This window comes from Enterobacter sp. 198 (assembly GCF_009025585.1).
GTDB classification, from domain to species: domain Bacteria; phylum Pseudomonadota; class Gammaproteobacteria; order Enterobacterales; family Enterobacteriaceae; genus Enterobacter; species Enterobacter ludwigii.
Genome location: NZ_WCIM01000004.1, coordinates 1 through 56812 on the forward strand (window position 1 = coordinate 1; position 56812 = coordinate 56812).

Annotated in this window: 59 protein-coding genes, 1 rRNA gene, 1 other RNA gene, 2 pseudogenes and 1 other annotated feature (1 of these 64 cut by a window edge); of the genes and pseudogenes, 38 read left to right on the forward strand and 25 right to left on the reverse strand. The window is 50.7% G+C overall.

From position 1 onward, the window contains the following. Positions 1 to 25: 25 nt before the first annotated feature. The 4 genes from F8561_RS00045 to rluD all read right to left on the reverse strand — a co-directional run bounded on the left by F8561_RS00045 (position 26) and on the right by rluD (position 6405). Positions 26 to 1565: ribosomal RNA gene (locus F8561_RS00045) — 16S ribosomal RNA — on the reverse strand. Between the two features lie 428 nt (positions 1566 to 1993). Next, entirely contained in the window at positions 1994 to 4567 is a 2574-nt protein-coding gene (gene clpB, locus F8561_RS00050) for an ATP-dependent chaperone ClpB (RefSeq protein ID WP_032680474.1), read from the reverse strand. 129 nt (positions 4568 to 4696) lie between these two features. Continuing rightward, positions 4697 to 5428, reverse strand: coding sequence for a purine nucleoside phosphorylase YfiH (gene yfiH / locus F8561_RS00055; protein ID WP_032678710.1), 732 nt, complete (start codon positions 5426 to 5428; stop codon positions 4697 to 4699). Continuing rightward, positions 5425 to 6405, reverse strand: coding sequence for a 23S rRNA pseudouridine(1911/1915/1917) synthase RluD (gene rluD / locus F8561_RS00060; RefSeq protein WP_014171235.1), 981 nt, complete (start codon positions 6403 to 6405; stop codon positions 5425 to 5427). The genes yfiH and rluD overlap by 4 nt, the downstream gene beginning before the upstream one ends. 131 nt (positions 6406 to 6536) lie before the next feature. Here rluD and bamD point away from each other — a divergent pair, with 131 nt between their 5' ends. The 4 genes from bamD to pheA all read left to right on the forward strand — a co-directional run bounded on the left by bamD (position 6537) and on the right by pheA (position 9302). Further along, the gene (gene bamD, locus F8561_RS00065; RefSeq protein WP_013098339.1) at positions 6537 to 7274 is read left to right on the forward strand and encodes an outer membrane protein assembly factor BamD; all 738 of its coding nucleotides are present in this window, start codon (positions 6537 to 6539) and stop codon (positions 7272 to 7274) included. Between the two features lie 267 nt (positions 7275 to 7541). Then, positions 7542 to 7883 carry a ribosome-associated translation inhibitor RaiA gene (raiA, locus tag F8561_RS00070; protein ID WP_003863162.1) on the forward strand — a complete coding sequence of 114 codons (342 nt, stop codon included), beginning with the start codon at positions 7542 to 7544 and terminating at the stop codon, positions 7881 to 7883. A gap of 103 nt (positions 7884 to 7986) precedes the next feature. Next, positions 7987 to 8112 (forward strand) — a sequence feature (Phe leader region). Further along, positions 7988 to 8035 (forward strand): pheA operon leader peptide PheL, encoded by a 48-nt coding sequence (gene pheL / locus F8561_RS00075; protein WP_001386991.1) that lies wholly within the window; start codon positions 7988 to 7990, stop codon positions 8033 to 8035. Its footprint overlaps the feature before it by 48 nt. A 29-nt stretch (positions 8113 to 8141) precedes the next feature. Then, complete coding sequence (gene pheA, locus F8561_RS00080) at positions 8142 to 9302, forward strand: bifunctional chorismate mutase/prephenate dehydratase (RefSeq protein ID WP_151887017.1); 1161 nt, start codon at positions 8142 to 8144, stop codon at positions 9300 to 9302. Here the strand turns inward: pheA and F8561_RS00085 are convergent. The 3 genes from F8561_RS00085 to aroF are packed head-to-tail and all read right to left on the reverse strand — an operon-like array spanning position 9299 to position 12434. Next, complete coding sequence (locus tag F8561_RS00085) at positions 9299 to 10171, reverse strand: SMP-30/gluconolactonase/LRE family protein (protein ID WP_151887018.1); 873 nt, start codon at positions 10169 to 10171, stop codon at positions 9299 to 9301. The two genes, pheA and F8561_RS00085, sit on opposite strands and share 4 nt — an antisense overlap. Positions 10172 to 10231: 60 nt before the next feature. Then, positions 10232 to 11353 (reverse strand): bifunctional chorismate mutase/prephenate dehydrogenase, encoded by a 1122-nt coding sequence (tyrA, locus tag F8561_RS00090; RefSeq protein WP_014171239.1) that lies wholly within the window; start codon positions 11351 to 11353, stop codon positions 10232 to 10234. A 10-nt stretch (positions 11354 to 11363) separates the two neighbouring features. Then, positions 11364 to 12434 carry a 3-deoxy-7-phosphoheptulonate synthase AroF gene (gene aroF, locus F8561_RS00095; protein WP_032680469.1) on the reverse strand — a complete coding sequence of 357 codons (1071 nt, stop codon included), beginning with the start codon at positions 12432 to 12434 and terminating at the stop codon, positions 11364 to 11366. 215 nt (positions 12435 to 12649) lie between these two features. Between aroF and F8561_RS00100 the strand changes: the two genes are divergently transcribed. The 4 genes from F8561_RS00100 (at position 12650) to F8561_RS00115 (ending at position 15425) form a co-directional block, all read left to right on the forward strand. After that, positions 12650 to 13024, forward strand: a complete 375-nt coding sequence (locus tag F8561_RS00100; RefSeq protein ID WP_032680468.1) for a DUF2799 domain-containing protein — start codon at positions 12650 to 12652, stop codon at positions 13022 to 13024. Between the two features lie 201 nt (positions 13025 to 13225). Continuing rightward, on the forward strand, positions 13226 to 13714 hold the full coding sequence (locus F8561_RS00105) for a YfiR family protein (protein WP_226777962.1): 489 nt from the start codon (positions 13226 to 13228) through the stop codon (positions 13712 to 13714). After that, positions 13707 to 14927 (forward strand): diguanylate cyclase DgcN, encoded by a 1221-nt coding sequence (gene dgcN, locus F8561_RS00110; RefSeq protein WP_047366092.1) that lies wholly within the window; start codon positions 13707 to 13709, stop codon positions 14925 to 14927. Before F8561_RS00105 ends, dgcN begins: the two co-directional genes overlap by 8 nt. 12 nt (positions 14928 to 14939) lie before the next feature. After that, positions 14940 to 15425 (forward strand): OmpA family protein, encoded by a 486-nt coding sequence (locus F8561_RS00115; RefSeq protein ID WP_014171244.1) that lies wholly within the window; start codon positions 14940 to 14942, stop codon positions 15423 to 15425. A 2-nt stretch (positions 15426 to 15427) separates the two neighbouring features. Here the strand turns inward: F8561_RS00115 and F8561_RS00120 are convergent, their stop codons facing one another. From F8561_RS00120 to ffh, 7 genes are all read right to left on the reverse strand, one after another. Continuing rightward, a complete protein-coding gene (locus F8561_RS00120; RefSeq protein ID WP_151887019.1) occupies positions 15428 to 16798 on the reverse strand; it encodes a PepSY-associated TM helix domain-containing protein in 1371 nt (456 codons plus the stop codon). Positions 16799 to 16835: 37 nt separating this feature from the next. Next, on the reverse strand, positions 16836 to 17240 hold the full coding sequence (locus F8561_RS00125; RefSeq protein ID WP_025203431.1) for a DUF2946 domain-containing protein: 405 nt from the start codon (positions 17238 to 17240) through the stop codon (positions 16836 to 16838). Between the two features lie 131 nt (positions 17241 to 17371). Next, a complete protein-coding gene (rplS, locus tag F8561_RS00130; protein WP_002914145.1) occupies positions 17372 to 17719 on the reverse strand; it encodes a 50S ribosomal protein L19 in 348 nt (115 codons plus the stop codon). A 43-nt stretch (positions 17720 to 17762) separates the two neighbouring features. Further along, the gene (gene trmD / locus F8561_RS00135; protein WP_014171247.1) at positions 17763 to 18530 is read right to left on the reverse strand and encodes a tRNA (guanosine(37)-N1)-methyltransferase TrmD; all 768 of its coding nucleotides are present in this window, start codon (positions 18528 to 18530) and stop codon (positions 17763 to 17765) included. A gap of 31 nt (positions 18531 to 18561) precedes the next feature. Beyond that, complete coding sequence (rimM, locus tag F8561_RS00140; protein ID WP_032670210.1) at positions 18562 to 19101, reverse strand: ribosome maturation factor RimM; 540 nt, start codon at positions 19099 to 19101, stop codon at positions 18562 to 18564. Positions 19102 to 19116: 15 nt separating this feature from the next. Beyond that, complete coding sequence (gene rpsP / locus F8561_RS00145) at positions 19117 to 19365, reverse strand: 30S ribosomal protein S16 (protein ID WP_014171249.1); 249 nt, start codon at positions 19363 to 19365, stop codon at positions 19117 to 19119. Between the two features lie 190 nt (positions 19366 to 19555). Beyond that, positions 19556 to 20917, reverse strand: coding sequence for a signal recognition particle protein (ffh, locus tag F8561_RS00150; protein ID WP_014171250.1), 1362 nt, complete (start codon positions 20915 to 20917; stop codon positions 19556 to 19558). A gap of 166 nt (positions 20918 to 21083) precedes the next feature. On the opposite strand from ffh, the gene F8561_RS00155 reads away from it, so the two are divergent. Both F8561_RS00155 and F8561_RS00160 read left to right on the forward strand, forming a co-directional pair. After that, positions 21084 to 21875 (forward strand): inner membrane protein YpjD, encoded by a 792-nt coding sequence (locus F8561_RS00155; RefSeq protein ID WP_003863130.1) that lies wholly within the window; start codon positions 21084 to 21086, stop codon positions 21873 to 21875. Positions 21876 to 21893: 18 nt separating this feature from the next. Further along, positions 21894 to 23180, forward strand: coding sequence for an HlyC/CorC family transporter (locus F8561_RS00160; RefSeq protein WP_032670206.1), 1287 nt, complete (start codon positions 21894 to 21896; stop codon positions 23178 to 23180). A 51-nt stretch (positions 23181 to 23231) separates the two neighbouring features. Here the strand turns inward: F8561_RS00160 and grpE are convergent, their stop codons facing one another. After that, a complete protein-coding gene (gene grpE / locus F8561_RS00165; RefSeq protein WP_020883911.1) occupies positions 23232 to 23825 on the reverse strand; it encodes a nucleotide exchange factor GrpE in 594 nt (197 codons plus the stop codon). A 122-nt stretch (positions 23826 to 23947) separates the two neighbouring features. Here grpE and nadK point away from each other — a divergent pair, with 122 nt between their 5' ends. From nadK to bamE, 3 genes are all read left to right on the forward strand, one after another. Continuing rightward, positions 23948 to 24826 (forward strand): NAD(+) kinase, encoded by an 879-nt coding sequence (gene nadK, locus F8561_RS00170; protein WP_020883909.1) that lies wholly within the window; start codon positions 23948 to 23950, stop codon positions 24824 to 24826. A gap of 85 nt (positions 24827 to 24911) precedes the next feature. Further along, positions 24912 to 26573, forward strand: coding sequence for a DNA repair protein RecN (recN, locus tag F8561_RS00175; protein WP_113657062.1), 1662 nt, complete (start codon positions 24912 to 24914; stop codon positions 26571 to 26573). Positions 26574 to 26711: 138 nt separating this feature from the next. Further along, positions 26712 to 27050, forward strand: a complete 339-nt coding sequence (bamE, locus tag F8561_RS00185) for an outer membrane protein assembly factor BamE (RefSeq protein ID WP_014171256.1) — start codon at positions 26712 to 26714, stop codon at positions 27048 to 27050. 99 nt (positions 27051 to 27149) lie between these two features. Here bamE and F8561_RS00190 read toward each other — a convergent pair whose 3' ends face one another. Together F8561_RS00190 and F8561_RS00195 are read right to left on the reverse strand one after the other, a co-directional pair. Next, complete coding sequence (locus tag F8561_RS00190; protein WP_032680464.1) at positions 27150 to 27437, reverse strand: RnfH family protein; 288 nt, start codon at positions 27435 to 27437, stop codon at positions 27150 to 27152. Further along, positions 27427 to 27864 carry a type II toxin-antitoxin system RatA family toxin gene (locus F8561_RS00195; protein WP_024908332.1) on the reverse strand — a complete coding sequence of 146 codons (438 nt, stop codon included), beginning with the start codon at positions 27862 to 27864 and terminating at the stop codon, positions 27427 to 27429. Before F8561_RS00195 ends, F8561_RS00190 begins: the two co-directional genes overlap by 11 nt. A 156-nt stretch (positions 27865 to 28020) precedes the next feature. On the opposite strand from F8561_RS00195, the gene smpB reads away from it, so the two are divergent. From smpB to F8561_RS00210, 3 genes are all read left to right on the forward strand, one after another. After that, entirely contained in the window at positions 28021 to 28503 is a 483-nt protein-coding gene (smpB, locus tag F8561_RS00200; RefSeq protein WP_008502505.1) for an SsrA-binding protein SmpB, read from the forward strand. 89 nt (positions 28504 to 28592) lie between these two features. Next, positions 28593 to 28956: a transfer-messenger RNA gene (gene ssrA, locus F8561_RS00205) on the forward strand. A 204-nt stretch (positions 28957 to 29160) separates the two neighbouring features. Further along, on the forward strand, positions 29161 to 30402 hold the full coding sequence (locus F8561_RS00210; RefSeq protein WP_151887020.1) for an integrase: 1242 nt from the start codon (positions 29161 to 29163) through the stop codon (positions 30400 to 30402). Positions 30403 to 30671: 269 nt separating this feature from the next. Here F8561_RS00210 and F8561_RS00215 read toward each other — a convergent pair whose 3' ends face one another. Beyond that, positions 30672 to 33011 (reverse strand): P-loop NTPase fold protein, encoded by a 2340-nt coding sequence (locus F8561_RS00215; RefSeq protein ID WP_151887021.1) that lies wholly within the window; start codon positions 33009 to 33011, stop codon positions 30672 to 30674. A 618-nt stretch (positions 33012 to 33629) separates the two neighbouring features. Here F8561_RS00215 and F8561_RS00220 point away from each other — a divergent pair. The 7 genes from F8561_RS00220 to F8561_RS24260 all read left to right on the forward strand — a co-directional run bounded on the left by F8561_RS00220 (position 33630) and on the right by F8561_RS24260 (position 40016). Next, positions 33630 to 33869 (forward strand): hypothetical protein, encoded by a 240-nt coding sequence (locus F8561_RS00220; protein WP_151887022.1) that lies wholly within the window; start codon positions 33630 to 33632, stop codon positions 33867 to 33869. Between the two features lie 51 nt (positions 33870 to 33920). Next, positions 33921 to 34211 (forward strand): helix-turn-helix domain-containing protein, encoded by a 291-nt coding sequence (locus F8561_RS00225; protein ID WP_151887023.1) that lies wholly within the window; start codon positions 33921 to 33923, stop codon positions 34209 to 34211. Continuing rightward, positions 34192 to 35163: a reverse transcriptase family protein gene (locus F8561_RS00230; RefSeq protein ID WP_151887024.1), complete on the forward strand. Its 972-nt coding sequence runs from the start codon at positions 34192 to 34194 to the stop codon at positions 35161 to 35163. Before F8561_RS00225 ends, F8561_RS00230 begins: the two co-directional genes overlap by 20 nt. A gap of 40 nt (positions 35164 to 35203) precedes the next feature. Continuing rightward, positions 35204 to 38275 (forward strand): hypothetical protein, encoded by a 3072-nt coding sequence (locus tag F8561_RS00235; RefSeq protein ID WP_319016544.1) that lies wholly within the window; start codon positions 35204 to 35206, stop codon positions 38273 to 38275. Between the two features lie 132 nt (positions 38276 to 38407). Beyond that, positions 38408 to 39055: a hypothetical protein gene (locus tag F8561_RS24530; RefSeq protein WP_319016545.1), complete on the forward strand. Its 648-nt coding sequence runs from the start codon at positions 38408 to 38410 to the stop codon at positions 39053 to 39055. A 49-nt stretch (positions 39056 to 39104) separates the two neighbouring features. Continuing rightward, positions 39105 to 39239 (forward strand): hypothetical protein, encoded by a 135-nt coding sequence (locus F8561_RS24510; RefSeq protein WP_264291725.1) that lies wholly within the window; start codon positions 39105 to 39107, stop codon positions 39237 to 39239. Positions 39240 to 39269: 30 nt separating this feature from the next. Next, positions 39270 to 40016, forward strand: a complete 747-nt coding sequence (locus F8561_RS24260) for a hypothetical protein (protein ID WP_226777964.1) — start codon at positions 39270 to 39272, stop codon at positions 40014 to 40016. Between the two features lie 85 nt (positions 40017 to 40101). Here the strand turns inward: F8561_RS24260 and F8561_RS00250 are convergent, their stop codons facing one another. Continuing rightward, the gene (locus tag F8561_RS00250; protein ID WP_226777965.1) at positions 40102 to 41388 is read right to left on the reverse strand and encodes a hypothetical protein; all 1287 of its coding nucleotides are present in this window, start codon (positions 41386 to 41388) and stop codon (positions 40102 to 40104) included. Positions 41389 to 41485: 97 nt separating this feature from the next. Between F8561_RS00250 and F8561_RS00255 the strand changes: the two genes are divergently transcribed. From F8561_RS00255 to F8561_RS00285, 7 genes are all read left to right on the forward strand, one after another. After that, positions 41486 to 41701, forward strand: a complete 216-nt coding sequence (locus F8561_RS00255) for an AlpA family phage regulatory protein (protein WP_151887025.1) — start codon at positions 41486 to 41488, stop codon at positions 41699 to 41701. Positions 41702 to 41797: 96 nt separating this feature from the next. After that, positions 41798 to 43246, forward strand: coding sequence for a YfjI family protein (locus F8561_RS00260; protein ID WP_151887057.1), 1449 nt, complete (start codon positions 41798 to 41800; stop codon positions 43244 to 43246). Between the two features lie 227 nt (positions 43247 to 43473). Next, positions 43474 to 44052, forward strand: coding sequence for a hypothetical protein (locus F8561_RS00265; RefSeq protein ID WP_151887026.1), 579 nt, complete (start codon positions 43474 to 43476; stop codon positions 44050 to 44052). A gap of 141 nt (positions 44053 to 44193) precedes the next feature. After that, positions 44194 to 44931 carry a DUF3944 domain-containing protein gene (locus F8561_RS00270; RefSeq protein WP_110820463.1) on the forward strand — a complete coding sequence of 246 codons (738 nt, stop codon included), beginning with the start codon at positions 44194 to 44196 and terminating at the stop codon, positions 44929 to 44931. A gap of 20 nt (positions 44932 to 44951) precedes the next feature. Next, on the forward strand, positions 44952 to 45650 hold the full coding sequence (locus F8561_RS00275; RefSeq protein WP_151887027.1) for a WYL domain-containing protein: 699 nt from the start codon (positions 44952 to 44954) through the stop codon (positions 45648 to 45650). Then, on the forward strand, positions 45647 to 46084 hold the full coding sequence (locus tag F8561_RS00280) for a hypothetical protein (protein ID WP_151887028.1): 438 nt from the start codon (positions 45647 to 45649) through the stop codon (positions 46082 to 46084). The genes F8561_RS00275 and F8561_RS00280 overlap by 4 nt, the downstream gene beginning before the upstream one ends. A gap of 35 nt (positions 46085 to 46119) precedes the next feature. Then, positions 46120 to 46482: a hypothetical protein gene (locus F8561_RS00285; RefSeq protein WP_151887029.1), complete on the forward strand. Its 363-nt coding sequence runs from the start codon at positions 46120 to 46122 to the stop codon at positions 46480 to 46482. Between the two features lie 387 nt (positions 46483 to 46869). Here the strand turns inward: F8561_RS00285 and F8561_RS24265 are convergent, their stop codons facing one another. Further along, positions 46870 to 47538 (reverse strand): hypothetical protein, encoded by a 669-nt coding sequence (locus F8561_RS24265; RefSeq protein ID WP_226777967.1) that lies wholly within the window; start codon positions 47536 to 47538, stop codon positions 46870 to 46872. A gap of 419 nt (positions 47539 to 47957) precedes the next feature. Here F8561_RS24265 and F8561_RS00295 point away from each other — a divergent pair, with 419 nt between their 5' ends. The 6 genes from F8561_RS00295 (at position 47958) to F8561_RS00320 (ending at position 51018) form a co-directional block, all read left to right on the forward strand. Next, entirely contained in the window at positions 47958 to 48776 is an 819-nt protein-coding gene (locus F8561_RS00295) for a DUF932 domain-containing protein (RefSeq protein ID WP_192938245.1), read from the forward strand. Between the two features lie 32 nt (positions 48777 to 48808). Beyond that, positions 48809 to 49279: a RadC family protein gene (gene radC / locus F8561_RS00300; protein ID WP_151887031.1), complete on the forward strand. Its 471-nt coding sequence runs from the start codon at positions 48809 to 48811 to the stop codon at positions 49277 to 49279. An 8-nt stretch (positions 49280 to 49287) separates the two neighbouring features. Continuing rightward, on the forward strand, positions 49288 to 49509 hold the full coding sequence (locus F8561_RS00305; protein WP_032642916.1) for a DUF987 domain-containing protein: 222 nt from the start codon (positions 49288 to 49290) through the stop codon (positions 49507 to 49509). 21 nt (positions 49510 to 49530) lie between these two features. Next, entirely contained in the window at positions 49531 to 49854 is a 324-nt protein-coding gene (locus tag F8561_RS00310) for a type IV toxin-antitoxin system YeeU family antitoxin (RefSeq protein WP_151887032.1), read from the forward strand. A gap of 31 nt (positions 49855 to 49885) precedes the next feature. After that, positions 49886 to 50209, forward strand: a complete 324-nt coding sequence (locus F8561_RS00315; RefSeq protein WP_151887033.1) for a TA system toxin CbtA family protein — start codon at positions 49886 to 49888, stop codon at positions 50207 to 50209. A 569-nt stretch (positions 50210 to 50778) separates the two neighbouring features. After that, entirely contained in the window at positions 50779 to 51018 is a 240-nt protein-coding gene (locus tag F8561_RS00320; RefSeq protein WP_013096351.1) for a DinI family protein, read from the forward strand. A gap of 86 nt (positions 51019 to 51104) precedes the next feature. On the opposite strand, the gene F8561_RS00325 is transcribed toward F8561_RS00320, so the two are convergent. Continuing rightward, positions 51105 to 51530 (reverse strand): hypothetical protein, encoded by a 426-nt coding sequence (locus F8561_RS00325; RefSeq protein WP_123906383.1) that lies wholly within the window; start codon positions 51528 to 51530, stop codon positions 51105 to 51107. A 226-nt stretch (positions 51531 to 51756) separates the two neighbouring features. On the opposite strand from F8561_RS00325, the gene F8561_RS24585 reads away from it, so the two are divergent. Next, the gene (locus F8561_RS24585; protein ID WP_350223618.1) at positions 51757 to 51864 is read left to right on the forward strand and encodes a YnaM/YnfT family protein; all 108 of its coding nucleotides are present in this window, start codon (positions 51757 to 51759) and stop codon (positions 51862 to 51864) included. On the opposite strand, the pseudogene F8561_RS00330 reads toward F8561_RS24585, so the two are convergent. Further along, positions 51861 to 52265, reverse strand: a pseudogene (locus F8561_RS00330) (recombinase family protein); the annotation flags it as partial. The gene F8561_RS24585 and the pseudogene F8561_RS00330 overlap by 4 nt on opposite strands. Here F8561_RS00330 and F8561_RS00335 point away from each other — a divergent pair. Further along, a pseudogene (locus F8561_RS00335) lies at positions 52252 to 52641 on the forward strand (hypothetical protein); the annotation flags it as partial. The pseudogenes F8561_RS00330 and F8561_RS00335 sit on opposite strands and share 14 nt — an antisense overlap. Here F8561_RS00335 and F8561_RS00340 read toward each other — a convergent pair. From F8561_RS00340 to F8561_RS00350, 3 genes are all read right to left on the reverse strand, one after another. Next, positions 52607 to 53893 carry a phage tail protein gene (locus tag F8561_RS00340; RefSeq protein WP_151887034.1) on the reverse strand — a complete coding sequence of 429 codons (1287 nt, stop codon included), beginning with the start codon at positions 53891 to 53893 and terminating at the stop codon, positions 52607 to 52609. The pseudogene F8561_RS00335 and the gene F8561_RS00340 overlap by 35 nt on opposite strands. Positions 53894 to 53957: 64 nt before the next feature. Next, the gene (locus F8561_RS00345; protein ID WP_151887035.1) at positions 53958 to 54926 is read right to left on the reverse strand and encodes a DUF6453 family protein; all 969 of its coding nucleotides are present in this window, start codon (positions 54924 to 54926) and stop codon (positions 53958 to 53960) included. Between the two features lie 3 nt (positions 54927 to 54929). Next, positions 54930 to 56812, reverse strand: partial view of a DUF1983 domain-containing protein gene (locus F8561_RS00350; protein WP_151887036.1) — the 3' portion only. The gene runs 916 nt beyond the window's last position; the window shows 1883 of its 2799 coding nt (coding positions 917-2799); its start codon lies off the right edge, out of view; its stop codon occupies positions 54930 to 54932.

The following is a 56812-nucleotide window of genomic DNA, read 5'->3' on the forward strand; positions in this document are numbered from 1 at the left end:
CACTACAAAGGCAGGTTCTTTAAGGTAAGGAGGTGATCCAACCGCAGGTTCCCCTACGGTTACCTTGTTACGACTTCACCCCAGTCATGAATCACAAAGTGGTAAGCGCCCTCCCGAAGGTTAAGCTACCTACTTCTTTTGCAACCCACTCCCATGGTGTGACGGGCGGTGTGTACAAGGCCCGGGAACGTATTCACCGTAGCATTCTGATCTACGATTACTAGCGATTCCGACTTCATGGAGTCGAGTTGCAGACTCCAATCCGGACTACGACGCACTTTATGAGGTCCGCTTGCTCTCGCGAGTTCGCTTCTCTTTGTATGCGCCATTGTAGCACGTGTGTAGCCCTACTCGTAAGGGCCATGATGACTTGACGTCATCCCCACCTTCCTCCAGTTTATCACTGGCAGTCTCCTTTGAGTTCCCGGCCGGACCGCTGGCAACAAAGGATAAGGGTTGCGCTCGTTGCGGGACTTAACCCAACATTTCACAACACGAGCTGACGACAGCCATGCAGCACCTGTCTCAGAGTTCCCGAAGGCACCAAAGCATCTCTGCTAAGTTCTCTGGATGTCAAGAGTAGGTAAGGTTCTTCGCGTTGCATCGAATTAAACCACATGCTCCACCGCTTGTGCGGGCCCCCGTCAATTCATTTGAGTTTTAACCTTGCGGCCGTACTCCCCAGGCGGTCGACTTAACGCGTTAGCTCCGGAAGCCACGCCTCAAGGGCACAACCTCCAAGTCGACATCGTTTACGGCGTGGACTACCAGGGTATCTAATCCTGTTTGCTCCCCACGCTTTCGCACCTGAGCGTCAGTCTTTGTCCAGGGGGCCGCCTTCGCCACCGGTATTCCTCCAGATCTCTACGCATTTCACCGCTACACCTGGAATTCTACCCCCCTCTACAAGACTCTAGCCTGCCAGTTTCGAATGCAGTTCCCAGGTTGAGCCCGGGGATTTCACATCCGACTTGACAGACCGCCTGCGTGCGCTTTACGCCCAGTAATTCCGATTAACGCTTGCACCCTCCGTATTACCGCGGCTGCTGGCACGGAGTTAGCCGGTGCTTCTTCTGCGGGTAACGTCAATTGCTGTGGTTATTAACCACAACACCTTCCTCCCCGCTGAAAGTACTTTACAACCCGAAGGCCTTCTTCATACACGCGGCATGGCTGCATCAGGCTTGCGCCCATTGTGCAATATTCCCCACTGCTGCCTCCCGTAGGAGTCTGGACCGTGTCTCAGTTCCAGTGTGGCTGGTCATCCTCTCAGACCAGCTAGGGATCGTCGCCTAGGTGAGCCGTTACCCCACCTACTAGCTAATCCCATCTGGGCACATCTGATGGCAAGAGGCCCGAAGGTCCCCCTCTTTGGTCTTGCGACGTTATGCGGTATTAGCTACCGTTTCCAGTAGTTATCCCCCTCCATCAGGCAGTTTCCCAGACATTACTCACCCGTCCGCCACTCGTCACCCGAGAGCAAGCTCTCTGTGCTACCGTTCGACTTGCATGTGTTAGGCCTGCCGCCAGCGTTCAATCTGAGCCATGATCAAACTCTTCAATTTAAGTTTGATGCTCGTGAATTAAACTTCGTAATGAATTACGTATGTTCACTCAGAGACTTTGGTATTCATTTTTTGTCCGAAGACATTAAGAATCCATGTCACTTTGAGTGCCCACACAGATTGTCTGATAAATTGTTAAAGAGCAGTGCCGCTTCGTTTTCGCTACGGCGCGGGGTGTGCATATTACGCTTTCCCGCTTCAGAGTCAAGCATTTATTTTCGCTTATCTCTGCTGACCCGGCGGCGTGTGTGCCGTTGTTCCGTGTCAGTGGAGGCGCATTATAGGGGGTAATTCTGAAGCTGCAAGGATAAAGTGAAAATCATTTACTGACTGCTCACTTTCCAGGCAATTTGCATCCCAGACCTCAATTCTGGCCTGGTTTTTAAACAAAAACGAGCCGCAAGCGGCCCGTTTTTGCGTTTTGTGACTTACTGCACTGCCACAATTTTGTCGTCGTTGGCTTCCAGACGGATAACTTTGCCCGGAATCAGCTCCCCGGAGAGTATCTGCTGCGCCAGTGGGTTTTCGATCTGTTGCTGGATTGCGCGTTTCAGCGGACGCGCCCCATAAACCGGATCGTACCCATTTGCGCTCAAGAGCTTCAGCGCATCATCGGAGATGTGAATTTCATATCCACGCTCTTCCAGACGTTTATACAGACGCTGCAGCTGAATCTGCGCAATCGACGCAATATGTTTCTCACCCAAAGGATGGAACACTACCACTTCATCAATACGGTTAATGAACTCTGGACGGAAGCTATGGCTTACCACGCCCATCACCAGATCCTTCATATGGCCGTAGTCCAGTTCACCGAAACGTTCCTGAATCAAATCGGAACCCAGGTTCGAGGTCATGATCACTACCGTGTTACGGAAGTCGACCGTTCTCCCCTGTCCGTCGGTCAGCCGTCCATCGTCAAGAACCTGCAGCAGAATGTTGAACACATCCGGATGCGCTTTTTCCACTTCATCCAGCAGGATGACGGAATAAGGACGACGGCGCACCGCTTCTGTCAGGTAGCCACCTTCTTCATAACCCACATATCCTGGAGGCGCACCGACCAGTCGCGAAACGGAGTGTTTCTCCATAAACTCGGACATATCGATACGGACCATCGCGTCATCGCTGTCAAACATGAAGTTAGCCAGTGCCTTACACAGTTCGGTTTTACCGACACCCGTAGGCCCCAGGAACAGGAACGAACCGATCGGACGATTAGGGTCAGACAACCCTGCACGGCTACGGCGAATGGCATTAGAGACCGCTTCAACCGCCTCGTTCTGACCAATCACGCGCTGATGCAGATCCTGCTCCATGCGCAGCAGTTTGTCGCGTTCGCTTTCCATCATGCGCGCAACCGGAATACCGGTCCAGCGAGCCAGCACTTCAGCGATCTCCTCATCCGTTACTTTGTTTCGTAACAGACGCATCGTTTTGCCTTCCGACTGCGTGGCGATCTCAAGCTGTTTTTCAAGCTCAGGAATTTTGCCGTACTGCAGTTCAGACATTCGCGCCAGGTCACCCACACGACGCGCTTGCTCAATGGCAATTTTCGCCTGTTCCAGTTCAGCTTTAATTGTCTGAGTACCCGAGAGTGATGCTTTTTCCGCTTTCCACTCTTCTTCCAGCTCAGAGTACTGACGTTCTTTATCGTCCAGTTCTTCGTTGAGCATATCCAGCCGTTTCTTACTGGCTTCATCAGACTCTTTCTTCAGTGCCTGCTGTTCCAGTTTAAGCTGGATGATGCGACGGTCGAGCCTGTCCAGCTCTTCCGGTTTCGAGTCAATCTGCATACGAATGCTCGAGGCCGCTTCATCAATAAGGTCGATTGCTTTATCGGGCAACTGACGGTCAGCGATATAACGATGCGAAAGCGTGGCCGCTGCAACAATCGCCGGGTCAGTAATCTGCACATGGTGGTGCAGTTCATAACGTTCTTTCAGCCCACGCAAAATCGCGATGGTATCTTCAACGCTAGGCTCAGCAACAAACACTTTCTGGAAACGACGCTCCAGCGCAGCATCTTTTTCGATGTACTGACGGTACTCATCCAGCGTGGTAGCCCCTACACAGTGAAGTTCCCCACGTGCCAGGGCTGGTTTCAGCATATTACCGGCATCCATCGCGCCGTCCGCTTTACCTGCGCCGACCATGGTGTGCAGTTCGTCAATAAACAGAATGACGTTGCCTTCCTGTTTCGCCAGGTCGTTAAGCACGCCTTTCAGACGCTCTTCGAACTCACCGCGGTATTTCGCCCCGGCCACCAGCGCACCCATGTCGAGCGCCAGTACACGACGACCTTTCAGCCCTTCCGGCACTTCACCGTTCACAATGCGCTGCGCCAGACCTTCGACGATGGCGGTTTTACCGACCCCCGGCTCACCAATCAGCACCGGGTTGTTTTTGGTACGACGCTGCAGTACCTGGATAGTACGGCGAATCTCTTCATCACGGCCGATCACCGGGTCAAGCTTGCCCTGCTCGGCACGCTCGGTCAGGTCGACCGTAAATTTTTTCAAAGCCTGACGTTGGTCTTCGGCTCCCTGATCGTTCACGCTTTCACCTCCGCGCATTTTCTCAATCGCCTGAGTCACATTGGCGGTGGTTGCGCCGGCAGATTTCAGCAGGTCGGTCAAGGTACCGCGTGATTCAAGCGCCGCCAGAACGAAAAGTTCTGACGAAATAAAGTTGTCCCCACGTTTTTGCGCCAGCTTGTCGCAAAGATTCAGCACACGCACCAGATCCTGAGACGGCTGAACGTCGCCACCGGTACCTTCTACCTGGGGTAAACGGCTCAGAGCCTGATCGATGGCGGTGCGTAACTGGCCAGCATTAATGCCGGCAGACGTTAATAACGGACGTACCGATCCCCCTTCCTGATTCAGCAAGGCGCTCATTAAATGAAGAGGTTCGATGAATTGGTTGTCGTGCCCCAGTGCAAGGGACTGGGCATCGGCGAGAGCAAGCTGGAATTTATTAGTAAGACGATCCAGACGCATAACTCCTCCCATAACAGGTCAAATTTGCTACTGGAGATTAAATGAGGTCATCCCTCAATTATTCAAGGTTAATGACCTGAATTATGTGAAAAGAAAACGGCACGTTCCGGATCGTCTTGATTCTTTAGGTTATATCAGCCAAATAAAACTTGCCATACGACCTGTCGTCTTGTCGCGGCGATAAGAGAAAAAATCACCCTTTTCGGTGAAGGTACAGCGATCGCCGCCGAAGATCTGCGTCACGCCGACATTATTCAGGCGCTGGCGGGCCAACAGGTAAATATCGGCCAGATATTTTTCACCGGCAGGAAGGAAAGCATCCGCGGCTTGCAGATCTTTCTCCATAAAGGCTTCGCGGACCTCGGGTCCCACTTCAAACGCACGAGGACCAATGGCCGGGCCGAGCCAGGCCATGATATTCGCAGGGTCATCTTTAAAGCAGGCGACGGTCTCTTCGAGCACACCTTCACACAGACCACGCCAGCCCGCATGCGCTGCTGCCACCTCGGTACCGGCACGGTTACAGAACAGAACCGGCAGGCAATCGGCAGTCATTACCGCACATACCGTTCCCGGGGTATCACTGTAAGACGCATCGGCCCGTTTAGACGCATAGGGTTCGCCCGTTAACGTCAGTACCGTTTTACCGTGAACCTGTTCCAGCCAGACCGGTTTCGACGGTAAATTCCCGGCAGCAAACAGGCGTTTGCGGTTTTCTTCAACGTGCTCCAGGTTGTCACCACAGTGTGCGCCGAGATTCAAAGATTCCCACGCGCCCTGGCTCACACCGCCGATACGGGTTGAACTGCAGGCAGCCACGCCCTCAGGCAGTGGCCACTCCGGGACAATCAGTTTGGTCATAACCAGTCCACTTGATCTTTATGTTCTTCAAAATCAACACGCATGGCGTCAATAAGGTCGACCATATCCTGTGGGATCGGCGCGTGCCATTCCATCTGAATACCGGTGATAGGATGGTAAAGACGCAGCATCGTTGCGTGCAGCGCCTGGCGATCAAACTTACGCAGTACGCTAATGAACTCATCCGATGCACCTTTTGGCGGACGCGGACGACCACCGTAGACCTGATCGCCCACCAGCGGATGGGTAATGTGCGCCATATGAACACGGATCTGGTGAGTACGACCGGTTTCCAGACGCAGACGCAGACGCGTATGAATGCGGAAGTGTTCCATAATGCGGTAGTGCGTCACCGCTGGCTTACCCATCGGGTGCACCGACATATGGGTACGTTTGGTTGGGTGACGGCTGATAGGCTCTTCCACCGTGCCGCCAGCGGTCATATGACCAATGGCCACCGCTTCATATTCGCGGGTGATTTCACGCAGCTGCAGAGATTCCACCAGACGTGTCTGAGCTGGAACGGTCTTTGCCACCACCATCAGACCCGTGGTGTCTTTATCCAGACGGTGAACGATGCCGGCGCGTGGAACATCCACGATAGGCGGGTAATAATGGAGAAGTGCGTTAAGGACCGTGCCATCAGGATTCCCCGCGCCCGGATGAACAACCAGGTCACGTGGCTTGTTGATCACCAGGATGTCATCATCTTCATAGACGATGTTCAGCGGGATATCCTGCGGCTCGAAGCGGATATCCTCTTCGATTTCAGCATTGATGGCGACGGCTTCCCCACCTAACACTTTCTCTTTTGGTTTGTCCCAGATCTTGCCGTTTACCAGCACGCGCTGGTCAAGGATCCATTCTTTTATGCGTGAACGCGAATAATCAGGGAACAATTCGGCCAAAGCCTGATCTAAGCGTTGACCGAGCTGATTTTCGGAGACTGTTGCGGTGAGTTCTACTCGTTGTGCCATAAACTGCTTCTTCGTTTAACGTTGGGTTTTACGGCTTTGCCGTTTAATATAGTGTGCTATTGTAGCTGGTCTTAATCGGGAGCAGGAACAGAGTTTCTCCCGGACAAACATTTGAGGAAAGTCAAAACGTCATGACGCGCATGAAATATCTGGTGGCAGCGGCCACGTTGAGCCTGGCTTTGGTGGGCTGCTCCGGTTCAAATGAACAGGTCCCTGACAATCCGCCGAATGAAATCTATGCGACTGCACAACAAAAGTTGCAGGACGGTAACTGGAAACAGGCGATAACGCAACTGGAAGCGTTGGATAATCGCTATCCATTTGGTCCGTATTCGCAGCAGGTACAGTTAGATCTCATCTATGCCTACTATAAAAATGCCGATCTGCCGCTGGCTCAGGCAACCATCGATCGTTTCATGCGTCTGAACCCGACTCATCCTAACATCGATTACGTCATGTACATGCGCGGTCTTACCAACATGGCGCTGGACGACAGTGCCCTGCAAGGTTTCTTCGGTGTGGATCGTTCTGACCGTGACCCGCAGCATGCGCGTGATGCTTTCAACGACTTCTCTAAACTGGTGCGCGGCTACCCGAACAGCCAGTACGTCACTGACGCGACCAAACGTCTGGTGTTCCTGAAAGATCGTCTGGCGAAATACGAATACTCCGTTGCGGAATACTATACCCGCCGTGGCGCATGGGTTGCCGTGGTTAATCGTGTAGAAGGTATGTTGCGTGATTACCCGGATACACAGGCAACGCGTGATGGCCTGAAGCTGATGGAAAATGCTTACCGTCAGATGCAGATGACCGCACAGGCTGACAAAGTGGCGAAAATCATCGCCGCGAACAGCAGCAACACCTGATATTGCCTCAAAGCAAAACGGCAGCCTTCGGGCTGCCGTTTTTTTATGCGTTCAGAGATCAGCTGAAGCGGTTTAGCCTCAACACATCCTATCAACTATGACCGCAAATCGGGCCTTCCACAAGGTAAATATCACCTCTTCCTGCCCTGCCTCACAAAAAACATTCCCTGACAAAAACCGACAAAATAACGTGATCTAAATCACACATTTTGACATTAGGACAGGTATGCTGGAATCACCAAGACGGAAAGACAAGAGGTAAAATTTATGACAATGAACATTACCAGTAAACAAATGGAAATTACTCCGGCAATCCGCCAACACGTCGCAGACCGTCTCGCCAAACTGGATAAATGGCAAACACATTTGATTAACCCACATATCATCCTGTCCAAGGAGCCGCAAGGTTTCATCGCTGACGCAACTATCAATACTCCAAACGGCCATCTGGTCGCCAGCGCAAAACATGAGGATATGTACACCGCTATTAACGATTTGATCAACAAGCTGGAACGGCAGCTCAATAAAGTGCAACACAAAGGTGAAGCCCGTCGCGCCGCAACGTCGGTGAAAGACGCCAGCTTCGCGGAAGAAGTTGAAGAAGAGTAATCCTTTAAATTGAGTTTACCGCCAACGCGCCTTCGGGCGCGTTTTTTATTGACAGCGTGAAAACAGTACGGGTACTTTAACGGTATCAACGACAGGATGATTTCATGAAACACACACCGTTTTTCTTCGCATTCTTTTTTACCTTCCCCTGATTGGGAGGCGTTTCGTCGTGTGATAAAGAATGCGAAGACGAACAACAAGGCCTCCCACACCGGGAGGCCTTTTTTATTAATAACGATAAACGAGACAGGCAACACTATGACACCGGAAAACCCGTTACTGGACCTGCGAGTGAAAATCAGCGCACTGGACGAAAAATTACTGGCCCTGCTGGCAGAACGTCGCACACTCGCCATCGAAGTGGGAAAAGCCAAGCTGGACTCCCATCGGCCGGTGCGTGATATTGATCGTGAACGCGACCTGCTGGAACGCCTGATTCAGCTTGGCAAAGCGCACCACCTCGACGCCCATTACATCACCCGTTTGTTCCAGCTCATCATCGAAGACTCCGTTCTGACCCAGCAAGCGCTACTCCAGCAGCATCTGAATAAAACGAACCCGCACTCTGCACGTGTCGCCTTCCTCGGCCCTAAAGGCTCTTACTCTCACCTTGCCGCGCGCCAGTACGCAGCACGTCATTTCGAAGAGTTTATTGAAAGCGGCTGCGCAAAATTTGCTGATATTTTCAATCAGGTCGAAACCGGACAGGCGGATTACGCCGTCGTACCGATTGAAAACACCAGCTCTGGTGCCATTAACGACGTGTACGATCTTCTGCAGCACACTACGCTGTCGCTGGTTGGCGAGATGACAATTCCTATCGATCACTGCGTACTGATCTCTGGCTCAACCGACCTGAGCCAAATCGAGACGGTGTACAGTCACCCACAACCGTTCCAGCAGTGCAGTCAGTTCCTCAACCGTTATCCGAACTGGAAAATTGAGTACACCGAAAGCACTTCTGCGGCGATGGAAAAAGTGATGCAGGCAAATTCCCCGACGGTGGCCGCGCTTGGCAGCGAGGCGGGCGGAGCGCTGTATGGGCTGCAGGTACTGGAACGCAACCTGGCGAACCAGACGCAAAATATCACCCGCTTCGTGGTACTGGCCCGTAAAGCCATCAATGTCTCTGAGCAGGTTCCGGCTAAAACGACGCTGCTGATGGCGACCGGGCAGCAGGCGGGTGCGCTGGTTGAGGCCCTGCTGGTACTGCGTAACCACAACCTGATCATGACGAAGCTGGAATCTCGCCCGATTCATGGTAATCCGTGGGAAGAGATGTTTTATCTGGATATCCAGGCCAACCTGGAATCTGCATCCATGCAGAAAGCCCTGCGTGAACTGGGTGAAATCACCCGCTCAATGAAAGTGCTGGGCTGCTATCCGAGCGAAAACGTCGTGCCGGTTGACCCCGCTTAACGTTCGATAAAGCGGCTCTTCTTCATCCCTGCCACGCTAACGGGCAGGGTGAAGATGGCGCCGGAGAGCGGATACTGCGCCACTTCATCCGCATCCATATTTTCCCGCGTGGTCGTGATAAACAGGGTCTTCATATCCTCGCCGCCAAAGCAGACCATCGTCGGACAACGAACCGGCAAGCGATGCTCTTCCAGTTGCTCCCCCTGCGGTGAAAAGCGCGCAATACGCCAGCCATCAAACATTGCGCTCCAGTAGCAGCCTTCTTCATCTATCGCAGCACCGTCGGGTATGCCCTCCCCCTCTTTAAAGCGGCGGAATATCTCGCGTTTCCCCGGCTCACCTTGCTCATCAAGCGGCGTGCGGTAGATAACGCCATTTGGCGTGTCAGAGGTGAACATCCACTGTTTGTCCGGGCTGAATGCCAGACCGTTGTGCCCGTGAATATCACACTGGATCACTTTCGGCGTCAGGTCATTATCGATACGCATCAGCATGGCGCCGTTGTAATCCCCCGGCCCCCAGAAGGTTCCCGCATAGAACCGTCCATGATGATCGGTACCTCCATCATTAAAACGCGCCAGTTGCGGGTTAGAGGGGTTATCACACACCTTGCGCTGAAGCAGGCCGTGCTTGTCAGCAAGCCAGATGCCATTGCGCATCGCGACGATAAAGCCGCCACGCTCACGCAGAGCGAAACAGCCTACTTCTTCATGGAAAGAGAGTACCGTGTGTTCCGCGGTGGGCAGATGATAACGGTGGATCTCCCCCTCCAGAATATCTGCCCAGTAGAGCGCATGCTCTTCGGCACTCCACGTCGGACATTCGGGCAGATGCCCGGTGTAATTCAACAGCGGCTGCGGTTCGGCCATAACAGTTCCCCAAAATGAAAAAAGCCAGCATTGCTGGCTTTTAGTATATACATCATCGCATTACTGGCGACTGTCATTTGCCTGACGCAAAAGCGTGCGGCTCTCACTCTGAAAACGTTGCGCATAATCGCCAAACCAGTGCTCGACTTTACGGAAGCTGTCGATAAACGCCTGCTTATCGCCATGCTCCAGCAAGGTGATCGCTTCACCAAACCGCTGGTAATAACGTTTGATAAGCGCCAGGTTGTTCTCAGAGGACATAATAATGTCGGCGTAAAGCTGCGGATCCTGAGCGAACAAACGCCCGACCATCGCCAGCTCCAGACGATAGATCGGCGAAGAGAGCGCCAGCAACTGTTCAAGCTGCACATTCTCTTCCGCCAGATGCAAACCGTAGGCAAAGGTCGCAAAGTGGCGCAGCGCCTGAATGAACGCCATGTTCTGATCGTGCTCTACCGCGCTGATCCGGTGCAACCTGGCCCCCCATACCTGAATTTGTTCCAGGAACCACTGATAGGCCTCCGGCTGACGACCATCGCAGTACACCACAACCTGCTTCGCCAGGCTGCCACTGTCCGGACCAAACATCGGGTGCAGGCCAAGCACCGGGCCAGTATGCGCCGCCAGCATCGCCTGCAGGGGGCCATTTTTGACCGATGCAAGGTCAACCAGGATGCAATCTTTCGGCAACGGTGGAAGCTTGCCAATGATCTGCTCCGTCACGTGGATAGGCACGCTGACGATAACCATCCCCGCATCGGCCATCAGCGCTGGCGCGTGTTCCCAGTCCTCTTTTTCCAGAATGCGAACCTGATAACCAGAAAGCGTCAGCATTTTTTCAAACAGACGCCCCATCTGGCCCGCACCACCCACAATAACCACCGGGCGCAGGGACGGACAGAGGGTTTTGAAGCCCTTATCGTTTTCGCTGGAATAGGATTCCCGCATTACGCGACGCAAGACATCTTCAATCAGATCCGGCGAGACGCCCAGCGCCTGGGCCTCTTTGCGCCGCGAGGCCAGCATGGATGCCTCACGCTCCGGGACGTAAATCGGCAGGCCGTATTTGCTTTTTACCTCACCCACTTCGGCAACCAGAGCCATACGGCGCGCCAGCAGGTCCAGCAACGCCTTATCCACTTCATCAATTTGATCGCGTAACGCGGTCAATTCAGCAACCATAACTACCCTCTTAAGCCAGACGCGTCGCCAGCTGGCCGCTTACATCTTTATGGATCTCACGCAGCAGCGCGTCGGTGGTTTCCCAGCTGATGCAGGCATCCGTGACGGATACGCCGTGCTTCATTGCGCTGCGCGGTTGTTCAGATGACTGATTGCCTTCATGAATATTGCTCTCAATCATCAGACCGATAATAGAACGGTTGCCGTCTTTTATCTGTGCCACCACAGATTCCGCAACCGCAGGCTGACGACGGTAATCTTTATTCGAATTACCATGACTGCAATCTACCATCAGTGCCGGGCGCAGTCCCGCCTGCTCCATCTCTTTTTCACACTGTGCCACATCTGCCGGGCTGTAGTTCGGTGCTTTGCCACCGCGCAGGATCACGTGACCATCCGGGTTACCCTGCGTTTGCAGGAGGCAAACCTGCCCCGCCTGGTTAATGCCGACAAAACGGTGTGGCATTGCCGCGGCACGCATGGCGTTAATCGCGGTGGCCAGGCTGCCATCAGTACCGTTTTTAAAACCAACCGGCATCGACAGACCAGACGCCATCTCGCGGTGGGTTTGTGATTCTGTGGTGCGTGCCCCAATGGCAGACCAGCTAAACAGGTCGCCCAGGTACTGCGGGCTGTTCGGATCCAGCGCTTCAGTGGCCAGCGGCAGCCCCATGCTGACCAGCTCCACCAGCAGGCGACGCGCAATTTTCAGCCCTGCTTCCACATCAAACGAGCCATCCATGTGCGGATCGTTAATCAACCCTTTCCAGCCAACGGTGGTACGTGGCTTCTCAAAATAGACGCGCATTACCAGATAGAGGCTATCGCTGACCTCCTCCGCTAATGTTTTAAATCGACGAGCGTACTCAATGGCGGCTTCAGGATCGTGAATAGAACAAGGACCACATACCACCAGCAGGCGCGGATCGCGGCCAGCGATAATGTCTGAAATGGTCTGACGCGAGTGCTCAATTTGAGCCTCCTGCGCGACGCTCAGCGGGAATTCCGCTTTCAGTTGATCCGGAGTAATCAAAATCTGTTCGTCAGTGATGTGTACGTTGTTCAGCGCGTCTTTTTGCATGATTGCGATCCTGTAAAGCTCGTTTGCGATAGTTGTTTTCCTCGAAGAGGTGAAACAACGATACCATAACAAGTAAAGATTTCAATCCAAAATACGTACACTTTTCTTTACGAATACCAATTTATTGCAAAAATCAGCCGCCAGATCCGTAAACTTTAAATTACACCACTTACTTTCCGTTACCAGGCTATGCTGAAGAAAAAAGGAGAATGGCTATGCGTTCAATTGCTCTGGTGCTGTTGTCGCTCATTTTATCGGGTTGCCAAATCAATCCTTATACCTTCCACCCGGACTGGACCAGCCCCAGCTGGTTTGATGCAGGTAAAGAAGACGCCATGAATGGTCTGCCGGTTAAAGATAACCAGACGCTGGCCGATAATTTTAATGATCCACAAGTTGATCGTAGTGAATATCTCCGGGGATATGCAGACGGACAGAAGAAAGTGTGTGAAGAAGGTTTTCTCCACGCCTGGGGATTAGCGGGCAAATCTTTTCCTGCCAGCTGCGATACTGCTGAAAATGCAGCAAAACTGCACGAGTCATGGCAAAAAGGCATGGATGAAAGCATGCGCTCCAGCAGACTTAATTAAGCCTCTTTTTATTCACCGGAATATAACAAAGTGTAGGATTTAGCTTAGGTCGAGGCAGGGAAAATTCTGACATAATGACGGCTCTGATAAACAATGGTATTCTGCCCACAACTCTTAAGGACATCTATTTCCGGAGCGAAGTGGCGGATTCTGGTGAGAAATTTATTCTTGATCTCTTTTTTCCGACTCACTCTGGTGCTAATGCTGTTCCTTATGGTGGGCCCAGCGACGGCAGGCACGTTCACCGAAACCGATAAATCGGTACGTTCGATCGTTTCAGGTATTGTGAGCTACACCCGATGGCCGTCACTTTCCGGCCAGCCAAAACTCTGTGTTTATGCTTCTTCTCACTACACGCATGCACTCACCAGCAAGGACGGGCAAAGCGACTTACCTTATACCCCCGTTATTGTGCGTAACGATCAGGAAGCCCTGTCCGCGACGTGTGATGCTATTTATTTCGGGGCGGAATCCCCCATAAAACAACGTGAATTAATAAGTCAGTATCAGGGCAGAGCATTGCTATTAATCTCAGAGCAAAATCCGGAATGTATTATTGGCAGCGCCTTTTGCCTGATAATTGATCGCAACCATGTCCGGTTTTCCGTCAATCTGGATGCGCTGACTCGCAGTGGCGTGAGAGTCAATCCGGATGTATTAATGCTCGCACGGAATAAGCAGCATGGATAAAGATTTCACTTCAGCGCCACGTCCGACGTTTAAAAGAACACTCAGACGAATCAGCATGATAAGCGTCATCATCACGATGACATTAATATGGCTGCTCCTCTGTTTTGCCTCCGTCGTGACATTAAAGCAATACGCACAAAAGAATCTCGAATTAACCGGCGCCACCATGAGCCACAGCCTTGAAGCCTCCCTGGTGTTCAACGATTCAGTGGCAGCCAATGAAACGCTTGCCGCCCTTGGCAAACAGGGCCAGTTTGCCGTGGCTGAAGTCCTCAACGTGCACAAAAAACGCTTTGCGTACTGGTCGTGGAACCCGGCGGATAACAACGACACCCTGGGCGCACTGGTCAGCCGCTGGCTTTTCCCCGAGCCGATTTCCCAGCCCGTATTCCATAACGGCTCAACGATTGGCGAAATACGCCTTACCGCGCGTGACAGCCTGATAAGCCACTTCATCTGGATGTCGTTTGCCGTTCTCACCGGCTGTATTCTGTTTGCGACGGTGGTCGCACTGACCATTACGCAATCCTTGCATCACGGCATGGTTACAGCGCTGCAAAACATTACTGACGTCGTTCATGACGTACGCACTAACCGTAACTTCTCCCGACGGGTGAAAGACGGGCGCATTGAAGAATTTCACCAGTTTGGCGAGGACTTCAACAGCCTTCTGGATGAAATGGAGGAGTGGCAGCTTAAACTGCAGGCGAAAAACGCCCAGCTATTACGCACCGCCATGCACGACCCGCTGACGGGTCTTGCCAACCGTGCGGCGTTTCGTAACAGCATCGCGGCATTAATGAATGACCCCTCAGCAAAAACAAACTCGGCCCTGCTCTTCCTCGACGGTGATAATTTTAAGTTTATTAATGACACCTGGGGACACGCGGCAGGAGACTGTGTGCTGATTGAAGTCGCCAGAAGAATGGTCGAGTTCGGTGATAAGCGCCATCAGTCATACCGCCTTGGCGGCGACGAGTTTGCCATGGTGCTGTACGGCGTCCATTCAGAGCCTGAGGTTCAACATCTTTGTGCTGCCTTATCGCAGCAGTTTATCCGCCCGTTCGAATTGCATAACGGGCAAAAAGCATCAATGTCACTCAGTATTGGCTTTGCTCTGGCGTGGGAAAATGGTTCTGTGGAAGCATTACTGGAGAAAGCCGACCGCAATATGTACCTGGTTAAAAACCAGCGTACAAAAACGATAAATTAGAAGGGAAACGATATGTTAAAGCGATACTTCGCGCCGTTGTTATTAGCCTCAGTCGTGCTGGCAGGTTGCCAGTCACCGCCGCAAGGCAAGTTCACTCCTGAGCAAATTGCGGCGATGAAGTCTTACGGTTTTAACGAACTGAACGGCGACTGGTCTCTTGGCCTGTCAGATACCATCCTGTTTGATAAAAATGACGCCAGGCTGCGTGCGGAAAGTGAAACGCAGATCAAGACTATGGCCTCTCGCCTCGCGGCAACCGGCCTGAACCACGCGCGTATGGACGGTCACACGGACAACTACGGCGAAGAGCGCTACAACGAAGCGCTGTCATTGAAACGTGCAAATGCGGTAGCCGACGCCTGGGCGAAGGGAGCCAATATCCCGCGCAGCAATCTCACCACGCAGGGGTTAGGCAAAAAATACCCTGTTGCGAGCAACAGTACTGCAAAAGGGCGCGCTGAAAACCGCCGGGTTGCGGTGGTTATCAGCACGCCATAAGGTTATTTAACCGATGATTCTGCGAGCGACACGCCTGTTGCCGCTCGCCAGCGCAGCCAGTCGACCAGCACAAACAGGGCCAGACTCACACCCATCACCGGCATCGCCAGCCCCAGCAGGACACTCACTATCGCCGTGACGGCTCTTCCCCATCCCGATAGCGCCAGCCAGCTCTGACAGAGCGTCTGAACCGGGTTCACGACCGATTGCGCCGGACGACGCATCCACCACATCCGGTATCCCCAGACGATCAGCACGCACAGGGCAATACCGAGCGCGATCAGCAACAGCTGATTGGCCAGCCCAAACAAAATCCCCATGTGGAAATCCACGCCCCAGCGGGTCAGTTTTGCCATTAGCGGGAAATCTTCAAACCGGGTTCTGTCCAGAATGTGCATGGCGTGCGGATCGACCGCCACCGCGTCGACCTGAGTCGGCCAGCTGCGATCGATTTCCGTCACGGTCCAGGCCTGTTCAGCCGTTTTCGCCGGGCGGATTTCGAGCTTGCTGGCATCTATACCCGCCGTGCGGGCGGCATGCAGGACGTCATCAAAAAGCGTCGGATCCATCACCATCCCGGGCATCATCATCCCGCTATGATGCCCCCGGTGCTCAGCGTGCTCGTCCATGATGGCAGGCATACCGGAGAGCGTAGTATTGACCTGCGGCGTAAGCCAGTTCATCCGGGCACGCAGTGTATCCACGTTACCGCCCGCCCACTGAGACCACGTCAGGCCTGTCGCTGAGAACAATAACATTCCCCCCAGCAACACCCAGCCCAGTGCCACATGCACACGACGGCGGTTCTGAAAACGGTTGTTCATTCGACGTTTTGGTCGGGTGTAAAACCACAGGGCGATTCCACCCAGCGCGGCAACCCACATCCAGGAGGCGGCCAGCTCGCTATAGAGCCGCCCGACATCGCCAAGCATCACCGAGGTGTGCAGATAATCGATGGTCTGGCGCAACGGCAGAATGCCACTCGTGCCGTACACCGTCATATCGCCCCGCACCTCAAGGCTTACGGGATCCACAAAGATAGCGCGGTTCTCCGACGGGCCAAGCGCCGGGTCAGCGAACATCACGCGGGTAGTATCACCGTCAACCAGCCCCGGACGAACGGCATGCAGGCGCAGATCTGAACCCACGGCTTTTTCCGCCACGGTAATCTGCTCGGCCAGAGGCCGTGCCTCTCCCACCGAATCCGTGTGCAACGCGTGCCGGTAGAGCGTGTTTTCCAGCTGCGGCGTCGCCACATACAGCGTACCGGTCAGCGCGGCGAAGAAGATAAACGGGCCAACAAACAGCCCGACATAGAAATGGAGTCGACGCAGCAGGTTTCCCCATGCCGCGCGCGGAGTGCAGGTAGTCATACTTTTCCTTTTTAAGGCAAAAAGTTATCGATTTTTTTTAAAGGGAAAAAGCAGACTGCCGCGGCGGCGCGCGGGTATCAGGAAAGAGCCAGGGGAAAAAGTGCCAGTGGCTGACCGGCGGTTGCGGCGGTGTAACGCGGCTCCTTTGCAGTACCACACTGAGCAGTACAATCAGCGCCAGCATCACGCCCGGCACATGCGCTAACAGTACACAGTAGCCACACGCTTCCGCATGGTCGACGGGCATCGAGTGCGGCATATCGCCATGGTGCTCATCCATCGACATCATGCTCATGTCATGATGCATTCCCGGCATGGCGCTCATGGGATCTTTTTGCAGCGAGATGGAGATAAGCGGCGCAACCACGATCAGCAGGATCGCAAACAGCGCGGTCAAAGCCGCTGCGCGTTTCCAGTTATGCCGATGCAGTACGTTATCCACTTTCCCTCCCGTTAAGAGGCCAGCATTGTAAATGATTTATGACGAAAGGGTTAATGCGAGAGGTGCGATGGAATAAAAAAGGGCCAGCCTTTCGGCCAGCCCTTTTTAACAGGATGTCGCTTAAGCGAATCTTAGTTCAGACGCTCTTTAATACGAGCAGACTTACCAGTACGCTCACGCAGGTAGTACAGTTTAGCTTTACGTACAGCACCACGACGTTTAACAGCAATGCTGTCAACTACCGGAGAGTGAGTCTGGAAGACACGCTCAACGCCTTCGCCGTTGGAAATTTTACGAACAGTGAATGCAGAGTGCAGACCGCGGTTACGAATAGCGATAACCACGCCCTCGAATGCCTGCAGACGTTTTTTGGAACCTTCAACAACCCATACTTTCACTTCCACGGTGTCACCTGGACGGAAGGAAGGTACGTCCTGCTTCATCTGCTCTTGTTCAAGTTGCTTAATAATGTTGCTCATAATTTAATCTCTTATCCTGGGTAAACTGATATTCGGGAGCGTATTACGCATTCCCATCATGTTCATGCTGCTGTTGCGCGTGTTCTTTTTTGAACTCGGCCAGCAACTTTGCTTGCTCTTCAGTCAGAGCCAGGTTTTCCAGAAGTTCAGGTCTTCTAAGCCAGGTTCGGCCCAGCGACTGCTTCAAACGCCAGCGACGTATCTCAGCATGGTTTCCTGACAGTAACACCGCCGGTACTTCCATCCCTTCTAACACTTCAGGACGAGTATAGTGTGGACAGTCCAGCAACCCATCAGCAAAGGAATCTTCCGTTGCCGAAGCTTCATGGCCCAGTACACCCGGAATGAACCGGGCAACGGAGTCAATCAGCGTCATCGCTGGTAACTCACCACCGCTGAGTACGTAATCGCCGATAGACCATTCTTCGTCAATCTCGGTTTGAATTACGCGCTCATCTATCCCTTCGTAGCGACCACAGACCAGAATCAATTTTTGATTCGTCGCCAGTTCGCTGACGCCCGCTTGATCAAGCTTGCGTCCCTGAGGTGACAGATAAATCACCTTCGCGCCTTCACCTGCCGCGGCTTTTGCTGTGTGAATGGCGTCCCGTAAGGGTTGCACCATCATTAACATCCCCGGTCCGCCGCCGTAAGGACGATCGTCCACGGTACGGTGCCGGTCATGCGTAAAGTCACGAGGACTCCAGCTCTGGATGTTCAGCAGGCCATTCTTTACTGCCCGGCCAGTTACCCCGTAATCGGTAATCGCGCGGAACATTTCAGGAAACAGGCTAATTATGCCAATCCACATAGCGCCGTCTTTTACCGTTTATCCGGAGAATTTAAAAACCAGGATCCCAATCTACTTCAATCGTTTGAGTAGCGAGATCGACTTTCTTGATAACCTGTCCATCGAGGAACGGAACCAACCGCTCCTTGATGCCAAATGCATCTTTCAGGTTTGCCCTAATGACGAGAACGTCATTTGACCCGGTTTCCATCATGTCGATGACTTTCCCCAGGCTATAACCTTCAGTGGTGACCACCTGGCAACCCATAAGGTCTTTCCAGTAGTAGTCGCCCTCTTCCAGCTGCGGCAACTGCGACGAATCCACGATAATTTCACAATTAGTCAGTGCATTCGCGGCATCACGATCGTCAATGCCTTTCAGCTTGATGATGATGTCCTGATTGTGGTGACGCCAGCTTTCCAGCTCGACCTCTTCCCACTTACCGGCTTTCTGGATAAACCAGGGCTGGTAATTAAAAATGCTATCAGCGTCTTCAGTGGAGGAAAACACTCTGAGCCAACCACGAATACCGTAGCAAGAACCCATTTTGCCCAATACAATCGGTTCAACAGGTGCTTTATTGCTCATCATGACCACCGTGACAGATTAAGCTGCTTTGTTTGCTGCTTTGATCAGCGTAGCAACGCGATCGGAAACAGTAGCGCCCTGGCCAACCCAGTGAGCGATACGATCCAGATCCAGACGGGTTTCTTCTTCAGAACCAGAAGCGATCGGGTTGAAGAAACCAACGCGCTCAATGAAGCGACCGTTGCGTGCATTACGGCTGTCAGTAACAACAACCTGGTAGAACGGACGCTTTTTAGCGCCGTGACGTGCTAAACGAATAGTTACCATAACATCCTCTTGTGTGAATAAAACAACCGGGCCCCATCGAGGAACGGAGCCCGGGTGTCATATTAAAAGCCCGAAAATTTTACTGATTTCTGGGGAAAATGCAATCAGCAGTTAAAACTCTGCTGCAAAACACGGCCAGGGTGCGCTTTTCGGGCACACCCCGGCATCAAAATAGCCAACAGCCTGGCGATTAACGGCCAGGGAATCCTGGCGGCATCATGCCCTTCATGCCACGCATCATCTTCGCCATGCCGCCTTTCTTCATTTTCTTCATCATGCGCTGCATGTCGTCGAACTGTTTCAGAAGACGGTTTACGTCCTGCACCTGCATGCCGCAACCGGCTGCGATACGGCGTTTGCGGGACCCTTTGATGATGTCCGGGTTAGCACGTTCCTTGAGGGTCATCGAGTTGATGATCGCCTCCATACGCACCAGCACCTTGTCATCCATCTGCGCTTTTACGTTGTCAGGGATCTGGCCCATGCCCGGCAGTTTGCCCATCAGGCTTGCCATGCCGCCCATGTTTTTCATCTGACGCAGCTGCTCAAGGAAATCGGTCAGGTCAAAGCCGTCGCCTTTTTTCAGCTTGCTGGCCAGCTTCTCAGCCTGGGCGCGGTCAACCTTGCTCTCGATATCTTCGATAAGGGACAGCACGTCGCCCATGCCGAGGATACGGGAGGCGATACGGTCCGGGTGGAACGGCTCCAGCGCTTCGGTTTTCTCACCCACACCGAGGAATTTAATCGGCTTGCCGGTGATATGACGAATCGAAAGCGCCGCACCGCCGCGGGCGTCACCGTCCACTTTGGTCAGCACTACGCCGGTTAACGGCAGCGCTTCGTTAAACGCTTTCGCGGTGTTCGCCGCATCCTGACCGGTCATGGCGTCAACAACAAACAGGGTCTCTACCGGATTGATAGCGGCATGCACCTGTTTGATCTCATCCATCATCGCTTCGTCAACGTGCAGACGACCGGCGGTATCCACCAGCAGCACGTCGTAGAATTTCAGCTTCGCCTCTTTCAGCGCCGCGTTAACGATGTCGACAGGCTTCTGGGCAACGTCAGACGGGAAGAAATCCACGCTGACCTGCTGCGCCAGGGTTTCCAGCTGTTTAATCGCCGCCGGGCGATAGACGTCCGCAGAAACGACCAGCACTTTTTTCTTGTGCTTTTCACGCAGGAATTTACCCAGCTTACCCACACTGGTGGTTTTACCCGCCCCCTGCAGGCCCGCCATCAGCACGACGGCCGGTGGCTGTGCCGCCAGGTTAAGCACCTGGTTCTCTTCGCCCATCGCCGAAACCAGTTCGTTACGGACGATTTTGACGAACTCCTGACCCGGGGTCAGGCTCTTGTTAACTTCATGACCAACCGCCTTCTCTTTAACGCGGTTGATAAAATCACGAACAACCGGCAACGCGACGTCTGCTTCCAGCAGCGCCATGCGCACTTCGCGCAGCGTTTCCTTGATGTTGTCTTCGGTAAGGCGTCCGCGGCCGCTGATGTTGCGCAGCGTGCGCGACAAACGATCGGTTAAATTATCAAACATTGTCTCTCGCCTGAGTAGAAACGTTGGGTCGCTGGCAGCGACACATACACAGAATTTTGCCGGAGTATAACATGAAGGCGGCTTTGTTGTTATGCAACGGTTGGAGCAGGCGTCACGTAACGTTATACTGCTTCTCTTTCTTATTAAGACAACTGTCGATGCCTATATGCCTGTTTTCGCACTGATCGCCCTTGTTGCCTACTCTGTCAGCCTCGCGCTGATCATTCCTGGACTGCTGCAAAAAAACAGCGGCTGGCGACGCATGGCTATTCTTTCGGCGGTGATCGCACTGATAAGCCATGCGTTCGCGCTGGAATCGCGCATTATCCCCGGCGATGGCAGCGTACAGAACCTGAGCGTGCTCAACGTCGGCTCGCTGGTCAGCCTGATGATCTGTACGGTGATGACCATTGTCGCCTCTAAAAACCGCGGCTGGCTGCTACTGCCGATTGTGTATGCCTTCGCGCTGATTAACCTGGCCCTGGCCACGTTTATGCCCAATGAGTTTATTACGCATCTGGAAGCGACGCCGGGAATGCTGGTGCATATCGGCCTGTCACTCTTCGCTTACGCAACGCTGATTATCGCCGCGCTCTATGCCATGCAGCTCGCCTGGATTGACTACCAGCTGAAAAACAAAAAGCTGGCCTTTAACCATGAGATGCCGCCGCTGATGGTGATTGAGCGTAAGATGTTCCACATCACGCAGGTCGGTGTCGTGCTGCTGACGTTAACGCTGTGCACGGGCCTGTTTTATATGAAAAACCTGTTCAGCGTGGAGAATATCGATAAAGCGGTCCTCTCCATCATCGCGTGGTTTGTCTATATTGTCCTGTTATGGGGCCATTATCATGAAGGCTGGCGCGGTCGTCGCGTGGTCTGGTTCAACGTCGCGGGCGCGGGCATTCTCACCCTTGCCTATTTTGGCAGCCGCTTCATACAGCAATTTGCTGGCTAAGTAACAAAGGAGTTCCCCCTGGAACACATCTCTACCACCACGCTGATCATTACGCTGATCGTCATGGTGGTCATCTCCGCCTATTTCTCCGGCTCGGAAACCGGCATGATGACCTTAAACCGCTACCGGTTACGTCATCGTGCTAAGCAGGGTAACCGTGCCGCCCGTCGCGTCGAAAAACTGCTGCGTCAACCGGATCGTCTGATCAGTCTGGTGCTCATTGGTAACAACCTCGTCAACATTCTTGCCTCTGCGCTCGGTACCATCGTTGGGATGCGCCTGTACGGCAACGCCGGCGTCGCCATTGCCACCGGTGTGCTGACGTTTGTGGTGCTGGTGTTTGCAGAAGTGCTGCCTAAAACCATCGCCGCGCTCTACCCGGAAAAAGTGGCCTACCCCAGCAGCTTCCTGCTGGCACCGCTGCTGATCCTGATGATGCCGCTGGTCTGGTTACTGAACATGGTGACGCGTGTCCTGATGCGGATGATCGGTATCAAAGCAGACGTCACCATCAGCAGCGCGCTCAGCAAAGAAGAGCTGCGCACCATCGTGCATGAATCACGCTCACAGATCTCCCGGCGTAATCAGGACATGCTGCTGTCGGTACTGGATCTGGAAAAGGTCAGCGTTAACGACATCATGGTGCCGCGTAACGAGATCGTCGGCATTGATATCAATGACGACTGGAAAGCCATCGTCCGCCAGCTGACCCACTCCCCGCACGGCCGTATCGTGCTGTACCGCGACTCTCTGGACGATGCCATCAGCATGCTGCGCGTGCGCGAAGCTTATCGTCTGATGACCGAGAAAAAAGAGTTCACCAAAGAGGTGATGCTCCGCGCCGCCGACGAAATTTATTACGTGCCGGAAGGAACGCCGCTCAGCACCCAGCTGGTGAAGTTCCAGCGTAATAAGAAGAAGGTCGGCCTGGTGGTCAATGAGTACGGGGATATTCAGGGGCTGGTGACGGTTGAAGATATTCTGGAAGAGATTGTTGGCGACTTTACCACCTCAATGTCCCCTTCCCTTGCGGAAGAAGTCACCCCGCAAAACGACGGCTCGGTGCTGATCGACGGTAGCGCGAACATTCGCGAGCTCAATAAAGCCTTTAACTGGCATTTACCGGAAGATGAAGCACGCACCATAAACGGGATGATTCTGGAAGCACTGGAAGAGATCCCGGCGGCGGGCACGCGGGTGCGCATTGAGCAATACGATATTGATATCCTGGACGTGCAGGACAATATGATTAAGCAGGTAAAAGTCCTGCCGGTAAAACCGATTCGGGAAAGTATTGCTGAGTAGAGAGTAGGCCGGGTACGGCGCAAGCCGCCACCCGGCACTACAGATGGCAAATTACGCTTTCGCTTTCGCCACGGTAACCATTGCAGCACGAATGGTACGACCGTTCAGGGTATAACCTTTCTGCATCACGCCAAGCACTTTACCGGCTTCAACGTCTTCTGATTCCACCATCGCAATCGCCTGGTGCACATTTGGATCCAGCGGAACGTTGGTATCGCCAACCACTTCCACGCCAAACTTACGTACCACATCCAGCATGGATTTCAGCGTCAGTTCGATACCTTCGATCATCGCGGTGTTGTCCGGGTTAGCTTTATCAGCCACTTCCAGTGCGCGATCCAGGCTATCAATCACCGGCAGCAGTTCGTTGATGAATTTCTCCAGCGCAAATTTATGCGCCTTCTCAACGTCCTGCTCGGTACGACGGCGCAGGTTTTCCATTTCAGCCTTGATGCGCAGAACACTGTCGCGTTCGCGATTCTGTGCTTCTACCAGCTGAGCTTCCAGATTCGCAATTTTTTCATCGCGCGGGTCCACCTGCTCAGCAGATGCGTCCGGCTCTACAGCCTCAACATCATCGTGCTGTTCCGTGATAATTTCTTCAGGGGCTTGCCCCTCAGGCGTTTTCTGTTCTTTACTACTCATGAATTTCTCCGCGTTTTTCTGCATTCATATCGCTAACTTCGCTTATTATGGGGATCAGTTTCCGGGATTCAAGGGAACAAGACAGATTGTCATCATTCATCAGGCACAAGGACCTCCAGAAAATGAATAATCATTTCAGGTGTATTGGGATCGTCGGGCATCCGCGTCACCCTACCGCATTGACGACACATGAAATGTTGTATCGCTGGCTGTGTAGCAAAGGCTATGAAGTGATGGTCGAGCAGCAGATTGCTCAGGAGCTGCAGCTGAAGAGCGTCAAAACCGGCACGCTGGCGGAAATTGGCCAGCAGGCGGATCTCGCCGTGGTGGTCGGTGGCGACGGCAATATGCTCGGCGCGGCCCGAACGCTCGCGCGTTATGACATCAAGGTCATCGGTATCAACCGCGGCAATCTCGGCTTTCTGACCGACCTCGATCCGGACAACGCCCAGCAGCAGCTGGCCGACGTGCTGGAAGGTCATTATATCAGCGAAAAACGCTTTTTGCTGGAAGCGCAGGTGTGTCAGCAGGACTGCCAGAAGCGCATCAGCACCGCGATTAATGAAGTGGTGCTCCATCCCGGCAAAGTGGCGCACATGATTGAGTTCGAAGTCTATATCGACGAAATCTTCGCCTTCTCGCAGCGTTCTGACGGGCTGATTATCTCCACGCCGACAGGGTCGACTGCCTACTCGCTCTCTGCGGGTGGCCCGATCCTCACCCCTTCACTGGATGCCATCACCCTGGTACCGATGTTCCCGCACACGCTCTCGGCGCGTCCGCTGGTGATCAACAGCAGCAGCACCATTCGTCTGCGTTTCTCGCACCGCCGTAACGATCTGGAGATCAGCTGCGACAGCCAGATTGCGCTGCCTATTCAGGAAGGTGAAGATGTTCTCATTCGTCGGTGTGATTACCACCTGAATCTTATTCACCCGAAAGATTACAGCTATTTCAATACATTAAGCTCGAAGCTTGGCTGGTCAAAAAAATTGTTCTGATTTTGCATCCAGCACTTTACTGTATATAAAACCAGTTTATACTGTATGAAAACACAGTCATGGTTTTTCATACAGGAAAACAATTATGCTGGCACAACTGACCATCAGCAACTTTGCCATAGTTCGTGAGCTTGAGATCGATTTCCACAGCGGCATGACGGCGATCACCGGGGAAACCGGTGCGGGTAAATCCATTGCCATAGATGCCCTCGGCTTGTGCCTCGGCGGCCGTGCAGAAGGTGACATGGTGCGCAGGGGCGCAAACCGTGCCGATCTCTGCGCTCGCTTTTCCCTGAAAGGTACCCCTGCCGCCCTGTGCTGGCTGGAAGAGAACCAGCTGGAAGACGGACGTGAGTGTTTACTTCGTCGCGTTATCAGCAGCGATGGTCGTTCCCGCGGCTTTATCAACGGCACTGCAGTCCCGCTTTCCCAGCTTCGCGAGCTCGGCCAGTTACTCATTCAGATCCACGGCCAGCACGCGCACCAGCAACTCATTAAACCGGAGCAGCAGAAAGCGCTGCTTGATGGCTATGCAGGTGAGTACGCACTTACTCAGCGCATGGCGGAGCACTATCGCCAGTGGCATCAAAGCTGCCGTGAGCTTGCCCAGCACCAGCAGCAAAGCCAGGAGCGTGCCGCCCGTGCTGAGCTTCTGGAATACCAGCTTAAAGAACTTAACGAATTTAGCCCGCAGGCGGGTGAATTTGAGCTTATCGACGAAGAGTACAAGCGCCTGGCTAACAGCGGTCACCTGCTCTCAACCAGCCAGAATGCCCTTAACATGCTGGCTGACGGTGAAGACGTGAACCTGCAGAGCCAGCTGTATAATGTTCGTCAGCTCATCACCGAGCTGGCCGGCATGGACAGCAAACTCTCTGGCGTACTGGATATGCTGGAAGAGGCCGCGATTCAGATTTCAGAAGCCAGTGACGAACTGCGCCACTACTGTGAACGTCTGGATCTCGACCCGAACCGTCTGTTTGAGCTGGAGCAACGCATCTCCCGTCAGATCTCGCTGGCGCGTAAGCACCACGTTACGCCAGAAGAGCTGCCTGGCTACTATCAGTCCCTGCTTGATGAACAACAGCAGCTTGACGATCAGGCTGACTCGCTGGAAACCCTGTCACTGGCGGTGAACCTGCACCATGAACAGGCGCTGACGACGGCGAAACAGCTGCATGAGATCCGTCAACATTACGCCCAGGAACTGAGCCAGCACATCACCGACAGCATGCACACGCTGGCGATGCCGCACGGCGTATTCACCATCGATGTCCGTTTCGAAGAGAACCATCTGACGGCGGAAGGTGCAGACCGTATCGAATTCCGCGTCACCACCAACCCGGGGCAGCCGTTGCAGCCCATCTCTAAAGTGGCTTCCGGCGGTGAACTGTCGCGTATCGCGCTGGCGATTCAGGTGATTACCGCACGTAAAATGGAAACCCCGGCGCTTATTTTCGATGAAGTGGATGTGGGGATCAGCGGCCCTACGGCGGCAGTCGTCGGCAAACTGTTGCGCCAGTTGGGTGAATCAACGCAGGTCATGTGTGTTACCCACCTGCCGCAGGTGGCCGGGTGTGGTCATCATCACTTTATCGTCAGCAAAGAAACTGACGGTGAAATGACGGAAACGCACATGAAGCCACTGGATAAACGCGCACGTCTGCAGGAGCTGGCACGCCTGCTGGGCGGCAGTGAAGTCACGCGAAATACGCTCGCGAACGCGAAAGAACTGCTGGCGGCATAAACTTTTTCGGGATCTCAGGGTCATAGAGAACAACAAAAACGCCGCCAGACCGGTTTCAAAGTGGGGCAAGGTCTATTATCATCGGCATATAACATATGAGCCGCGTTCTGCTCGGGCCCGAAAAGGAATCAAATCACTATGCGTTGTAAAATGCTGACCGCTGCCGCAGCGGTTCTTCTGATGTTGACCGCAGGCTGTTCCACTCTGGAGAAAGTGGTTTACCGTCCTGATATCAACCAGGGGAACTACCTTACCCCTAACGATGTGTCCAAAATCCGTGTGGGGATGACACAACAGCAGGTCGCTTATGCACTTGGAACCCCAATGATGTCCGATCCGTTCGGCACAAACACCTGGTTCTATGTATTCCGTCAGCAGCCGGGCCATGAAGACGCGTCCCAGCAGACCCTGACGCTGACCTTCAGCAGCGCCGGTGTGTTGACCAACATCGACAACAAGCCTGCCCTGACCAAATAATCAGGTGTCAGAGATGCAAAAAGGTGCTCAATGAGCACCTTTTTTGTTTTCCTTCATCCCCCTCGCCCCTTTGAGAACAGGCTTAAGGTGAGGAGCGAACTACTTACCCGATTTCTCCGCACGCTGGCGACGCAGCTCTTTCGGGTCGGCAATCAGCGGGCGATAAATTTCGACCCTGTCACCCTCATTCACCACATCAGCCAGTTTGACCGGACGGCTGTAAATGCCGACTTTATTTTTCGCCAGGTCGATGTCACGACGAAGCTCAAGGATGCCAGAAGCGCGAATAGCCGCCTCAACGGTCGCACCTTCTTCCAGCATCACACGCTGCAGATATTGCTTCTCCGGCAGCGCATACACCACCTCGACAGCTATCTTATGCGACACTGTAAACCTCTTTGGCGCGGGTCGTGAACGCCTGAACCATATTCGAGGCCAGCTCTTTAAAGATGCGGCCAAACGCCAGCTCAATCAGTTTATTGGTAAACTCAAAGTCCAGCTGGAACTCGATGCGACAGGCATCAGCGCTGAGGGGGGTAAACTTCCAGCCCCCCATCAGGGTTTTAAACGGACCATCTACCAGATGCATCAAAATACTCTGATTGCTCGTCAGCGTATTGCGGGTGGTGAACGTCTTGCTGATCCCCGCTTTGGAGACATCGACCGCCGCCGTCATCTGCGTCGGGCCAGACTCCAGCACTCGGCTCCCGGTACATCCCGGAATAAACTCTGGATAAGACTGAACGTCGTTCACTAACTGATACATTTGTTCCGCGCTGTATGGAACAAGCGCAGTACGGCTAATCTGAGGCATAGCATTTCCCATGGTCACACAACCGACAAATAATAACATTTATCACCTGTTAAAAAAACGCTAAGCCTCATCTCGTGCTAATATAGCGCGTTAGACCTCACAGGACGCAATGAGGTGACTTTTTGAAATCAGATTACCGATGGCTTTACGATACTTATGACGAAGAAAAAAGCACATAAACCAGGCTCGGCGACCATTGCGCTCAACAAGCGTGCTCGCCACGAGTATTTTATTGAAGAAGAATTCGAAGCTGGCCTTGCATTGCAGGGCTGGGAAGTAAAATCGCTGCGCGCCGGGAAAGCCAATATCGGTGATAGTTACGTGATCCTGAAAGATGGCGAAGCCTTCCTGTTCGGTGCCAACTTCACGCCGCTGACCGTCGCGTCGTCACACTACGTGTGTGACCCAACGCGTACCCGTAAGCTGCTGCTGAACAAGCGTGAACTGGAGTCCCTTTATGGGCGCATTAACCGTGAAGGCTTCACCGTGGTTGCCCTGTCGCTGTACTGGAAAAATGCCTGGTGCAAAGTGAAAGTTGGCGTCGCGAAGGGTAAAAAACAGCACGACAAACGTACCGATCTGAAAGAGCGCGAATGGCAGCTCGACAAAGCACGTATTATGAAAAACGCAGGACGTTGATTCTGCGCACTTATTGTACTATTCAATAAGTTAGCGTTCCGGGCTGGTATCCAGGATGTAAAATCTGGTATACTCAGTTCAACACTATTGGGGCTGATTCTGGATTCGACGGGATTTGCGAAACCCAAGGTGCATGCCGAGGGGCGGTTTGCCTCGTAAAAAGCCGCAAAAAAATAGTCGCAAACGACGAAAACTACGCTTTAGCAGCTTAATAACCTGCTCTGAGCCCTCTCTCCCTAGCTTCCGCTCTTAAGACGGGGATTCAAGAGAGGTCAAACCCAAAAGAGATCGCGTGGAAGCCCTGCCTGGGGTTGAAGCGTTAAAACTAATCAGGCTAGTACGTTAGTGGCGTGTTTGTTCGCAGCTGGCGTGCGAATGTAAAGACAAACTAAGCATGTAGTACCGAGGATGTAGAAATTTCGGACGCGGGTTCAACTCCCGCCAGCTCCACCAAAATTCTCCATCGGTGATTACCAGAGTCATCCGATGAAGTCCTAAGAGCCCGCACGGCGCAAGCCCTGCGGGCTTTTTTGTGCCCTCAATTTGTCCCGCGAAGTCCGAAGAGAACTAATTAAATCCGAACCTTTTAGGCACCTTGTTAGGCACCTCATAAAGCTTTATTGTTTTTGAGGTGCCTAAAACTATGGAAACCCGGCAATGGCGAGACAAACCAAACCTCTATCCGTTAAAGAAATCGAATCTGCTAAACCCAAGGAAGCGGACTATGTGCTCTATGATGGCGATGGCCTTGAGCTGCTGATCAAATCCAGTGGGAGTAAAATCTGGCAATTTCGCTACATTCGCCCTGTCACCAAGAAACGTGCGAAGAAGAGCATAGGCCCCTACCCGTCAGTTACACTTGCCGATGCCAGAAACTACCGGGCAGAGTCTCGCTCACTCCTCGCGAAACAAATCGATCCACAGGAGCATCGGCAAGAACAACTTCGCAGTTCGCTGGAAGCCAAAACCAATACTTTCCAACTCGTGGCTGAGCGTTGGTGGAATGTGAAGAAAGCCAGTGTGACAGAGGACTATGCTGAAGATATCTGGCGCTCTCTTGAGAGAGATGTCTTTCCTGCGATTGGCGACGTTAGCGTCACAGATATTAAAGCTCATACACTGGTTCAGGCCGTTCAACCTGTTCAGGCCAGAGGGGCCCTAGAAACCGTTCGTCGTCTTTGTCAACGTATCAATGAAGTCATGATATATGCCCAGAACACAGGCCTGATTGATGCTGTACCCAGTGTCAACATTGGCAAGGCATTTGAGAAGCCGCAGAAGAAGAATATGCCAAGTATTCGCCCGGATCAGTTGCCTCAGTTGATGCAAACGATGCGAACAGCCAGCATTAGCCTTTCAACACGCTGCTTGTTCATGTGGCAACTACTTACTATCACCCGTCCCGCCGAAGCGGCTGAAGCTCGCTGGGATGAAGTAGACCTAGAAGCCCGAGAATGGAAGATTCCTGCAGCACGCATGAAAATGAACCGCGACCATACTGTTCCATTGTCAGATGAAGCAATTGCGATACTGGAGATGATGAAGCCGTTAAGTGGAAATCGAGAATTTATCTTTCCCAGCCGCATCAAGCCAAACCAGCCGATGAACAGTCAAACCGTTAACGCATCGCTTAAACGCGCAGGTTTTGGTGGGGTGCTCGTTTCACACGGTTTGCGATCTATTGCCAGTACAGCTCTCAACGAGCAAGGTTTTCCGCCTGATGTGATTGAGGCAGCACTTGCTCATGTGGATAAGAATGAGGTTCGGCGTGCTTATAACCGCAGCGATTACCTGGAGCAACGACGTCCAATGATGCAATGGTGGGCTGACTTCGTGATGGCTGCAGATAGTGGAAGTATTTTTGAAGGTGGGGTAAAGGGAATGCGTTTAGTGGGGTGACGGCTATTAGTTTTGGCAAAATCAGACTTGTGCTCCAGGTTGGGTAACAGCCTATTCACTCAAGTTAATACCCAAGTATCCGTTTCGTGCCATAAGACGTTATGGCACGTCGGATCAAATATCTAAAAGCGCATGGTCTGCTTGGATGGGATACTTACACCTTGTTTGCCACACGCATCATGGCATTGGCCAATCCAATGTGCTTATGTGTAATTCTCAGTTTCGTTTAATACTCAAATTGATGTTTCGATCTCAGCAGGAGTTACCTTCTAGGAATCGAAAATGTCGTGTGTTCTTAATCCAAGCCACTTTTCGAGATATCTAAGCAGCGTTCGCAGGGCCTCTTCGTGCTCAGGGAACTGGGCTGGGTTAATCGCATCACACTTAGCCTTCGCCACATCAATGCCAATAAAGTCGTCAATTGTCTCTTTATTGAAACTGTTGTGCTGCGTGGAGACGCGATCACCGTAAGTATGGCTCGTACCTCGGCTCATCAGGCGTGTGACCATGGTTGCGAAGCCTTGGTTGGTTTGAATGGCTTTCCTCACCCACTCTCGAGGTTCGTCCATTGAATCTGTATAGTCTTTCCATCGATAGAGCTGGGTTATGAGATCCGGTTCAGCAATCAGCGCGTCGCTGTCTGCTGCGCGGATCTTTATCAACCGCAACCATTCAGCCTTCATTGCCACAACGGTGTTGAGATCTAACGCTGGCTCGAAGGCTCTACTCTCGCCCTCATCCCGATCGGTGGGATCGCTAAGATGGATCAGGATTGAAGCAACGGATAGTGCCTCAGTTTTACGGAGTGCTTCAAGAGCCAAACTGCCTCGAACATCTTCAGGAATCCCCTTCAGGTACCAATTTGTCGCTCGCCACGCTGCCATATATGACGAATCGAAAGTGCCAATGTTCGTGCCTGCTAATTTTTCAGCGATTCTGAACATTCCAGGGAGCAGAACAGCTGCGTTCTCGGACGGTAATCGATCGACGGATTCGTCGAGCCTCGCAACGAGCGAATTCACCAGCCCGTCAGCTTCAACGGCTGCGATTGCAGCAAGGAGCTCGTCCTCTGTCGCTGTTGCATCGAGAAAATCAACGAAACGGCGCTCAGACATTTCTCCAACCGACGTCTGGAGTTCAAAGTAACGCGGGAAGTAGCGCGAAGTACATACTCTTTTCTCCATCAACCATCGGCTATGGAAGCCGTCTGCATAGTTCGTCCCCCCATATGCCCATTCAAGGGGAGGAAATAAGTCTTTAAGCGCATCACAAATGATATTACGGCGCTCTTCTGAGACAATCTCAAGAAGTTCCTTAGCTGCTGTTTGGTCCACCTCCCGTCGGCCATCACGGAAGAAGCGCCCTTCCTGGAGAACCAATCCTCTCTCACGGAACAGTGCATCGTGGAGGTCTGGTTCGAAGACCCGGAGTGTTTCCAGAAGTAGGAAATCTACAATGTTCACCTCAAACACGTCTCCGACCACATGCAGTGGCATGTGTACAGCAATAGACGAGATGAGACGACGTGCATCACGCATGTTGCGTAGCAGGGGCTGGATGCAGCCAATACAAGCGTTACCCCAGCGTCTCTGAGAAAACCCGTTGGCCTCAGTTGCGTAGAACTCCGCCATTTTAGAGAGCTCCTCCTCGAACATGCGATGCACGAACGATGCCGGGACAGCTGGTAAATCAAAACTAGCCTGCACGACCTTTTCAAGGAAGGCTCGGCCGTCATTGTCAGCAACCGGATCTAGTGCTCGTTCAACTATACTGGGCTGGAACAGGAGCACAAAAACAATATTCGGTAGATTAGCATTCGCCTTTACCTGCCGAAGCAACATCCTGATCTGCTCAGGTTCGAGCCGGTCAATGTCGTCGACGAAGACAACCAGCGGCCGGTCAAGTTCGCGAAGACGAGCCTCAAGCGCTGTGCGTACCTTGTCGAGAGACTCACCGCTATGGTCTCGCCCGAGATACGATAGCACGCGTCCGAGAAGAGGTACTCCGACCGAGAGAAAGGCAAGAACAGCTGCAACCTTTGCAACTGTCGGAAGGTCATATCCAATAGCCGACGCGATCGCTATAACCGAGGCGTTTGTGAGAACTGTCGATATTAGAAGGCCTGAACTCCCTGCTTCTTTAAGAGGCATACTAACCCCGGTAAGGATCGCTCCGTAACGTCGCAATGCTTGGGCACGGTCGAGTGCTGCCTTCGAATGCTCGCCTCCCAAACGATCTGCTATCTGGCCAAATAGCGCGCGGGCGATTGAGTCACCGTCTCCCCATTGCCATGGGTTAAAGTCGAGCCAGTCCGCTCCACTGCTCTTAGCATCGAGCCGTTCGGTGATAAGGTTTTTCAGTGATGATTTGCCGAAGCCCCATCCCCCACGAATAGCGAACACTCGGCCTTCGCGCAAACTAAGCTCCGAAAGCACATCGGCTATACGGGCCGCGAATCCGGACCGTCTAAGGCGATCTTCGGATGCTGTTCGAATCGGAGCTTCAGCCCCAATCCCTCCGTCCGGCTGCTCGTTCCTTACCATATCAGCATTAGGCTTCGCCCGACGGCGAGCACGCCATGCCGCCAGACGGAACAACAGCTTACTCATCGCACACCATCTCCCAAGAATGCATGTATTAATCGTCCTATTGTTAGAAGGTACACTGGTTCACAGACAGAGCAAATTAAAGCCCCTGCGAGCCTTGTCTGCACAAGTTCAACTTATTACGTAAGCAAACTGAAGGGGACCCGCTGTAAACGCAAGCCAGTATAGCGGTTCTGTCTACTCAACATGAAGCCGCAGATAAGAGGTGTACTGAACAGGCAACATAATTTCACTGACAGTGAAATTATGTTGCCATATATCGAAAATAATGCTTTACTTATCACAGGTCAGGCGTTCCGCCTGAGCTGTGTTCTTTAAAATGATTGTTCTCATCGTAACAGCGAAGGTCTGGCGTAATTGCCTGCTTATCAGGCCGCTCCTTCATCCGGTGTTGGAGATTTTGACGGGCAGACCAGCGTCATCGGTCAGTCTGAAGCACGTTCGTCATGATGGTGATTCGTAGCCAGTCGCGATATGCGGCAACCAGGCAACTGCACTATCGGAATAAACGGGGCTTCATCGTCGCGAAGACTGGTGTTGGGCTTGCGCATCGGATTGGCTCCTTTCGGCCATCGCCTTGTTACGGGGCTTCGGCGTTTTGCCGATTCAAAGGAGAGCAATATGAAACACGATACTTTAAAGAACACCATCGCAACGCTTGAAAAGCTGCGCGATGCTCACTGCAGCCAACTCGATGCTGGCGCTCTGGCAGAGCTAGAAGATGTATTACGTCAGTTACGCATACATCGTGACAGCCCGGTAAGAAGCGGGTTCCGGTTTGACGATATCGTCTTCCGGGCACTGCGTATTATTGACGTTGTAGTTCGTCTGATCACAAACATTGATGATTGGATGAAATAATGCAACAGAGCCAAGACGCAGCAGGCCCAATATTTATTTGCGGAGTTAATTATGAATATCGGACAGGCTATCAAGTTATGCCGAACCAGAAGGGGAATATCACAGACGGATTTAGCTCGGAAGGCAGAATGTTCTGTTTCTTATCTTTCCATGCTCGAAAACAATAAGCGAGATCCGACGCTTTCAACCCTTAACAGCATTGCTGCTGCTCTCAACATTCCTGTCAGCATTATTTTCTTTATTGCAGCAGAGGCCGGTGATCTTAACGGTATTGATAAAGGACTCCAGGGAGAACTTGCGCGTACTGCGTTGGAGCTGCTTAATGATTCACACTCCGTCTGACTCCCCCTTCTATAGCAAACGACGCATCAGCAGTATGACAGCGCTATCAAAAGCGCTGAACATCTCTCCTATCGAACTACTTAATCTAGCCAATCGTGCGGACCATATGTACCGACTCGCCAGCACGATCACTAAACCTGACGGAAGTACGCGCCAGACTTGGGATGCATATGCACCTCTAAAAAAAGTACAACGCAATATCAGGCACAATATCCTTGATTACGTGGTTTATCCAGCATATTTGACAGGTAGTCTGAAAGGCTGTGATTATAAAACCAATGCAACTTTACACGCTGGTTCTACGATTGTTATTAATGAAGATATCACGCGTTTTTTCCCATCAACTTCAGACACAATAGTGCATGACATATGGCAACATTTCTTTGGCTTCGGTAATGAAGTAGCTGAATGTTTGACCAAGCTGACGACCCGACAAGGGGAGCTACCTCAGGGTGCCATCACTAGTTCATTTCTGGCTAACCTGGCGTTTTGGAAAGATGAACCGGCACTACAAGCCAGTTTTCGGGCAAGAGGAATAATTTATTCCCGCTACGTTGATGATATCGCCGTCTCGTCAGTTAACTTTCTTGATAAACCGGCTAAAACGAATGTGATAGCCTCGATTTATGGCATGCTTTCCAGGTACGGTTACCAGCCTAAACGAGCTAAACACGAAATCAGAACATCTGGGCAACGGATGGAAGTTACCAAGCTTTCGGTGAATTCAAAACCTGGTCTCTCTTCCGCTAAGCAAAGCCAGATACGATCGGCAGTCCATCATTTGGAGCAAGCCATTCTTAGGGGCGAAATTATCGAGTTCGATAAGGGCCCTTATGCACAAACATTGGGACTAGTTCATTTATTGGCCAGATTCCATCCTGGCAAAGCAAAAAAACTTAAACAGCGCTTGCTTGCTCTTAAGAGTGCGGGGCGCACGAATATGTATACATAGTGCAAGAACTAGGGCAAAAATTTTTTACTAAGGTGAAGGCGTGGCAATCTTTGACATTGAAAAGGATGAATTACTTCGGCTCTCCGATACTCAGCTAGAAGAGCTGATAGCTCGGCTAGCGGAAGCTGAAGTGGCAATACATGGTCATAGCCCTGCATGTGTAAATTGGTCTGGCTCAATTACAGCCCCTGACGGAGGGATTGATATCCATGTTCAGGTTCCAGTTGATCAACTGAAACCAGGCTTTCTTGTAAGGCCTAATACGGTCTTTCAGGCAAAGAAACATAAAATGCCTAAGGCTACAATTGAGAAGGAAATGGGCACCGGCCAAACGCTTTCACCCATCATATCTGAACAAGCCAGAAAACAAGGCAGCTACATCATTGTCAGCCTGGGTGATGATTGCTCTCCGTCTGGAAAAAGAGATCGTCTTAATGTAATGAGGGATGCAGTAAAAGATGATCCTAACAAAAGCAATCTTCATCTTGATTTCTACGACCGTTCCAAACTAATTCAATGGCTGCGCCAACATCCATCAGTCATGTTGTGGGTAAAAGGGAAGCTTGGGCAAGGGTATTCCGGCTGGCAACCCTACGGAGCCTGGAGTAATCCGCCACAAGGTGTTACAGACACTTTAATCTCAGCCCCAGGTGTAACCATTACTTTACCGTCGGGAAAGGGGCAAAAACTCAAAATTGATGAAGCAATTAGCCCAATGCGAGAACTTATCCGTTCGACGAATAAGGCGGTTCGTATTACAGGATTATCTGGTGTCGGGAAGACTCGGATCGTTCAGGCGCTCTTTGATGAAACTGTTGGAACAGATGCGCTTGACAGGACAGTAGCTATTTATGTTGATACTGGCTCTGAGCCAGTACCGTCGGCTACAGCAATGCTTGATAAGCTGATCGCTGAGGACCGACGAGCAATTATGATCCTTGATAATTGCCCATCAGAGCTCCATGCTTCGCTTGCCAGCAAGGTATCAGCCGCAGGAAAAGAAATAAGCCTCATCACGATCGAGTACGACATTAGGGATGACAAACCACAGACAACTGAGGTCATCCATATTGAGACAGATGGTCCAGAGGTGGCAGAGCAACTTCTTATCCGTCGCTTCCCTTCTATTGGTCAGAATAATGCCCGTCGTATTGCTGAGTTTGCAGATGGGAATGCAAGAGTTGCTTTGGCTATAGCTGAGAGAGGGGAGGAAGGCGAGAGTTTGGCTCTACTTTCTGATGCGCAGTTGTTTAATCGCTTGTTTGAACAACGTAATCATCCCGACGGTCATTTACGGGAGCAAGCTGAGATATTATCACTGGTGTATTCGTTCTCGGTAACTAGTTCAGATGCTGCTACCGATGAACTGGAAATATTGGGTGCGCTCTCAGGGTATTCCAAAATCCAGTTATTCAAAGCTATTACGAAGTTGACGGAACGTCACGTTGTTCAGAAAAGATCCCACTGGAGAGCTATCCTTCCCCATGCCATTGCTAACAAATTGGCAATATCTGCACTTAAGAGTATTCCGATAGATCGACTTAGGGCGACGTTTGAAGCTCCGGGTTGTGAGCGTTTATTAATGTCTTTTTCGCACCGTCTGGGGTTGTTGCATGACCATCCTGTTGCGAAAGAAATTGTAGAAGCCTGGCTCCAGCCTGAAGGATTACTTGGGCAAATTTTAAAGTTGGACGAAGAGTCGGTGCGTATATTGGATTATATCGGTCCGGTCGCTCCTGAAGCTTTGTTAAACCTGATCGAAGCAGAACTTACCGCGCCTGACTTTAAAGGCATTAAACCGACTTATGATCCGCGGCGGCTAGCCATTCTCAATCTTTTACAATCGTTGGCATATGAATCTAACGCCTTTGACAGATGTGCCAGGCTTCTGATCCGTATGGCAGACGATGAAGATGAGAGTAACAATCACGACTCAGCTCAAGGCAAGATCGTGAGATTTTTCCAGGCGTATTTATCTGGCACTCACGCTTCTTTAAACCAGCGAATCATGCTGATGAATGAATGTTTCTCATCAGGCGTAACCGGCCGCAGAGCGCTGGGGTTCAAAATGTTATCTACTGCTTTGGAAGGCTCACACTGGACAGGCGTTGGGGTGAACGAGTTTGGTGCTCGCCCCAGAGATTATGGTTCTGAACCCTCCTATGCTGAGCTTGTGGACTGGCGTAGTGCATTCATTGACGTTGCTGTGCAACTGGGTACCTCCGGCGATTCTGAAATTGAAGCCTCTGCTCGTATAAACCTGTCTGACGCATTTCGAGGCCTTTGGGACCAGGATGCGATGAGGGAAAAACTCGCCGATGCAGCTCGTAAATTGCATGCTTACTCCCCTTGGGGAGATGGCTGGAAAGCCATCCGTTCAATGATTTATTTCGACTATACAAGGCCTACAGATGCCGAAGGGGTTGAGCCGATACCTGAAAGCCTTGCAGCACTGGAGAAGGAGCTGGAGCCTAGCGACTTAGTAGCGGAAATAATGACTTACGTACTTAGCCGAGGGGGAGACTATTGGGTGCTTGATGCTGATTTGGGGCATGACGAAACCGAAAAGTTTAGCGCGGCTGAGAAGCGGCTTGAAACCAAAGCTATCCTGTTAGGACGAGATTTTACGGCATCAAATCATAAGCTTGAAGAATTGGGCCAAAATTTGTTCTCTACCGATTGGATGCCCTATCGCATTGCATTTGGAAAGGGGTTAGCTGACGGAGAATATGATCTGCAAATTGGCTGGCAGCAGCTTGTTAACCTACTTGATCTGTATCCAGGGATTAACAAAGATTTTGCAGTCTTTGCCGGTTTCATCGAACAAACAGATGCAGTGGCTCCGACGTTAGCTCAAGAATTTCTCGAACAATGTTCACAACACCCAGAACTTCGGCGGGTTATAGTTGGTTTGCATCCTCGGCGAGAGTTTACAGAAACTGATTTAAATCGCTGTATGTCAGTTCTGGATGATCCTGAAATAAGCCCGCACATATATGGGCCAATTTTGTGGCGGGACCAATATGTTAATTTGTCTGCAGGTCGTGTTATTGAACTTGCTCATCGTCTCCTGAGTAAAATAAATGGTGACGATGTAGTGTTGGATGCTTAAAGTATGAGGTTACCTCGTCAAGAGAAGGCTGAGGATACACTTGGTGCTGACCTGCGGCAGATTGGTTTAAGAGCAGCAATCATTAGAGTCCAAAGAGATCACCGTGACTCTGGTGGGTCTACAGATTATCGCATGGAACGTGTCGTTGGCGCTGCTCTACGATTTGATGGTTATGAGTCACAAAAACAGGAGTGGCTGAACACGATTTTTTCTGTTTTAGATGAGCATTATGGATATTTTAATTCATTTGGAAGAACCATTGAAACGACTGCCGCATTGATGCCAGAAGCATTTCTCGATCATGTTTTTGAGGGTAACGAAAAACAGCGACAACGACGTTTATTTTTTATCAGTCACGGAAGCTTACGTCGGTTGCCTCTTTCTAAAATTGATGTGGACGTTTTAATTCAATGGTGCCGCGCTAGAAATGATCCCAATGTTTGGCCTGCTATTGCAACTGGTGTAACACTTTGGGTGAAGGATGATGAAAAGAGTGTAACCACCATACAGGAAGCAGCTTTAGCTCTATTAGAGGCCTCACCTGAACCAATGGTTGTGCTGGAGGCCTTTGCTCAACGCATTAGCCCATCATCCTGGACTGGAAGTTTGTCAAATATCATGCAACTTAGAGCTGATGCTTTCAGTATGTTGAGCAAGCATGAACGTCCAGATATTGCTAAAGCAGCCAGAATAGTGCATGAAAAAATAATTCATTGGATCGAACGCCAAATAGAACGTGAGCAACGGGAAGATAGTGAACGGGAACAGCGGTTTGAATAAAGGCTACAAGCCCTAGCCTATACGAAAACCCTGTGTTAAGGAGAAAGTAATGGAATCTGCACGTGATAAACGTACCGGAGAAAAAGTCGAGGCAGAAGATCTCTGGCTGCTAGATGATATTGATACCAGTGGCTATGTATGCTGGGGATGTGGGATTGAGATGTATCCTTCTGCTTGGCAATAAGGAAGTAAGAAAAGACCTTCGTTTAATAAAATGCCTGGAAAAGAGCACATTAATTGCGATGCTGATGCAGAAAGCACAGTGATTAAACAGGGGCAGAAGAAAAGCGTCCGCCGCATGTTAGATAGCGCACCGGGTTTGATGCCTGCAGGATTAAAACTGATTGAAAATCGACCCGTTGTTGATCCTGACACTACTGGTAGCAACAACAAACCCAATCCAATACGTTCTACAACATCGGCATCCAGCGAGGGAAATGCTCCAGCGCGGCAATCCCGCCGCCCGGTTAATGCTATTCGCCAGATTTGTAGGGCATTTATTCGCTTCCCGTATGACCGTGGTATGTCATTAAATATCCCTAGTATTGATGCCGATACTTACATGACCGCGTTTAAAAAACTTAAAGATCCGGTTCAGCCTTACCCTGAGCGCCGACTTTTTTATTCGCAGTTGTTGTGGCAGAAATTTGAGCAAGACGAAAACCGGATTGTCATTCCCCTCTCGGGAGAATGGACAAAAGACAAATCTGGTAAATTTAAACCCACGCGTAGCTATAAACTACACATTAAGTGGGGAGACTGGTCAAAAGCCAAAAGGACTATGCTTTTGAATGAGCTCGAAACTGTTCAGGAAGAAGCAAAAGAAGCAGTAAATAAAAAAGATAAAGAGAGAGCTCAAGTCTTCTTTATAGGTGAGCAAAGCGTTGATAACCCGGAGATCTTCTATATTACCGATTATAGGTTGATTTGTGCGATTATGGGGTACATAACTTACCCTTGATGCATAAAGGGCCTTCCTAAAATAAGAAGGCCCTTTTATATTGCTGGAGATGCGTACTATACCTGCTTCTGCTTCATTATCATTTTTATTCGTTAATCATCGCACTGTCAAAGCTGAGGGCCATATCGTAATAATTGTTATTATCAAGATACCATGGAGTAATGAACTTTTGATTCAGCAAAAGAAAACAATAATACCTCATTTGAGAGTAACGTTCTCTTTTTACAGATTTATATCGGAGATAAAGGCTCCGAGCTGATACACTAAAACCATACTCCAAATACTTCAATCTTATTTTTTCTGAAATAGTCCGACTATTATTTTCCTCATAATAAATGGCCATCTCAGGTTCTTCATCATGTTCGTATGCAATATCAAACGCCCCCAGCGTTCCCAGCCAACTGCCTTGGGTTCCGCTAAACATACGTTTATGAAGATAATATTTATTCATATTCTCAAGAAAAACCTCTACATTCCTAATCGAAATATCGCCTTTGCATTGAAAACTCATAAAAGATCGCCTCCCCTCCCCCATAAACCAATCATCAACTAACCTTTTATAGTAATCAGAAATATGTTTTTGTTCTAGACTAGACATTCTTGGATCAGGAGATGGCAAGGCAATCGTATTATTATTTTTTAGCGAAATCATTACCGCTACTGCCCGTTGCAGCATCTTAAACTCGAAAAGCAAACCAGCTCGAAGAAACAACAACGACAACCCTAGCTCAGATTTTTTCGCATACGTGTCAATATTTAGAGAATATTTTCCACATGAGATAATACCACGACTTACCAGCTCCCGATAAAACCCAAGAGGGGCTTCTTTATATTCTAATGCATAGCAGCATTCGACAAGACGATATCTAATGAGATAGGGTGTTGCTGATAATTCTAGATCTTGATCATTTACCAACTCTTCAACAGCTCTATCAATGAACTCACCCTGAACACCATTGTTCTCCGCAGCCGCATATAACATTGTAAGACTAAAATTACTCGCCGTTTGAGTACTCTTGTCATAAATAGTCCCTTCTTCAAAAAGCGTATTAGTATCGGACTGTTCAGAATACTCAGCCATGGCTGAAGAAAGTTTGCCATCTACAGATAGATAAATTTCCAGTGCCCCCAGCAGATAGTGCTTAGCTATCGCAGCCTGCTTTCCCGTCATTCCGACTTCTCGCAGCATATTGTTAATTTTGAGGATAATGCGGGGATACCACTCTGCAATAGGATCTTTGCAAACTTCACTCATCACTACTTGAGTGAAGTGAAGGGTATCGATCGCATCAAAAGCTGCTTTGTGGATAGGTGTTATCGCTGGCATTTTTAGTGTCAAAAAAAGTAGAACATAACTTGAAATTTTAGACACTAAAAAACTTCATTACAATCCCCTCCGTACACAAAAAAACACCGGTGTTTGGTAGCAAATCAAAAATATTAATCATTAAAAACAATGAGGTGACGTAATGACCTGTATTGCCCCATCGGTAAAAATTCTGCGCATCAGCGCACTTGTAAATAAAATTGGAATCAGCCGCTCAACAATCTACGACTGGCTAAATCCGAAGTCGCCACGCTATGACGCAACATTCCCTAAACAACGCCGCCTGGGAATGCAGTCTGTTGGCTGGATGGAATCCGAAATCGATAAATGGCTGGAGGAATGCTGCCCGCAGGTTTAAGGGATGATTTATTCCCCTGTATCAGTTGTGATGCCGTTTGGCATCACAACTGATAAGGATAACTTTCTTTTATTTTTTCTCTATGGAGAGCGCACAATGCAAAAGTATGATGATTTTCCTGTTGATCTGCTTCCAGTACTTATTAAAAGCACAATTTATGAAGTACACCAGATAACAAAGGCTCCTATACCTCTGATTGGTGCATCTGTTTTGGGTGCTATTTCCCTTGTTTGCCAAAGTCAGATTGATGTCATTCGTCCGGGCAATCTTCGTGGACCGGTCTCACTTTTTCTGTTGACGCTAGCAGGGTCTGGCGAGCGTAAAACTACTGTCGATAATCTGTTAATGGAGCCATTAAGACGTTTTGAAGAACAGCTGAACGAAGATTATTTGGAAAAATATAGTGACTATTTGATAGAACTAAATGCGGTAAAAACAGAGATCAAAGCCCTGAATACTGAGCTGAGGGCACAAGTTAGGCGTAAAGAAGACACACTGGAGATAAAAAAAGCGCTCAACACCGCGCATAAATCGCTCCCGGAGCCCCCTGTAAAATACAAAATGACATTCAATGACGCAACGCCAGCCGCAATTAAAGAATTTCTGTGTAAAGAACGCTGGAAATCGGTGGGTATTATGTCGGACGAGGCAGGAACGATATTCAACGGCCACACTCTGAACGATCTGCCTTTTATCAATAAAATGTGGGACGGCGGAAAATTTACCGTTGATCGAAAAAATGAGCCCGAGGCCACCATCCACGATGCCCGAATGACGCTGTCGCTGATGGTTCAACCGGAGATGTTCACCGCCTATCTGGAACGGCGGGGAGAACAGGCTAAGGGTGTGGGTTTCTTTGCCCGCAGCCTGATTTGTTTACCGACATCTACACAGGGCACCCGTCTGATCGAATCACCGGTTATCTCACGGGAATATCTGCCAGTATTCCATCGCCGCCTGATGGACATAGCTACTGAAAGTCTTGCCCATAACGGGCAAAGTCGCAAAGGTCTGACATTTTCTCCGGAAGCTGAAAATCTATGGATTGAATTTCATAATGACATAGAGAGCAGGATAGGTAGCGACGGTAATCTGGTCAGCGTCAGAGATTATGCATCTAAAGTTGCGGAAAACGTGGCCCGTGTTGCCGCGTTACTCCATCACTTTTGTGGTTTTGATAACAATATATCTACCGAAGTTGTTGACGCAGCAATCGCCATCATCAACTGGTACGGTAACCAATACACAGATCTTTTTGTTCATCCTGATGAATATCAGTCCTTTGAAAGGGATTTAAATGAGCTTTTTGCATGGATACAAAATGAATGCCGTAAGTCATATAGGTATATGTTTAGAAAAAACCGTATTTTACAATTAGGGCCAAACCGCCTAAGAAACAAGGAAAGAATAGATGAGTTACTCTCCGTACTAGTTGAACAGGAAAAGATTATCCTATTTCAGTTTGGGAAAACTTGGTTCATCCGTGAGAACCTAGCTGGTTCACTCATGGTTGCTTCACCGAACAGCTCTGTCTGGAGAAGCTAGCGTTGGCTGTGAGATGTCGTCTGCAATGAAGCCCGGCAGGATCACGCTCTCTCCTGCCTTATTGGAATTTTATAGATAAGACTAATATTCAGTTAATTACCAAACATATAGTAAAAAAAACTCAAATAAGAAAAATACAGACACATATCACCTTAACGACAACCAACAGAGGTTGTCGTTAAGGGGGTTATCTGGATATCAATATATTACGTCAGCTGTTTGATGAGATGTACGGCCTGGCCGTTGAAGGCACCGCTATTACTGACTCAGCAACCGAGCTGGCAGAGAACTACTTCGCTTCTTCTGAGAGCGCATTTAAAGCCGCAGAATCCTTAGTGGCCTGTGAATCTCTTAAAGCTTGTGGCTCGGGTTTTGCCTGTAGCCTTACTGGTGGTGCGCTATTGCCGCTGGCAGTGACCGCTGATGTCTGTTCTTCGCTGTTTATTCAGATGCGCTTGTGTGTAGCCGTGGCGGTTATTGGCGGGCATTCCACTGCTGACCCGCGAGTACGTTTACTCTGCTGGGGGGCGGTTGCCGGTGATGCCTGTGCTGATATTGCCAGTGGCATTCTCACTCGCCTGATGACCCAGGCATTGACCCTACCGGAAGCGGAAGGCGCGTTGCTGACTGTGGTGCGCAGTGAGTTGCTGATGAAAGGCGGAGGCCAGTTGACGAAAGAAGGTCTGCTGGTTCCGTTAGTGGGCGGGGTAATAAACGGCGGTGCTGCCTGGCTGGTCACCCGTCTGACAGGGCATCTCGCCATTCGTCTGTTTCTTTCACCACCAAATCCACCCTACACAGCATAATCTTCCGTATTTCATTTTCGGACATCACCTGTCCGGCTCTCTTAGAGTAACACACTGATTTTTCTGATACTTCGGCCACGTCCTTGCAGTCGGGTTTGTTATCGTTTTTGTCCTGACGATACAGACCTTAATGGAGGGGACATGGCCGTTTATCGCGAAGATACTGACCTGCGATTCCTGGGGGGTTGCGAGAATGAGGACCTGGATTTACTGGTCAGCCTCATTACCCATGACCCACGGGATAAAACCCTGCGCTGGACGGAAACGCTGTCCGGCAGCGACAACTACAAACGTTTTTACCCGGCGCACCGTAATTACTGGCAGGAGATTGCCGCTGAAATCCAGACCTTTGGTGCCAGCAGTATTGCCAGTGTGTTCAGGGGGGGAAAAGGCGTGTTGTACCGGGAGGTGTTATGCGATGTCTGTGAGCATACGGGTGTGAAATACCGGAAGGAGGAAACAACCGAGGCCATTGAGCTTTCCCTGCTGCTGGCGTTACTTGAAAAAAGTCTCAGCGAGATGTCAGCCGAAGAGTTGCAGGAGTTTGCTGACAGTATGGGCACTGAGCTGACCGTACCGACAGCACCGCTGATTTTAATGGCTATACGGACTGCCGTCCGGGCCTCGGGCTTTGCAGCCTATCGCCTATCAGTAGTGATGCTCAGTACGCTGGCACGAGTGGTACTTGGGCGTTCTCTGCCGATGGTGGCCTATCTGACACTGAGCCGCTCCATCGCCGTCCTGGCGGGACCGGTTGGTATGGCACTGAGCACTGGCTGGCTGGTTGTTGATATGGCAGGCCCAGCCCGACGTGTCACGGTTCCGGCCTGCCTGCTGGTCGCCTGTCTACGTCAAAAGTATCTGCACCACTCACAGTAACCAAACGGAAATCCTTCACTATGTCTGCGGAAGAAAAACAACACGATCGCATGGCATCACGGCTGGCGATCATCATCAGTCGCCTGCTGATGGGGGAACAATTATCGGTACAGGCGTTGTCTCTGGAGTTTCAGATCTCTGAACGTACCCTTCGTCGGGACTTTCGAGAGCGTCTAAGTTGTCTGGAACTGACATACCGACAGGGAAACTGGTCACTGGCCCAGCCGCTTTCCGGCATTCACACCAACAGAGCGATCCTTCACTTTGCCCGTGCCACCAGCATAGAGCAGTTGTTTCCGGCAATGGATAACAAACTGATAGCGGTGCTGACCGACAGCAGCATCCCGTCGCCCTATATCGTCTGGCTTTCGCCTCCAGGGCGTAAACCGACACCCTTTGGTGGTTTCTGGCGCATTACACAGGCGATCCTCGACCGTACTTTACTGGACTTGACTGTGGATATAGAACAGTACCGCTGGTTCGCCCCCTATCGTCTGATTTATTTCGAAAACAGCTGGTATCTGCTGGGCGAATACCAGCAGCAGGCTTATGTCTTTCGCTTGGAAAGCATAGCAGATGTCTGTCTGACGAAAAGGCAATTTCTGCGCAGGCGGCAGATTGATGCGCTGACGACCGATCCACATTTTATTCGTTCTTTACCCCACTTTCAGTACTTGCGAAAAGTACTGGCTGATACTGCAACAGAAGGAAAACCATGAAAAAAATACTTTTACTGATGCTTCTAGCCTCCACACAGGCTGATGCAACCGTAAACCAGTGGACCAGAACCTGGGTTCAGGGTGTCACGGAATACCGCATACAGGGGAAAGATGGCGCTGAACTGCTGATGACCTGTTCACCGGATGACAATGCGTTCGTGCAGTACACCGCACCTGATGGCAAAACGCTTACCAGCGGCAATGATAATGGGCGCAGCGTTCAGGCACAGGTCAACAGCGGCGATACGTTCCTGATTAACGACACGTTTTCTGATGCCGGTGGCAGTAACTTCGAAGCCTTCTGGGATGCTGTCAGAAAATCCCATCGTATACATATAACGGCGACCGGGCTGACCTCCGCCACCTTCACCTTCAGCAATGCCGCAAAGATTCTGCCTGAGTTTGATAAGTCAGGATGTCTGACCCGCATGTGAGCCTTTATTGCTTCAACAAAAATAAGGAAAAAATAATGAAAACAACAATGAGTGCCCTTGCCGTGGCACTGATGATTTCACCTCTACTGCACGCCGCAGAGGCCCCGATCAGGATTGGTCTTGAGCAGGTTAAAAATCCGTATTACCCGAATCTACATCAGCAGCGTGTTCATGTTCAGTCGCTGACTGATAGCGTCACCATTAAGGATATTGTCATTAACCGAGGTAATTGCCCTATTCAGAAGATGCCCACAGTCTACGCAGGTAGCAAGCCTGTATCACTGGTACCTTCAACATTGCCTTACGGGAAAGAGATTGCCGTCTACATTAAAGGCCCATGCAGTGTGGCGGAGATTAACGTCATCACCAGTCAGGGGGACTGGCTGATGAAATACTAGTTTCGATTGAAAAATATCTGGTCTGACAATCAGTTGTCAGACCCTGTTGTGCTATCAATCGTAATATCAAAGAAATCAGGTATTAATACTGCGTATTAATAGCCATTATAAACCCCTCCCCCGTAAGGCCCCTCCCCTTATGAAGGATTCGCCATACTATATATCTCATTATTTCATTGTGTTAGCGCCCTGCCACTGCTTGTCTAACTGCTTTGTGCCAGAGGTCGACGTTGCTAACATTGAAGCCTGTTAATCTATGGGGTTCAGGTCATAGAGAAAAGAATAAAGCACCTGACCCCGAAAGCCAGACAGGATATGGTCTTGTATGATTTACCCCCGATTAAAGATATAAAAGAGCACCGAGCGATTTTTCCATGTGTTTATTAATTATTTAAATCCCTTTATTTTATCCCACTCGGCCTTGCTAATTTTCTGAATATTTATTTTGAATCTTTTGATGACTTCCATTATTTTATCAAAGTCATGGTAATCACCAGGCATAAATTCATTGGAAATTTTAGCGTAGTCATTTAATGCGATTATCACTGCATCAGATTCATGCTCGTTAGGATTAAGTAACATCTCTATTTTTGCTTTAAGAAACGTCAAATCGCTCTTGGTATTCGTAGCCTCCATTCGAATCTCACGATAATATGCGTCATCTTTTTGATCGTTTTTTTCAAATTCGTTCGTTATAAGTATTTGTAAGTTATTTAATTTATTAGCGACGGATATGTACTTGGCTGCACTATCTCTTAGCTCATTAATCCATGCTTGCCTGCTTGATGATATAAGTTGGGCTCTGAGTTGTTCTTTAGCATGTTCAGCATGCCCGTCCCGATCATCTTTCATAGTTTTCGCACTATTTGAAATCGCATAATATGAGATTGCTGCCGGGATAGTTGCCCCAATAATCGCCCCCAGAATACTGGCAAAAACTGTGTCCCAACCGAAACCAGAATCTACGACTACAGTCGGTAATTTACCCAAGGTTAAAATACCTGAATCTAAAAAATTTGAATTACTTAATGGAAACGGAATACCTAGCCAAGTCATAAATTTCTCCTTTGTGAAGGAATTATCATATCAGCAGATTAGAACGTTTAGCTAGAAATCTATAATGTTCAAGCCTTCTCGCATAATCTGCCCTGAGGAATATAGGAACTAAAAAAGCATGATGATGGTTTCGCCTGACAAGCTTCTGGTCAGTGTCCAAGAGTAACTTATACATTAGAATTTTGCTGAAATCACCCCATCACCTTGGCAGGCACATCATTAAATGCATTACGGGGGAAAACTATGGATAGCATCAGCTCATCGCTCAGAGCATACATTAGCTAGCCGTTGCCTCCATCAACAACACAGAGTTTTCCCCAATCACTCCAGCAACATCAAATCCATGCAGAAAGGCCGCACTTCTTACCGGAAGTGCGGCCTTTCTGCATTTATGCCATTAATCACAAAGGAGTTTTATCATGAAATTAGCCAGCCGCTTTGGCCGAGTTAACCAGATTCGCCGCGATCGTCCACTGACAAATGACGAGTTGATGGCCCATGTACCCAGTGTATTTGGTAACGACAAGCATGAATCCCGCTCGGACCGCTACACCTACATTCCGACCATCACACTGCTTGATAGCCTGAAGCAGGAAGGCTTTCAGCCATTCTTTGCCTGCCAGACCCGAGTGCGCGATCAGAGCAAGCGCGGGCACACTAAACACATGCTGCGCCTGCGCCGTGAGGGGCAAATCACCGGTAAGCAGGTGCCGGAAATCATTCTGCTTAACAGCCATGACGGCTCCAGCTCATACCAGATGTTGCCGGGGCTATTTCGTGCAGTCTGCCAGAACGGGCTAATTTGCGGTGAGAGCTTTGGTGAGGTACGTGTGCCGCATAAAGGCAACGTGGTGGAGAAAGTCATTGAAGGGGCTTACGAAGTGCTCGGGATTTTTGACCGGGTGGAAGATAAGCGCGATGCCATGCAGTCGCTTTTGTTACCGCCACCAGCACAACATGCTATGGCGAAAGCGGCATTAACCTATCGCTTTGGTGAAGAGCATCAGCCGGTGACGGAATCGCAGATCCTTTCCCCGCGTCGCTGGCAGGATGAGAGCAACGACCTGTGGACCACTTACCAGCGCATTCAGGAGAACTTGATAAAAGGCGGACTGTCGGGACGAACGACGAAAGGTCAGCGTGCTCAAACCCGCGCTGTCAAAGGGATCGACGGAGATGTAAAGCTCAATCGAGCTCTGTGGGTGATGGCTGAAAATATGCTTCAACTCGCTTCATAAACGACTTTTACTATTACCTGTAAGGCCCTGTCATGTCAGAGATAAATCTACCTCCGGATCTTCCGATAACTGAAGCGCGCACCATTCGTCGCGCTCTCCGCTTACTGGAAAAATATCAGCGCCAGCCTGGCGAACAATTTAATTCCACTACCTTCACCAAAACCTGGCTGCAACTGCGTCTTGCCCTGCAGGAGCGCGAAGTTTTTCTTGTTTTATATCTCGATAATCATAACCGTCTTCTGGAATGCGAGACGCTCTTTACGGGCACGATTAACCATACCGAAGTCCATCCACGCGAAGTGGTGAAACTGGCACTACGCCATAACGCTGCCGCTGTGATTCTGGCCCATAACCATCCATCCGGAGAGACAGAACCGAGTAAACAGGATCGAAACATCACTCAACATCTGGTGAACGCGCTGGCTATGGTAGAGGTGCGGGTGCTGGACCATCTTATTGTTGGCATCGATGTGCTTTCTTTTGCTGAACGTGGCTGGCTATGAGGCTAACCATGAAAATCATCGATAAAAAGGCCGCGATGGCGATTCAGCGACAGCATCCGGATTCCCGGATCTTTCGCTACTGCACGGGCAAATACCAGTGGCACGGCAGCGCCAGTCATTATACCGGTCAGGATGTCGCGGAGATTTCCGGTGTGCTGGCGGTTTACGCAGAACGCCGTCGTGACAACCACGGTCCGTATACACGCCTGATGTGCATTACCACCAACTGACATTTAATAAGGAGTAGAAAAATGCAAAATTCATGGGGACTGAAGCGCGACATCTCGCCGTGCTTCGGTGCAAGGCTTGTGCAGGAAGGCTGTCGCCTGCATTTTCTGGCGGACCGTGCAGGTATTAGTGGTACGTTTAACGAGGAGGAGGCACTGCGTCTGGATCAGGCATTTCCGCTAGTGATGAAACAGCTTGAATTGATGCTGACAACCGGTGAACTGAATCCGCGCCATCAGCATTGCGTCACGTTGCATCATAACGGACTCACCTGCGAGGCCGATACTCTCGGCTCTCACGGCTATGTTTACATCGTTATTTATTCTCAGGCATCTGCAACCAGGTAACACCTTCTCTTCTTTTATCAGGACTCAATTCATGCACATTGCATCCGTACCGGCCACGGTGCCGGTTTCGTCGCGCCTGTCGCCAGTACAAGTGTGGCAGCAACTGTTAGCGTATCTGCTGGAACACCATTACGGCTTGGCACTTAACGACACGCCATTCCACGACGACGCGACCATTCAGGAACATATCGAGGCGGGGATAACTCTAGCCGATGCGGTGAATTTTCTGGTCGAAAAGTACGAACTGGTTCGTATCGATCGGAAGGGATTTTCATGGCAAGAACAGACCCCCTTTATTACCGCAATGGATATTCTGCGTGCCAAAAAGAGCATTGGGCTGTTGCCCAGATCTTAAATTATTCTAAGTACATGCTGCTCAGTGTTGCTATTTCCGCTACAGTAGCGGAAATAGCAACGGCATCGCATCTGACATTTGAAAAAATTCAACCAGCATTGATAATAATTCTCATTTCACCATGAGCTAAGATCGAAGCTTTATGAGCCCCTAAGTGTTGCAAACCGATCTCTCATTTCTCACAAAAAGAAGACTGTAAAAATTTTAGGCACCTTCTTAGGCACCATCGGAAAATTGAATTAGAAGTTAACATAATAAATTCATTGAATTACAAACCCAATTCAGACTCCGCCAGCCCACTTTTGATAGGACTGCAACCGGACAGCGGCAATAAAAACAGCCACTTACGGACACTGACCAGACAGTGCGCAGACTGAGAAAAGACAAAAAAATGCACGTGAAATGCACGTGCACTTTAAAAGAACCCCAGATCTCACGGTCTGGGGTTTTTCTATTTGTAACTAAGGGTAACAAAAACACATCCCCTTTCGTGCTCCGCTCGCCTTGACACTGTTTATTTTTACAGTAAAAATACTGTATACAACCACAGTGGTTTTCCGGAGGCTTTTATGTTCGTTGAACTGGTTTATGACAAGCGAAATGTAGAGGGACTTGAAGGGGCCAGAGAGATTATCCTGGCAGAGCTGACGAAGCGAGTGCACCAGATCTTCCCTGATGCCGAAGTGAGGGTGAAGCCGATGCAGGCGAACGGCTTGAATAGCGATGCCAGCAAAAGCGATCGGGAAAAGCTGAACCGCATGCTGGAGGAAATGTTTGAAGACGCAAATATGTGGCTGGTGAATGATTAGCAAAGCCCGTGTTCGCTTCGTGCATACCTTCAACTACGCAGACATGCACCACTACCCATCGTACTTTTCCGATATTGAACGGCACTTCATCTTAGTGGCGTTAAATAATAAGCACTTTTACTACTCACTGTTTTTGCGGTCACTCCAATAGATGCCCTTTTCAGTGCCGCATTAAATGCAACTAACGTTACCGGTCTTGGAGTTGTCTTGGTACGATGTGAATGGCTCTGAAACAAAAACACATCTTCAGGATACTTCTCCCTGCGGGAGTGGAGAATTCTTTTAACTCCTGGCTTAAGAGCAATGCATCTTTCCCTCAGTCCTTTTGTGGCTGAAAGAACAAGAATATCATGGCTCACATCATCAAACTTTGCCCCAAGAAGCTGTCCGGGCTTAGCCTGACTCAGATACAACATTGCCCAGAGATCTGACCATGTATCAGAAATATTCTCAAGATTCCGCTTGATAGCAATAAATTCAACTACGGTAAGCCCCCACACATCTCTCATCATTCCTTTCAGTAGATCCTCTTGTTACATGAAGCTTATGTACAAACAGAATCTTCATGGTTGTAACATTCAATATTCGAATTACCGAACAGTGCCCAGCAACCGTAGCTCATTTTTACATATGGCTGTCCGAAACATCAAACATCCTGCTCTCATACTAAGAATTTTTTGTTCTGAACGTTTGCAGTTCCGTATTGTCTAAATGAAAAGTTCATAAAAAAGGTTCAACATGGCAACGTTTATAATCGCAAGTACCGTAGTTGTTGCTCTTGGCTTGATAGTATTGAGCCTGATCAAAATTGGCATAAGCACATCGAATAACCCGGATGAATTTTAATGTGTTGAAGTTCGTGTAACGTCTTTATTTACTAGGAATTTTTTATATAGAGTACAAACGGCCACATCGTAAATGATCGCCACCTGCTTCCGATCCACTCCGTTTGCGATCAACCTGCCAGCCTGAGCCCATTGCTCAGGTGTCAATTTTGGCCGCCTCCCACCGATTCGCCCTTTCTCACGGGCTGCGGCCAACCCAGCCCGAGTGCGCTCCACTATCAACTCCCTCTCCATTTCAGCCAGAGCTGACATGATATGAAAGATGAAGCGGCCCATCGGGCTTGATGTATCAATGCTGTCCGTGAGGCTCTTGAAGTGGATGCCACGCTGACGTAGTTCATCCACCAGCAGCACCAAATTACGCATGCTACGACCAAGACGATCCAGCTTCCAGACCAATGACGAATCGGAAGGCGTTAAAGTCACCCGTCTGAACGTCGGGCAATACCTTATCGAAGGATGTCAGGCACTCAATTCGGATGCGGCGTGGGGCGGCATGGATGGAGGTTTTGACATCCCTACCGACCGCAACAAGCAACCGCTCATCTGGCTGGATTATGAGGTTAACGCTGACGGTTCGGTGCTGGTGAAGACTTATCACCGCACGCATCCTGACGCGCCAGCGTTCGCCAAGAATGAACTGGATGGCCTGAGCGATGGCGATCCTGTCGATATCCCGGCTGATCAGTTCGTCAGCGTTCGTGTTGAGATGCCGCAAAACAGCATCTGGAATCAACGCGCAGCTACGGTTGAAATACCTGATTCATCCGCTGGTTAAACAGGGAATCTTCAGGCATATCCAGGCGAACATCGATCCAGCTATTCGCCGGTACGTCCATCGGTTCACCTTTGGTTTTAATGATCTCACCTTCATCGCTCAACATGTATTTGCGCTTAAACAGTCGAATCGTCAGGCCGCCGCTTTCGGCTTGCTCTGCCTCAACGACACCTAGCTCCCCCATACCACCAGGATCCATAGGTGGTAAGAGTTGCCAGCCAGAAGAAGCCAGGCCTGCTGAACCGGTAAGCGTATAAACACCTACATCAAGACGAGAAATGCTGATTCCTTCAGCTTCTGCATTCGCCGTACCGCAGCCGCACCAGATAAAGCCCTCTTCGTCCAGATCCATTCGCTGGTTATCCGTCTGTGATTTAACGATGCGGGCTACCGGGGAAGCGGCTTTTAGCGTGCCATCAGAGGATTTGGTAGTATTTTTATCGGTGTAAGGAGTGTATACCTGCAAACTGGCGCCATCAGTGGTTCCTGAGGATATTTTGATTCCTTGTCCTCTCTGCCCAACACAAATGTTGAAAAAGCTATCGAATGACTGGGTGTATAGGCAGGGGCCACCAGCCCAGGTGTGACCAGTATCTGCATTATTACGCCAGAATTCAGTTACGCTTGCGGCAGACCTCAGATACCCGACAACTTGCGTATCAGTCCAGGTTCTAACAACCCCTTTGCCTCCTAAACCAAAATCCCCTTCAGATATCATTTTCCCAGAAGAGCTGTATGCATCGCGCGTAGCGCTACTTCCCAAACCGAGGTTTGAGCGAGCGCTTTCTGCAGTTGTTGCCCCGGTCCCGCCCTGGTTGACAGGAACAGCTCCGTTCGTTTTTGTGGCAACCGTATTAACCATGTACTGCCATGACGGACCGGTGAATGAAGAACCGTCCGGGAGCGTAACGGTTATATTGCCCGATGCACTGAATAACCGCTGCCAGTTCTGTTTGTCATAGTTCAGGCCACGCAGGGCTTCTGCGCTTTGTGCCACCAGCGCAGCAGTAACAAGGTTCATCGCAACGCGCGGCACGGCATACCATGCAGCGCCGCCCTGTGTCGGTCCGGTATAGTTACTGACCAGCGTCAGGGAGGTATTACTATTCAGGGTTTTGATGGCGAGCGTGTAGGGAATACCGCCGACGGTCACAACAATAAAATCGCCGGCGCCCAGCTCGGTGGTAAAGGCGGTGCCACTGCCGGTGACTGCTGCTGAGTTATTGGTCAGTGTCAGTGTTCCTGCGGACATAGATGCTCCTTGAGGCAATAAAAAACCCCGCCGTAGCGAGGTTGGTTTTAAGGTTGAAAGGGGTTTAAACGTACATGTCGGGGATTACGGGAAGAGAGATAGGAGTTACCCCGGCGTTTGCCAGCTGTCTGTCTGCCCAGCCGACATACACTCCCCTTCCGGCACGGAGAGTGCCGTTCTGCATGACCAGTCCATAGTGATAGTGATAAATGCGGCCGCCGCCGAAACTGGGTACCCTCAGACCAAAACGGCCAACCGGCACATATCCGCCACCGGGTACGGTCTGAGCCGTGGCAGATGGCACAAAATTTATGCCGAGGTAAACAAACGGCCGTCTTGCGGTTGAAAATGTACACTGGCCTGCTGCGTTATAAATATTGAAGCCAGGGTTCGCGGCCACGGGCGTAACGCCACCAGCAAAAATAATCACATCGACGGTACCGCTCATCGGCTGATCATCGATATTGGATCCATCGTTGAGAAACAGCAGCCGGTTCCCGTCATAGTCGAGTGTGTAAGGACTGTCCCACTTACAGCAGACCAGGTATTTGCTGCGATCAAACCCGGCTATAGTGGGAGTGACCCAACCTGAGGTACCGATGGTAACCCTGGCCTTGTAAATGCAGTAACCCACTCTTGACGCCGTTGTGATCGCAGTAAAATCGGTGCTGTTCTGAACGAGAAGGCCAACGTTTGAGTTCTGGCTTACGGGCAGTATCTGCCACAGAGTGCCGGAGAACGCCACGCGCTGTGGGTTGGGGAATCCGGGGTTTGAATTGCCGCTCCAGTTTTGCGTGACGTTCGCGCCGGAAATACTGACACTGTCCAGTTTGAATATCCCCTCGTCGCTGATTACCGTCTGGGTGGGAATGAAAATGACATTCGAACCCGAAACGTAACCCTCGACCGTCGCGGTATTAACTTTCCCGATACCGCCGGAAATCGCCCCGCCATAAGTGGGGCAGCGTAATCCGGCGGTGATTTCCATCGGCTTACCGCCATCATTGAGATCGATTAAAAGTCCTGAAGGCATAAATCACCATGAGCCAACGACGATACGGCCACCGCCGGGGATGTTGACGGTAATACCGTTATTGTTAATAACGACCGTGTTATTGGTCCCGTTGAACGCAAAATTACCGCTGTCTGCATAGAGTTTGCCGTGGAATTCACAGTCGCCGTTCTTGTCGATGTTCCAGCCCCGAACTCCGGCTGCGAAGTTTGTCGAGCGGATATAACTGCCGATTTTCGCATTGGTGATACTGCCGTCCTGGATCATCGCGTCACGGATAAAGACCTGTCCGTTATAGACAAAGAAGGCGGCCTCATAGTTGCCGGGATCGCTTCCTGAGTAGATGCCGAACTGGTCAGCAGCGAATACAACCGTGGATTTGTAAGAACCACCTGAAGGCTCAATGGACATTCCAAATCCGGTGTTGTACTTCACGCCGTTACGGATAATGCCAAGGTTCAGGGTATATGAAGCCTTGCCTGTACCGTTGCTCGTCACCTCGGCGTTCATTTTCTGGTTAACCGCCGTCGTCAGGTCTCCAACCTCTGCCTGAACATACGTATCGAGGGAAGCGATAGCTTTCGTGTTATCACTGATGGCCGTTTGCTGTTCGAGGATTTGCGAGTTAACACTTTCGAACTGAGACTTAACACTGGTGGTGAGCTGGGCAAGCGCCTTGTCTACCGTGGCGATCGTTGTCCTGACCGTCATGATTTCGGCATTTACTTCGCCCAGCTGCTGGAACTGGCGTTCCACCGTGCCGTTATTGGCCAGCGCGTTTTGCAGAATACCTTCAAGGTTGGTATCAATGCCCTTCTCCACGTTTTTCATGGCGTCAGAATTCCTGACAGACTCGTCAATGACGTCAATCAGGCCCGACGTATCGGTCTGGCACAGCGCGGCCACTTCAACAAACGCAGATGTACCAAACGCGTTGATCGTGCGGACATACCAGTAATAAGTGTGCCCGTTCTTCAGGTTATGGCTGCTCCATGTGGTGCCGATCCCGGCACGCGTTGCCCTTCCTTCAACCGTTGACGTGCTGGTATTCGGCAGCTTGGTTTCGCCGGACGTCCAGAAATCAAACTGCGTTGATACGTTCGTCACTGCTGCAAGGCGCGGGTACAGAGTGATGGCAAAATAGCTTTGCTCAATATCGACCCGTGACGGCGCTGGCGGGGCCTGAATACTGAATTCAAGATATGCCTCCGGCGACTCTGCCCCCATCTGGTTTACCGCAGTGACGTGAGCCGTGTAGGTAGACTGGACAAGCCCTGTCAGGCGGGTGAAGGAACCCGGAACCTGAACAGAGAGCACCGTCTGACCCGCCTTGCGGATCACAACCTTGTTGTATACAAACTGCCCGATGTTCTGCCAGGACAGCACGCCCTGAACCACCTGACCAATTTCCTCGACGGTGTATTTCAGGTTCTGCGGCTGCGCCACTCCACCAGATGGCAGCTGCGTGAACGGCGGCCGCTCAATTGGCTTGCCTATCGCATCACCCCAGACATCAGCAGTCTCCTGTTTCAGGGTGATCTGCACCCCGTTCTGCACACCGAACCGCCAGTCGGTCACGCGCATTTCGACATTAATGATTCCGAGCGACGGGAAATTCACCTTCACGTACATGCCAGGACGGTAGCGATAGCCGCTCAGGTTCAGTGTGAGATTCATCGTGCGTGAAATGCGGGTGCGCTTCAGCTTGATGTCTGCCAGGCGCTGGGCCTGAAACTCACTGGTGACAAAACGAAGCTTCAGGTCCTGTGAAATCTCAACGCCATCTTCAGCAACCCATTCGCTGACAGACACCGCCGGGAAATCAGCCTCGGCGTAGGTCTGCTTAGGATCGATAAAGGTACCGTTAATGGTGTTGACGCGCTCAGACTGCGATACTTCCGGCATGA

Bases quoted from the DNA above. Each gene is read 5' to 3' on its own strand.
- clpB (WP_032680474.1), bottom strand. From the start codon at position 4,567: ATGCGTCTGGATCGTCTTACTAATAAATTCCAGCTTGCTCTCGCCGAT.
- yfiH (WP_032678710.1), bottom strand. From the start codon at position 5,428: ATGACCAAACTGATTGTCCCGGAGTGGCCACTGCCTGAGGGCGTGGCT.
- rluD (WP_014171235.1), bottom strand. From the start codon at position 6,405: ATGGCACAACGAGTAGAACTCACCGCAACAGTCTCCGAAAATCAGCTC.
- bamD (WP_013098339.1), top strand. From the start codon at position 6,537: ATGACGCGCATGAAATATCTGGTGGCAGCGGCCACGTTGAGCCTGGCT.
- raiA (WP_003863162.1), top strand. From the start codon at position 7,542: ATGACAATGAACATTACCAGTAAACAAATGGAAATTACTCCGGCAATC.
- pheA (WP_151887017.1), top strand. From the start codon at position 8,142: ATGACACCGGAAAACCCGTTACTGGACCTGCGAGTGAAAATCAGCGCA.
- F8561_RS00085 (WP_151887018.1), bottom strand. From the start codon at position 10,171: ATGGCCGAACCGCAGCCGCTGTTGAATTACACCGGGCATCTGCCCGAA.
- tyrA (WP_014171239.1), bottom strand. From the start codon at position 11,353: ATGGTTGCTGAATTGACCGCGTTACGCGATCAAATTGATGAAGTGGAT.
- aroF (WP_032680469.1), bottom strand. From the start codon at position 12,434: ATGCAAAAAGACGCGCTGAACAACGTACACATCACTGACGAACAGATT.
- F8561_RS00100 (WP_032680468.1), top strand. From the start codon at position 12,650: ATGCGTTCAATTGCTCTGGTGCTGTTGTCGCTCATTTTATCGGGTTGC.
- F8561_RS00105 (WP_226777962.1), top strand. From the start codon at position 13,226: ATGCTGTTCCTTATGGTGGGCCCAGCGACGGCAGGCACGTTCACCGAA.
- dgcN (WP_047366092.1), top strand. From the start codon at position 13,707: ATGGATAAAGATTTCACTTCAGCGCCACGTCCGACGTTTAAAAGAACA.
- F8561_RS00115 (WP_014171244.1), top strand. From the start codon at position 14,940: ATGTTAAAGCGATACTTCGCGCCGTTGTTATTAGCCTCAGTCGTGCTG.
- F8561_RS00120 (WP_151887019.1), bottom strand. From the start codon at position 16,798: ATGACTACCTGCACTCCGCGCGCGGCATGGGGAAACCTGCTGCGTCGA.
- rplS (WP_002914145.1), bottom strand. From the start codon at position 17,719: ATGAGCAACATTATTAAGCAACTTGAACAAGAGCAGATGAAGCAGGAC.
- trmD (WP_014171247.1), bottom strand. From the start codon at position 18,530: ATGTGGATTGGCATAATTAGCCTGTTTCCTGAAATGTTCCGCGCGATT.
- rimM (WP_032670210.1), bottom strand. From the start codon at position 19,101: ATGATGAGCAATAAAGCACCTGTTGAACCGATTGTATTGGGCAAAATG.
- rpsP (WP_014171249.1), bottom strand. From the start codon at position 19,365: ATGGTAACTATTCGTTTAGCACGTCACGGCGCTAAAAAGCGTCCGTTC.
- ffh (WP_014171250.1), bottom strand. From the start codon at position 20,917: ATGTTTGATAATTTAACCGATCGTTTGTCGCGCACGCTGCGCAACATC.
- F8561_RS00155 (WP_003863130.1), top strand. From the start codon at position 21,084: ATGCCTGTTTTCGCACTGATCGCCCTTGTTGCCTACTCTGTCAGCCTC.
- grpE (WP_020883911.1), bottom strand. From the start codon at position 23,825: ATGAGTAGTAAAGAACAGAAAACGCCTGAGGGGCAAGCCCCTGAAGAA.
- nadK (WP_020883909.1), top strand. From the start codon at position 23,948: ATGAATAATCATTTCAGGTGTATTGGGATCGTCGGGCATCCGCGTCAC.
- recN (WP_113657062.1), top strand. From the start codon at position 24,912: ATGCTGGCACAACTGACCATCAGCAACTTTGCCATAGTTCGTGAGCTT.
- bamE (WP_014171256.1), top strand. From the start codon at position 26,712: ATGCGTTGTAAAATGCTGACCGCTGCCGCAGCGGTTCTTCTGATGTTG.
- F8561_RS00195 (WP_024908332.1), bottom strand. From the start codon at position 27,864: ATGCCTCAGATTAGCCGTACTGCGCTTGTTCCATACAGCGCGGAACAA.
- smpB (WP_008502505.1), top strand. From the start codon at position 28,021: ATGACGAAGAAAAAAGCACATAAACCAGGCTCGGCGACCATTGCGCTC.
- F8561_RS00210 (WP_151887020.1), top strand. From the start codon at position 29,161: ATGGCGAGACAAACCAAACCTCTATCCGTTAAAGAAATCGAATCTGCT.
- F8561_RS00215 (WP_151887021.1), bottom strand. From the start codon at position 33,011: ATGAGTAAGCTGTTGTTCCGTCTGGCGGCATGGCGTGCTCGCCGTCGG.
- F8561_RS00220 (WP_151887022.1), top strand. From the start codon at position 33,630: ATGAAACACGATACTTTAAAGAACACCATCGCAACGCTTGAAAAGCTG.
- F8561_RS00225 (WP_151887023.1), top strand. From the start codon at position 33,921: ATGAATATCGGACAGGCTATCAAGTTATGCCGAACCAGAAGGGGAATA.
- F8561_RS00230 (WP_151887024.1), top strand. From the start codon at position 34,192: ATGATTCACACTCCGTCTGACTCCCCCTTCTATAGCAAACGACGCATC.
- F8561_RS24530 (WP_319016545.1), top strand. From the start codon at position 38,408: ATGGAACGTGTCGTTGGCGCTGCTCTACGATTTGATGGTTATGAGTCA.
- F8561_RS24510 (WP_264291725.1), top strand. From the start codon at position 39,105: ATGGAATCTGCACGTGATAAACGTACCGGAGAAAAAGTCGAGGCAGAA.
- F8561_RS24260 (WP_226777964.1), top strand. From the start codon at position 39,270: ATGCCTGGAAAAGAGCACATTAATTGCGATGCTGATGCAGAAAGCACA.
- F8561_RS00255 (WP_151887025.1), top strand. From the start codon at position 41,486: ATGACCTGTATTGCCCCATCGGTAAAAATTCTGCGCATCAGCGCACTT.
- F8561_RS00260 (WP_151887057.1), top strand. From the start codon at position 41,798: ATGCAAAAGTATGATGATTTTCCTGTTGATCTGCTTCCAGTACTTATT.
- F8561_RS00265 (WP_151887026.1), top strand. From the start codon at position 43,474: ATGTACGGCCTGGCCGTTGAAGGCACCGCTATTACTGACTCAGCAACC.
- F8561_RS00270 (WP_110820463.1), top strand. From the start codon at position 44,194: ATGGCCGTTTATCGCGAAGATACTGACCTGCGATTCCTGGGGGGTTGC.
- F8561_RS00275 (WP_151887027.1), top strand. From the start codon at position 44,952: ATGTCTGCGGAAGAAAAACAACACGATCGCATGGCATCACGGCTGGCG.
- F8561_RS00280 (WP_151887028.1), top strand. From the start codon at position 45,647: ATGAAAAAAATACTTTTACTGATGCTTCTAGCCTCCACACAGGCTGAT.
- F8561_RS00285 (WP_151887029.1), top strand. From the start codon at position 46,120: ATGAAAACAACAATGAGTGCCCTTGCCGTGGCACTGATGATTTCACCT.
- F8561_RS24265 (WP_226777967.1), bottom strand. From the start codon at position 47,538: ATGACTTGGCTAGGTATTCCGTTTCCATTAAGTAATTCAAATTTTTTA.
- F8561_RS00295 (WP_192938245.1), top strand. From the start codon at position 47,958: ATGAAATTAGCCAGCCGCTTTGGCCGAGTTAACCAGATTCGCCGCGAT.
- radC (WP_151887031.1), top strand. From the start codon at position 48,809: ATGTCAGAGATAAATCTACCTCCGGATCTTCCGATAACTGAAGCGCGC.
- F8561_RS00305 (WP_032642916.1), top strand. From the start codon at position 49,288: ATGAAAATCATCGATAAAAAGGCCGCGATGGCGATTCAGCGACAGCAT.
- F8561_RS00310 (WP_151887032.1), top strand. From the start codon at position 49,531: ATGCAAAATTCATGGGGACTGAAGCGCGACATCTCGCCGTGCTTCGGT.
- F8561_RS00315 (WP_151887033.1), top strand. From the start codon at position 49,886: ATGCACATTGCATCCGTACCGGCCACGGTGCCGGTTTCGTCGCGCCTG.
- F8561_RS00320 (WP_013096351.1), top strand. From the start codon at position 50,779: ATGTTCGTTGAACTGGTTTATGACAAGCGAAATGTAGAGGGACTTGAA.
- F8561_RS00325 (WP_123906383.1), bottom strand. From the start codon at position 51,530: ATGATGAGAGATGTGTGGGGGCTTACCGTAGTTGAATTTATTGCTATC.
- F8561_RS24585 (WP_350223618.1), top strand. From the start codon at position 51,757: ATGGCAACGTTTATAATCGCAAGTACCGTAGTTGTTGCTCTTGGCTTG.
- F8561_RS00340 (WP_151887034.1), bottom strand. From the start codon at position 53,893: ATGTCCGCAGGAACACTGACACTGACCAATAACTCAGCAGCAGTCACC.
- F8561_RS00345 (WP_151887035.1), bottom strand. From the start codon at position 54,926: ATGCCTTCAGGACTTTTAATCGATCTCAATGATGGCGGTAAGCCGATG.